This is a genomic window from Staphylococcus sp. GW823-FHT05F06, assembly GCF_058795495.1.
This window is the reverse complement of record NZ_JBXAHW010000008.1, coordinates 1-57,671: the sequence shown is the minus strand read 5'-3', so window position 1 is coordinate 57,671 and position 57,671 is coordinate 1. Positions and strand designations below refer to the sequence as shown.

56 protein-coding genes (1 of these 56 running past the window's edge) are annotated in these 57,671 nt (G+C 31.4%); 42 read left to right on the top strand and 14 right to left on the bottom strand.

Annotated elements, in window-relative coordinates; translation table 11 throughout:
- A protein-coding gene (locus AC1Q7N_RS06825; RefSeq protein WP_002489459.1) for a cysteine hydrolase family protein crosses the window boundary here: on the bottom strand, positions 1 to 59 show its 5' end (the start). The gene continues 496 nt to the left of window position 1, outside the view; 59 of the gene's 555 nt are visible here — the first part of the coding sequence; it begins with the start codon at positions 57 to 59; its stop codon lies off the left edge, out of view.
- 191 nt (positions 60 to 250) lie between these two features.
- Here AC1Q7N_RS06825 and AC1Q7N_RS06820 point away from each other — a divergent pair, with 191 nt between their 5' ends.
- Positions 251 to 1,348, top strand: a complete 1,098-nt coding sequence (locus AC1Q7N_RS06820; RefSeq protein WP_002470308.1) for a glycosyl hydrolase family 28-related protein — start codon at positions 251 to 253, stop codon at positions 1,346 to 1,348.
- 452 nt (positions 1,349 to 1,800) lie between these two features.
- Here the strand turns inward: AC1Q7N_RS06820 and AC1Q7N_RS06815 are convergent, their stop codons facing one another.
- The gene (locus tag AC1Q7N_RS06815; RefSeq protein ID WP_001830419.1) at positions 1,801 to 2,604 is read right to left on the bottom strand and encodes a chorismate mutase; all 804 of its coding nucleotides are present in this window, start codon (positions 2,602 to 2,604) and stop codon (positions 1,801 to 1,803) included.
- A gap of 18 nt (positions 2,605 to 2,622) precedes the next feature.
- Positions 2,623 to 3,690 (bottom strand): nitric oxide synthase oxygenase, encoded by a 1,068-nt coding sequence (locus AC1Q7N_RS06810; protein WP_001830408.1) that lies wholly within the window; start codon positions 3,688 to 3,690, stop codon positions 2,623 to 2,625.
- A 191-nt stretch (positions 3,691 to 3,881) separates the two neighbouring features.
- Here AC1Q7N_RS06810 and AC1Q7N_RS06805 point away from each other — a divergent pair, with 191 nt between their 5' ends.
- The 10 genes from AC1Q7N_RS06805 to AC1Q7N_RS06760 all read left to right on the top strand — a co-directional run bounded on the left by AC1Q7N_RS06805 (position 3,882) and on the right by AC1Q7N_RS06760 (position 15,599).
- Positions 3,882 to 5,351, top strand: a complete 1,470-nt coding sequence (locus AC1Q7N_RS06805; protein ID WP_001830368.1) for a nicotinate phosphoribosyltransferase — start codon at positions 3,882 to 3,884, stop codon at positions 5,349 to 5,351.
- Complete coding sequence (gene nadE / locus AC1Q7N_RS06800; RefSeq protein ID WP_002455874.1) at positions 5,344 to 6,171, top strand: NAD(+) synthase; 828 nt, start codon at positions 5,344 to 5,346, stop codon at positions 6,169 to 6,171. Before AC1Q7N_RS06805 ends, nadE begins: the two co-directional genes overlap by 8 nt.
- 73 nt (positions 6,172 to 6,244) lie before the next feature.
- Positions 6,245 to 6,871 carry a DUF2179 domain-containing protein gene (locus tag AC1Q7N_RS06795; protein WP_001830398.1) on the top strand — a complete coding sequence of 209 codons (627 nt, stop codon included), beginning with the start codon at positions 6,245 to 6,247 and terminating at the stop codon, positions 6,869 to 6,871.
- Positions 6,855 to 7,034 carry an NETI motif-containing protein gene (locus AC1Q7N_RS06790; RefSeq protein ID WP_001830380.1) on the top strand — a complete coding sequence of 60 codons (180 nt, stop codon included), beginning with the start codon at positions 6,855 to 6,857 and terminating at the stop codon, positions 7,032 to 7,034. The genes AC1Q7N_RS06795 and AC1Q7N_RS06790 overlap by 17 nt, the downstream gene beginning before the upstream one ends.
- Positions 7,035 to 7,445: 411 nt before the next feature.
- Positions 7,446 to 8,741 (top strand): adenylosuccinate lyase, encoded by a 1,296-nt coding sequence (gene purB, locus AC1Q7N_RS06785; RefSeq protein WP_002440416.1) that lies wholly within the window; start codon positions 7,446 to 7,448, stop codon positions 8,739 to 8,741.
- A gap of 124 nt (positions 8,742 to 8,865) precedes the next feature.
- The gene (locus tag AC1Q7N_RS06780) at positions 8,866 to 9,168 is read left to right on the top strand and encodes a YerC/YecD family TrpR-related protein (RefSeq protein WP_001830443.1); all 303 of its coding nucleotides are present in this window, start codon (positions 8,866 to 8,868) and stop codon (positions 9,166 to 9,168) included.
- 323 nt (positions 9,169 to 9,491) lie between these two features.
- A complete protein-coding gene (gene pcrB, locus AC1Q7N_RS06775; protein WP_001830396.1) occupies positions 9,492 to 10,184 on the top strand; it encodes a heptaprenylglyceryl phosphate synthase in 693 nt (230 codons plus the stop codon).
- Positions 10,181 to 12,370, top strand: coding sequence for a DNA helicase PcrA (pcrA, locus tag AC1Q7N_RS06770; RefSeq protein WP_001830418.1), 2,190 nt, complete (start codon positions 10,181 to 10,183; stop codon positions 12,368 to 12,370). Before pcrB ends, pcrA begins: the two co-directional genes overlap by 4 nt.
- A 3-nt stretch (positions 12,371 to 12,373) precedes the next feature.
- On the top strand, positions 12,374 to 14,371 hold the full coding sequence (ligA, locus tag AC1Q7N_RS06765) for an NAD-dependent DNA ligase LigA (RefSeq protein WP_001830451.1): 1,998 nt from the start codon (positions 12,374 to 12,376) through the stop codon (positions 14,369 to 14,371).
- A gap of 19 nt (positions 14,372 to 14,390) precedes the next feature.
- Positions 14,391 to 15,599, top strand: coding sequence for a CamS family sex pheromone protein (locus tag AC1Q7N_RS06760; RefSeq protein WP_001830442.1), 1,209 nt, complete (start codon positions 14,391 to 14,393; stop codon positions 15,597 to 15,599).
- Between the two features lie 327 nt (positions 15,600 to 15,926).
- Here the strand turns inward: AC1Q7N_RS06760 and putP are convergent, their stop codons facing one another.
- Positions 15,927 to 17,462: a sodium/proline symporter PutP gene (putP, locus tag AC1Q7N_RS06755; RefSeq protein WP_002489904.1), complete on the bottom strand. Its 1,536-nt coding sequence runs from the start codon at positions 17,460 to 17,462 to the stop codon at positions 15,927 to 15,929.
- Between the two features lie 377 nt (positions 17,463 to 17,839).
- Between putP and gatC the strand changes: the two genes are divergently transcribed.
- The 7 genes from gatC to dinB all read left to right on the top strand — a co-directional run bounded on the left by gatC (position 17,840) and on the right by dinB (position 25,732).
- Complete coding sequence (gene gatC, locus AC1Q7N_RS06750; protein WP_002457086.1) at positions 17,840 to 18,142, top strand: Asp-tRNA(Asn)/Glu-tRNA(Gln) amidotransferase subunit GatC; 303 nt, start codon at positions 17,840 to 17,842, stop codon at positions 18,140 to 18,142.
- 1 nt (position 18,143) lies between these two features.
- Positions 18,144 to 19,601 carry an Asp-tRNA(Asn)/Glu-tRNA(Gln) amidotransferase subunit GatA gene (gatA, locus tag AC1Q7N_RS06745; protein ID WP_145376447.1) on the top strand — a complete coding sequence of 486 codons (1,458 nt, stop codon included), beginning with the start codon at positions 18,144 to 18,146 and terminating at the stop codon, positions 19,599 to 19,601.
- 12 nt (positions 19,602 to 19,613) lie between these two features.
- Complete coding sequence (gene gatB, locus AC1Q7N_RS06740; protein ID WP_002457087.1) at positions 19,614 to 21,041, top strand: Asp-tRNA(Asn)/Glu-tRNA(Gln) amidotransferase subunit GatB; 1,428 nt, start codon at positions 19,614 to 19,616, stop codon at positions 21,039 to 21,041.
- A gap of 224 nt (positions 21,042 to 21,265) precedes the next feature.
- Complete coding sequence (locus AC1Q7N_RS06735; RefSeq protein ID WP_002484891.1) at positions 21,266 to 22,216, top strand: diacylglycerol kinase; 951 nt, start codon at positions 21,266 to 21,268, stop codon at positions 22,214 to 22,216.
- A 79-nt stretch (positions 22,217 to 22,295) separates the two neighbouring features.
- On the top strand, positions 22,296 to 23,666 hold the full coding sequence (gene rlmD, locus AC1Q7N_RS06730) for a 23S rRNA (uracil(1939)-C(5))-methyltransferase RlmD (RefSeq protein ID WP_002484894.1): 1,371 nt from the start codon (positions 22,296 to 22,298) through the stop codon (positions 23,664 to 23,666).
- A gap of 143 nt (positions 23,667 to 23,809) precedes the next feature.
- Positions 23,810 to 24,352, top strand: a complete 543-nt coding sequence (locus AC1Q7N_RS06725) for a DUF3267 domain-containing protein (RefSeq protein WP_001830365.1) — start codon at positions 23,810 to 23,812, stop codon at positions 24,350 to 24,352.
- Between the two features lie 309 nt (positions 24,353 to 24,661).
- On the top strand, positions 24,662 to 25,732 hold the full coding sequence (gene dinB / locus AC1Q7N_RS06720) for a DNA polymerase IV (protein WP_001830390.1): 1,071 nt from the start codon (positions 24,662 to 24,664) through the stop codon (positions 25,730 to 25,732).
- 30 nt (positions 25,733 to 25,762) lie between these two features.
- Here the strand turns inward: dinB and AC1Q7N_RS06715 are convergent, their stop codons facing one another.
- Together AC1Q7N_RS06715 and ftnA are read right to left on the bottom strand one after the other, a co-directional pair.
- Positions 25,763 to 26,317 carry a 3'-5' exonuclease gene (locus AC1Q7N_RS06715; RefSeq protein WP_001830405.1) on the bottom strand — a complete coding sequence of 185 codons (555 nt, stop codon included), beginning with the start codon at positions 26,315 to 26,317 and terminating at the stop codon, positions 25,763 to 25,765.
- A 188-nt stretch (positions 26,318 to 26,505) separates the two neighbouring features.
- Entirely contained in the window at positions 26,506 to 27,006 is a 501-nt protein-coding gene (ftnA, locus tag AC1Q7N_RS06710) for an H-type ferritin FtnA (RefSeq protein ID WP_001830392.1), read from the bottom strand.
- A gap of 221 nt (positions 27,007 to 27,227) precedes the next feature.
- On the opposite strand from ftnA, the gene murT reads away from it, so the two are divergent.
- The 3 genes from murT (at position 27,228) to isaB (ending at position 30,245) form a co-directional block, all read left to right on the top strand.
- Positions 27,228 to 28,541, top strand: coding sequence for a lipid II isoglutaminyl synthase subunit MurT (murT, locus tag AC1Q7N_RS06705; RefSeq protein ID WP_001830445.1), 1,314 nt, complete (start codon positions 27,228 to 27,230; stop codon positions 28,539 to 28,541).
- 1 nt (position 28,542) lies between these two features.
- Positions 28,543 to 29,268, top strand: a complete 726-nt coding sequence (gene gatD, locus AC1Q7N_RS06700) for a lipid II isoglutaminyl synthase subunit GatD (RefSeq protein WP_001832482.1) — start codon at positions 28,543 to 28,545, stop codon at positions 29,266 to 29,268.
- Between the two features lie 440 nt (positions 29,269 to 29,708).
- Complete coding sequence (gene isaB / locus AC1Q7N_RS06695) at positions 29,709 to 30,245, top strand: immunodominant staphylococcal antigen IsaB family protein (RefSeq protein ID WP_001830372.1); 537 nt, start codon at positions 29,709 to 29,711, stop codon at positions 30,243 to 30,245.
- A 150-nt stretch (positions 30,246 to 30,395) separates the two neighbouring features.
- On the opposite strand, the gene AC1Q7N_RS06690 is transcribed toward isaB, so the two are convergent.
- The gene (locus AC1Q7N_RS06690) at positions 30,396 to 31,382 is read right to left on the bottom strand and encodes an FUSC family protein (protein WP_002457091.1); all 987 of its coding nucleotides are present in this window, start codon (positions 31,380 to 31,382) and stop codon (positions 30,396 to 30,398) included.
- 173 nt (positions 31,383 to 31,555) lie between these two features.
- Here AC1Q7N_RS06690 and map point away from each other — a divergent pair, with 173 nt between their 5' ends.
- The 5 genes from map (at position 31,556) to vraR (ending at position 35,233) form a co-directional block, all read left to right on the top strand.
- Positions 31,556 to 32,311: a type I methionyl aminopeptidase gene (map, locus tag AC1Q7N_RS06685; protein WP_001830397.1), complete on the top strand. Its 756-nt coding sequence runs from the start codon at positions 31,556 to 31,558 to the stop codon at positions 32,309 to 32,311.
- A gap of 157 nt (positions 32,312 to 32,468) precedes the next feature.
- Positions 32,469 to 32,855, top strand: a complete 387-nt coding sequence (locus AC1Q7N_RS06680) for a hypothetical protein (RefSeq protein WP_001830382.1) — start codon at positions 32,469 to 32,471, stop codon at positions 32,853 to 32,855.
- 14 nt (positions 32,856 to 32,869) lie between these two features.
- The gene (gene vraT, locus AC1Q7N_RS06675; protein WP_002457093.1) at positions 32,870 to 33,571 is read left to right on the top strand and encodes a cell wall-active antibiotics response protein VraT; all 702 of its coding nucleotides are present in this window, start codon (positions 32,870 to 32,872) and stop codon (positions 33,569 to 33,571) included.
- Complete coding sequence (gene vraS / locus AC1Q7N_RS06670; protein ID WP_001830374.1) at positions 33,568 to 34,614, top strand: sensor histidine kinase VraS; 1,047 nt, start codon at positions 33,568 to 33,570, stop codon at positions 34,612 to 34,614. The genes vraT and vraS overlap by 4 nt, the downstream gene beginning before the upstream one ends.
- Positions 34,604 to 35,233 carry a response regulator transcription factor VraR gene (vraR, locus tag AC1Q7N_RS06665; protein WP_001830439.1) on the top strand — a complete coding sequence of 210 codons (630 nt, stop codon included), beginning with the start codon at positions 34,604 to 34,606 and terminating at the stop codon, positions 35,231 to 35,233. The genes vraS and vraR overlap by 11 nt, the downstream gene beginning before the upstream one ends.
- Before the next feature lie 56 nt (positions 35,234 to 35,289).
- Here the strand turns inward: vraR and AC1Q7N_RS06660 are convergent, their stop codons facing one another.
- From AC1Q7N_RS06660 to AC1Q7N_RS06650, 3 genes are all read right to left on the bottom strand, one after another.
- Entirely contained in the window at positions 35,290 to 36,468 is a 1,179-nt protein-coding gene (locus AC1Q7N_RS06660) for a YihY/virulence factor BrkB family protein (protein WP_001830411.1), read from the bottom strand.
- 406 nt (positions 36,469 to 36,874) lie between these two features.
- A complete protein-coding gene (locus AC1Q7N_RS06655; protein WP_001830401.1) occupies positions 36,875 to 37,159 on the bottom strand; it encodes a YtxH domain-containing protein in 285 nt (94 codons plus the stop codon).
- A 7-nt stretch (positions 37,160 to 37,166) separates the two neighbouring features.
- Positions 37,167 to 37,631: a low molecular weight protein-tyrosine-phosphatase gene (locus AC1Q7N_RS06650; protein ID WP_001830437.1), complete on the bottom strand. Its 465-nt coding sequence runs from the start codon at positions 37,629 to 37,631 to the stop codon at positions 37,167 to 37,169.
- A 140-nt stretch (positions 37,632 to 37,771) separates the two neighbouring features.
- Between AC1Q7N_RS06650 and AC1Q7N_RS06645 the strand changes: the two genes are divergently transcribed.
- The 3 genes from AC1Q7N_RS06645 (at position 37,772) to AC1Q7N_RS06635 (ending at position 39,840) form a co-directional block, all read left to right on the top strand.
- Positions 37,772 to 37,987, top strand: coding sequence for a DUF1128 domain-containing protein (locus AC1Q7N_RS06645; protein WP_001830421.1), 216 nt, complete (start codon positions 37,772 to 37,774; stop codon positions 37,985 to 37,987).
- A gap of 1 nt (position 37,988) precedes the next feature.
- Positions 37,989 to 39,230 (top strand): aminopeptidase, encoded by a 1,242-nt coding sequence (locus tag AC1Q7N_RS06640; protein ID WP_001832467.1) that lies wholly within the window; start codon positions 37,989 to 37,991, stop codon positions 39,228 to 39,230.
- Positions 39,231 to 39,309: 79 nt separating this feature from the next.
- Positions 39,310 to 39,840, top strand: a complete 531-nt coding sequence (locus tag AC1Q7N_RS06635) for an acyl-CoA thioesterase (protein ID WP_001830371.1) — start codon at positions 39,310 to 39,312, stop codon at positions 39,838 to 39,840.
- Between the two features lie 136 nt (positions 39,841 to 39,976).
- Here AC1Q7N_RS06635 and yfkAB read toward each other — a convergent pair whose 3' ends face one another.
- Positions 39,977 to 41,119 carry a radical SAM/CxCxxxxC motif protein YfkAB gene (yfkAB, locus tag AC1Q7N_RS06630; protein WP_001830386.1) on the bottom strand — a complete coding sequence of 381 codons (1,143 nt, stop codon included), beginning with the start codon at positions 41,117 to 41,119 and terminating at the stop codon, positions 39,977 to 39,979.
- 158 nt (positions 41,120 to 41,277) lie between these two features.
- On the opposite strand from yfkAB, the gene AC1Q7N_RS06625 reads away from it, so the two are divergent.
- The 7 genes from AC1Q7N_RS06625 (at position 41,278) to AC1Q7N_RS06595 (ending at position 47,147) form a co-directional block, all read left to right on the top strand.
- Positions 41,278 to 41,439 carry an SE1561 family protein gene (locus AC1Q7N_RS06625; protein WP_001830395.1) on the top strand — a complete coding sequence of 54 codons (162 nt, stop codon included), beginning with the start codon at positions 41,278 to 41,280 and terminating at the stop codon, positions 41,437 to 41,439.
- Between the two features lie 299 nt (positions 41,440 to 41,738).
- Entirely contained in the window at positions 41,739 to 42,257 is a 519-nt protein-coding gene (locus AC1Q7N_RS06620; protein WP_001830414.1) for a type 1 glutamine amidotransferase domain-containing protein, read from the top strand.
- Positions 42,258 to 42,577: 320 nt separating this feature from the next.
- Entirely contained in the window at positions 42,578 to 43,387 is an 810-nt protein-coding gene (gene sgtB, locus AC1Q7N_RS06615; protein ID WP_001830409.1) for a monofunctional peptidoglycan glycosyltransferase SgtB, read from the top strand.
- Positions 43,388 to 43,664: 277 nt separating this feature from the next.
- Positions 43,665 to 44,468 (top strand): recombination regulator RecX, encoded by an 804-nt coding sequence (recX, locus tag AC1Q7N_RS06610; protein WP_001830417.1) that lies wholly within the window; start codon positions 43,665 to 43,667, stop codon positions 44,466 to 44,468.
- Complete coding sequence (locus AC1Q7N_RS06605; RefSeq protein WP_001830430.1) at positions 44,461 to 44,775, top strand: YfhH family protein; 315 nt, start codon at positions 44,461 to 44,463, stop codon at positions 44,773 to 44,775. The genes recX and AC1Q7N_RS06605 overlap by 8 nt, the downstream gene beginning before the upstream one ends.
- Positions 44,776 to 44,790: 15 nt before the next feature.
- A complete protein-coding gene (locus AC1Q7N_RS06600) occupies positions 44,791 to 46,308 on the top strand; it encodes an ATP-binding cassette domain-containing protein (RefSeq protein ID WP_001830434.1) in 1,518 nt (505 codons plus the stop codon).
- Positions 46,309 to 46,316: 8 nt separating this feature from the next.
- The gene (locus tag AC1Q7N_RS06595) at positions 46,317 to 47,147 is read left to right on the top strand and encodes a membrane protein (protein WP_001830426.1); all 831 of its coding nucleotides are present in this window, start codon (positions 46,317 to 46,319) and stop codon (positions 47,145 to 47,147) included.
- A 185-nt stretch (positions 47,148 to 47,332) separates the two neighbouring features.
- Here the strand turns inward: AC1Q7N_RS06595 and AC1Q7N_RS06590 are convergent, their stop codons facing one another.
- Positions 47,333 to 48,307 (bottom strand): metal-dependent hydrolase, encoded by a 975-nt coding sequence (locus tag AC1Q7N_RS06590; protein ID WP_001830424.1) that lies wholly within the window; start codon positions 48,305 to 48,307, stop codon positions 47,333 to 47,335.
- Positions 48,308 to 48,487: 180 nt separating this feature from the next.
- Between AC1Q7N_RS06590 and mutY the strand changes: the two genes are divergently transcribed.
- The 3 genes from mutY (at position 48,488) to AC1Q7N_RS06575 (ending at position 52,158) form a co-directional block, all read left to right on the top strand.
- Positions 48,488 to 49,531: an A/G-specific adenine glycosylase gene (gene mutY, locus AC1Q7N_RS06585; protein ID WP_001830413.1), complete on the top strand. Its 1,044-nt coding sequence runs from the start codon at positions 48,488 to 48,490 to the stop codon at positions 49,529 to 49,531.
- 106 nt (positions 49,532 to 49,637) lie between these two features.
- Positions 49,638 to 50,180 carry a nucleoside tri-diphosphate phosphatase gene (ntdP, locus tag AC1Q7N_RS06580; RefSeq protein WP_001830384.1) on the top strand — a complete coding sequence of 181 codons (543 nt, stop codon included), beginning with the start codon at positions 49,638 to 49,640 and terminating at the stop codon, positions 50,178 to 50,180.
- 241 nt (positions 50,181 to 50,421) lie between these two features.
- On the top strand, positions 50,422 to 52,158 hold the full coding sequence (locus tag AC1Q7N_RS06575; RefSeq protein ID WP_001830383.1) for an ABC transporter ATP-binding protein: 1,737 nt from the start codon (positions 50,422 to 50,424) through the stop codon (positions 52,156 to 52,158).
- Positions 52,159 to 52,317: 159 nt separating this feature from the next.
- Here AC1Q7N_RS06575 and AC1Q7N_RS06570 read toward each other — a convergent pair whose 3' ends face one another.
- Together AC1Q7N_RS06570 and AC1Q7N_RS06565 are read right to left on the bottom strand one after the other, a co-directional pair.
- The gene (locus tag AC1Q7N_RS06570) at positions 52,318 to 53,412 is read right to left on the bottom strand and encodes an FUSC family protein (protein WP_002457098.1); all 1,095 of its coding nucleotides are present in this window, start codon (positions 53,410 to 53,412) and stop codon (positions 52,318 to 52,320) included.
- A 306-nt stretch (positions 53,413 to 53,718) separates the two neighbouring features.
- On the bottom strand, positions 53,719 to 55,008 hold the full coding sequence (locus tag AC1Q7N_RS06565) for a glutamate-1-semialdehyde 2,1-aminomutase (protein WP_001830429.1): 1,290 nt from the start codon (positions 55,006 to 55,008) through the stop codon (positions 53,719 to 53,721).
- 80 nt (positions 55,009 to 55,088) lie between these two features.
- Between AC1Q7N_RS06565 and bcp the strand changes: the two genes are divergently transcribed.
- The 3 genes from bcp (at position 55,089) to perR (ending at position 57,048) form a co-directional block, all read left to right on the top strand.
- A complete protein-coding gene (bcp, locus tag AC1Q7N_RS06560) occupies positions 55,089 to 55,547 on the top strand; it encodes a thioredoxin-dependent thiol peroxidase (protein ID WP_001830449.1) in 459 nt (152 codons plus the stop codon).
- 2 nt (positions 55,548 to 55,549) lie between these two features.
- Entirely contained in the window at positions 55,550 to 56,500 is a 951-nt protein-coding gene (locus AC1Q7N_RS06555; protein ID WP_002457099.1) for a phosphoglycerate dehydrogenase, read from the top strand.
- Between the two features lie 95 nt (positions 56,501 to 56,595).
- Entirely contained in the window at positions 56,596 to 57,048 is a 453-nt protein-coding gene (perR, locus tag AC1Q7N_RS06550) for a peroxide-responsive transcriptional repressor PerR (protein WP_001830391.1), read from the top strand.
- Positions 57,049 to 57,671: the final 623 nt, after the last annotated feature.

The following is a 57,671-nucleotide window of genomic DNA, read 5'->3' as shown; positions in this document are numbered from 1 at the left end:
CCATTATCGTCAATAAAATCAAAAGAGTAATCTACAATGATTAATGCTTTGTTACTCATTAGAACAGCCTCCCAATATGTGTTTAAAAAGCGTTAGATTGGTATATTTATATAAAGCTAAAACTTTTGTAATCGTTTAAATTAAATTGGCAGTAAAAATATACACCATAATTAAAACGAAATGTAATTATAGTATATAGACTTTACTTTAAGCACACAATCATTATTTAAAATATATGAGGAGTTATAACATGTTTATCAATGCAAAAGATTTCGGATTAAAAGGAAAAAGTAAATATAAGGATACAAGAGCGATTCAAAAAGCATTAAATTACGCAAAAAAAGGCAGACACACTGTTTATATACCTAAAGGAACTTATTATATCAGAAAAGCTTTAGTTATTTATGATTCTACAACATTGTTATTGGAAGAAGGTGCAACACTTTTAAGAAAAGGGAAAGATGCATTATTAAAAAATGGTAGACGCTTAAAGCTATATCATGGCTATAATGGAAATAGTCACATTTATATTAAAGGAGGAACTTTTGATATGAATGGAGGCGAATATCCATATAATAATACAGCCATGTGCATGGGACATGCAGAAGACATTCAAATTTTAGGTGTAACATTCAAAAATATTGTTGGAGGGCATGCACTCGACGCATGCGGAATCAATGGTTTACACATATCAGAATGTGAATTTAAAGGATTTCTTGATATTGATGGAGATCGTTCTTTTTCTGAAGCAGTACAATTGGACATACAAGTACCTGGTGCTTTTCCTAAATTTGGAACTACAGATGGAACGATTACGAAAAATGTTGTCATTGAAAAATGTTATTTTGGCTGTTCAGATCATCCTAAAATGAAAGCGTGGAATAGAGCTATTGGCTCTCATGCCAGTAGATATAACTGCTATTATGAAAACATTCATATCAATCAAAACATCTTTGATAATTTAAATGAGTATGCTTTAACTCCTCTAAAGTCAAAAGACACATTTATTACAAAAAATAAATTTATAAATTGTAATGGTGGAATAAGATTTCTTGGAGTGAAGGATGGTAAAAATGCTGCCGATCCTATTACAGGACAAGTGATGGAAACTCAAGCTGGTGAGAATTTCAATGTGATAGGTAATACTTTTATTGGTAAGATGAAAAGAGATGCGATTCATATTAGAAGTTATCATCACGTCCAACATCAAAACGTTTTTATAGCGGCAAATCAATTTGAAGATGCTTCACAATCAATACATTTAGAAAATATTAATGGACTTACTTTAAATCAGGAACAAACAAAAATCAAAATCAAGAGTATTGATGTGAAAAACATCAGTAATTAAAGATTTAGAAATATATTAATCATATAGTAAAAGCATAAGAGTACAATCGTTAATAGGTAAAATGATTACTGAAGTTTCCATTGGTAGAGTAAGTTGAGTCATGTCATAATTTTTATACTTAGGGCACCTTGTTAATTTAGTTTAGTGATGTTTATTAAATTATACGAAAGTGCCTTATTTTTTTAGAGTATTTCAATGTAAAATTACATATAAGAGCAAAGTATTTTGGCGAGACTCATGAGGGAACAGGACAAGCTGAAGACTTATATAGGCTGAAGCTGTCTCATAAGAAAGCGAGCCAACAATACAAAGTATTGTAAATAAAGAAGCCAGTAAATGAATTTATAAAAACTCATTTACTGGCTATTTTCTAGGAATTATGTCCTGGCCTCTTATTTTATGAAATTGTAAAAAATATTGTATTCACAAGAATTTTTACAATTCATGTAAAGTTAGTTTTTCTTATTAAAAGCGCCGATAATTTTAACTTGAAAATCCAAAGTCTCTAAAATTGAAATAATTTTATTCACATCATTATTTATAGCAGTATCGGCTTGAACATAAAAATGATACATACCTAATTGAGTTTTAAGTGGTCTAGATTCAATCCACGATAAATTTATGTTGAATAAAGTAAAAGTATTTAAAACACTAGCTAAAAGTCCTGGCTTATCATACTTAGGCGTGATAAGGAAGATAGTTGTGTTTGGATGTTCAATAAAATGAGTATGATTTTTCACTACTAAAAATCTAGTTACATTATGAGGGTAATCTTGTATATGTTGATCTAAAGTATGGTAGCCATAAGTTTCCCCACTCCCAAGAGGAGCTATTGCTCCAATACCATCTTTTATCATGTTAAGGCTTTGAATAGTGCTATCTACATAATCATAGTCAAACTGTTGACGATGAATGTAGTTTATTGTTTGACTGATTGCTGGAGCAATTGAATATACTTTATGAATATCATCAAGTGAATTTGAATGATGACCGTAAAGTGAAAAATCTATATCTAGTTGAATTTCACCATGTGCGTATACATCATGATGTGCTAATGAATCAGCGACAATGTTAATAGTACCTTCAATAGAGTTTTCAATAGGGACAATTCCGACAGCCTGTTTATCTTTAGATACGGATTGAATGACTTCATGCAAGTTAGATAATGGAATGAAGTCATACTGTTCATGTGATTCAAATTGCTTAGCGGCTAGATATGAAAAAGTTCCTTTAGGTCCTAGATAATATAAATGCATTATGCCACCTCGTTTAAATTAATGGAAAGGGCACTTCATAGGTTCTTCTTTTTTATAGAAGAAATTCGTATGATGCATTGTATTATCATATCCATGATGATAGTTAGAAGTTAAAGTTGGTGAAAGTGGAGGTGCCAGCCAAGACCACTTACCAGTAACATCTCTGTTTTGTTGATGTTCATTTCGTTCAAACATTTCAAATTGCTTCGCTGCAGTTAAGTGATCAACAATAGAAACACCATCAGCTTTAAATGAATGATACACAGCATGATTTAACTCTACGAGTGCTCGATCTTTATTAAATGAATTATTTTTAAGTGTATCAAATTCAAAAGCTTCTGCAACTTTTTCTAAAAGATTATAACGATAGGTGTCTGTGAAATTACGTACAGCAATTTCGGTTACCATATACCATCCATTAAAAGGTGCTGTAGGGTAAGTAATACCACCGATTTTTAAATCCATATTTGAAATAATAGGTACCGCATACCATTTTAAACCTAATTTTGAAAGCTTGGGATAGTGTTCATGATGTATAGAAACTTCTTTTACAATATCACTTGGAAGTTCGTGTATTTTTATAGTGTCGTTAGGCAATTGATAAATCAGAGGTAAAATATCAAAATTTGAACCTTTACCTTTCCAACCTAGATGTTCAGCTAAACGAGTAACCTTTTTTTCAGATGGATCGCCAACATTTTCATAACCAGCATAACGAATCAACTGATTATTATAAATTTTAGGTGTATCTTCAGGACTAAAAATTGTAATATATGGTTTGATTTTTCCACCGTTAGTAGCTTCTTTAATATGTGTATGTATAAATTTTATAAATTCTTTTTCGTCACATACATCTCGGGCATCTTTAACATTTAAAGAACCCCAAAACAGTCTACCAATACAACGATTTGAGTTTCTCCATGCCATTTTTGCACCGTAAGATAATTCTTCATAAGTATGTGTGTAACTACCAGTCAAGTTAATTTCTTGCTCAATCTCTTTCATTCTATTTTCAACTTCATTAGTATTATATTTTAATTCGCTATACATGGTCTGAATAAATGATCTTGCTTTATCTATTAGCATTTAAAACACCTCAATCGTCATTATACGTGAGCATATACTGTTTCTTGAATAATATAGGTAATTGTCATAAATTTGTCGACACTATATTAGAATTTATTAAGAAATAAATGTAAATCAAACATGCAAGTACCTACTATATATGAATTATGATAAAATAATTGTAAATATTTAAGTCGATTGGAGATGTTAAAGTGTACCAATATAACGACGATAGCTTAATGTTACACAATGATTTATATCAAATTAATATGGCTGAAAGCTACTGGAATGATGGTATCCATGAAAGAATAGCAGTGTTTGATTTGTATTTTCGAAAAATGCCATTTAATAGTGGATATGCGGTATTCAACGGATTGAAACGCGTTGTGAATTTCATCGAAAACTTTGGGTTTACAAATGAAGATATCACATATTTAAAATCGATAGGTTACGAAGAAGATTTTCTAAACTACCTAAAAGATTTGAAATTTACAGGGAATATTAAATCTATGCAAGAAGGTGAAATTTGTTTTGGTAATGAGCCATTATTAAGAGTTGAAGCACCTTTAATCCAAGCGCAACTTATTGAAACTATTTTGTTAAATATCATTAATTTCCAAACATTAATTGCAACTAAAGCCAGCCGAATTCGTCAAATAGCAACGCATGACACTTTGATGGAATTTGGTACAAGAAGAGCTCAAGAGATCGATGCTGCACTGTGGGGCGCTAGAGCAGCCTTTATTGGAGGGTTTGATTCTACAAGTAATGTTAGAGCAGGAAAACTTTTTAATATACCTGTATCTGGCACACATGCACACGCACTAGTACAAACATATGGTGATGAGTATATAGCATTCAAAAAGTATGCTGAGCGACATAAAAATTGTGTGTTCTTAGTTGATACTTTCCATACTTTAAAATCAGGAGTACCAACCGCAATTAAGGTTGCAAAAGAGTTAGGAGATACTATTAATTTTATAGGTATCAGATTAGATTCTGGTGATATTGCGTACCTATCTAAAGAAGCTCGTAGAATGTTAGATGAGGCTGGTTTTACAGAAGCTAAAATTATCGCATCAAATGATTTGGATGAGCAGACTATTACAAGTTTAAAAGCACAAGGCGCTAAAGTTGACGGATGGGGAGTAGGTACAAAACTGATTACAGGATATGATCAACCAGCCTTAGGCGCAGTTTATAAATTGGTTTCTATTGAAACAGATGATGGCACAATGAGTGATCGCATTAAATTATCAAATAATGCTGAGAAAGTTACTACACCAGGCAAAAAAAATGTTTATCGTATTATTAATAATAAAACAGGCAAGGCTGAGGGCGACTATATTACGCTAGAAGGTGAAAATCCTAATGACGAATCTCCATTGAAAATGTTCCATCCTGTTCACACTTACAAAATGAAGTTTATTAAATCATTTAAAGCGGTTAATCTACATCAATCTATATTTGAAAATGGCAAACTTGTATACCATCTTCCAGATGAATATGAAGCTCAGGACTATCTTAAAAATAATTTAAGTATTTTATGGGAAGAAAATAAACGATATCTTAACCCGCAAGATTATCCAGTAGATTTAAGCACTAAATGTTGGGAAAATAAGCATAAGCGTATTTTTGAAGTTGCTGAACACGTTAAAGAGATGGAGGATGAAAATGAGTAGATTGCAAGATGTTGTGGTTAATGAAATGAAAGTAAAAAAACAAATTGACAGTGTAGAGGAAATCCAGGAAATTAAGCAATTTATTAAAGCGTATGTAAAATCACATTCATTTATACAAACTCTTGTTCTTGGAATATCAGGTGGTCAAGACTCTACTCTAACAGGTAAGTTAGCACAATTAGCAGTAAATGAATTGAAAGAAGAGGGACGTAACTGTAAATTTATAGCAGTGAAATTACCTTATGGTGTGCAACAAGACGCTCATGAAGTAGAAGATGCACTTGAGTTTATTAATCCTGACACAACATATACAGTTAATATTAAACCAGCAGTTGATCAGAGTGTTCAATCACTTAGTGAAGCAGGCATCAAACTTACTGATTTTCAAAAGGGTAATGAAAAAGCACGTGAACGAATGAAAGTTCAATTTTCAATTGCTTCTAATACTCAAGGTATAGTTTTAGGAACTGATCACTCTGCCGAAAATATTACAGGATTTTACACTAAATATGGAGATGGTGCTGCGGATATTGCGCCTATCTTTGGGTTAAATAAAAGACAAGGTAAACAATTACTAGCTTATCTAGGAGCACCTAAACACCTTTATGAAAAAGTGCCAACAGCTGATTTAGAAGATGATAAACCTCAGTTACCAGACGAGGAAGCACTAGGCGTATCTTATCATGATATTGATGATTATTTAGAAGGTAAAGAAATTCCTGGAACTGCTCGTGAAACAATCGAAAAACATTATGTTAGAAATGCACATAAGCGTGAACTTGCTTATACACGATATTCATGGCCTAAATATAACAAATGAAAATTTATAAGTGACAAAATGATTGGCGACTGATAAAATAATCTGGATTTAAAAGTAAGAAAAGAGGAATAATATGTCAGCAATTGCTCAAAATCCATGGTTAATGGTCTTAGCAATTTTTATAATTAATGTATGTTATGTCACATTTTTAACAATGAGAACGATATTGACTTTGAAAGGTTATCGTTATGTTGCAGCAGTAGTTAGTTTTATGGAAGTCTTAGTTTATGTTGTTGGTTTAGGGTTAGTAATGTCTAGCCTAGACCAAATCCAAAATATTTTTGCTTATGCATTAGGATTCTCAGTCGGTATTATAGTAGGAATGAAAATCGAGGAAAAACTTGCGTTGGGTTATACAGTTGTCAATGTTACTTCATCGGAATATGAGTTAGATTTACCAAATGAATTAAGAAATTTAGGGTATGGTGTAACCCACTACGAAGCATTTGGTAGAGATGGAAGTCGAATGGTAATGCAAATATTAACACCAAGAAAATATGAATTAAAGTTAATGGATACTGTCAAAAACTTAGATCCCAAGGCATTTATTATAGCGTATGAACCAAGAAATATTCACGGAGGATTCTGGGTTAAGGGTGTACGTAAACGTAAACTGAAAGCTTATGAACCAGAACAACTGGAAGTTGTAGTAGATCACGAAGAAATAGTAGGTGGTAGCTCAAATGAGCAAAAAGTTTAGAGTTGAAGATAAAGAAACAATTGCAGATTGTCTCGACAGAATGAAAAAAGAAGGGTTTATGCCAATACGTCGTATTGAGAAACCAGTTTATAAAGAGAACAAAGATGGCAGTATAGAGATTTTAAAACAGGATATTATATTTGTAGGTGCTTTAATCCAATAAATATGATTAACTATAGAATGTTAAAGCCTAGGACACTCACTATTGTCCTAGGTATTTTTATGCATTGATTACTGATAATAATGTTAATGCCGGTCTTATATCAATTGCTTTTAGACACTTGGTAATTCAACTGAAATGAGTTACTCTAGAAATTTTACAGGCGAAACGAATTGGAAATTTTATACTAAAAATTAAATAAAGCATTATCTTACATCTAACTATAGTTTTTACCAGATTGTGTTTCTAGATTGATTCAAATAAAATAGTAATAACTAGATAAACACTTATACATTTTAATCAAGTTCTGTTAAACTATAGATGAAAGCTTAGAAACGAACTTTTCTTATAAAAAATGTGATAATGTACAGTTTTTGTAGGAGCTATAATACATACGATAGGAGTTTACAAAGAATGATAGAACGTTATTCAAGAGATGAAATGTCTAGTATTTGGACGGATCAAAATCGCTATGAAGCATGGTTAGAAGTAGAGATTCTAGCGTGTGAAGCATGGAGTGAGTTAGGTTATATTCCTAAAGAAGATGTAAAAAAAATTCGTGAAAATGCCAAAGTAAATGTTGAACGCGCTAAAGAAATTGAACAAGAAACACGACACGATGTAGTTGCATTTACACGCCAAGTTTCTGAAACTTTAGGTGATGAACGTAAGTGGGTACATTATGGATTAACTTCCACTGATGTAGTTGACACTGCCTTAAGTTATGTAATTAAACAGGCAAACGAAATCCTTGAAAAAGATTTAGAAAGATTTATAGATGTATTAGCTGCCAAAGCTAAAAAATATCAATATACATTGATGATGGGGCGTACACATGGAGTTCATGCTGAGCCTACAACTTTTGGCGTAAAAATGGCTCTTTGGTATACTGAAATGAAACGTAATCTTAAGCGTTTTAAAGAAGTGCGTAAAGAAATAGAAGTAGGGAAAATGAGTGGAGCAGTAGGAACATTTGCCAATATTCCACCCGAAATTGAGGCTTACGTATGTGAACATTTAGGAATAGACACTGCAGCTGTTTCTACTCAAACATTACAAAGAGATCGTCATGCTTATTACATTGCTACATTAGCACTAATTGCTACATCAATGGAAAAATTTGCAGTAGAAATTCGTAATTTACAAAAAACTGAAACTAGAGAAGTCGAAGAGGCATTTGCAAAAGGACAAAAAGGATCATCAGCAATGCCACATAAAAGAAATCCAATCGGTTCTGAAAATATTACAGGTATATCTCGTGTGATTCGAGGATATATTACTACTGCATACGAGAATATACCTTTATGGCATGAAAGAGATATCTCTCATTCTTCTGCAGAACGTATCATGTTACCAGATGTTACAATTGCTCTAGATTATGCACTTAATCGATTTACGAATATTGTTGATCGACTAACAGTTTATGAAGATAATATGAGAAATAATATTGATAAAACGTATGGTTTAATCTTCTCACAACGCGTACTACTAGCATTAATTAATAAAGGCATGGTACGTGAAGAAGCTTATGATAAAGTTCAACCTAAAGCAATGGAATCTTGGGAAACAAAAACACCATTTAGAGAGCTAATTGAACAAGATTCATCTATAACTGACGTTCTATCAAGTGAAGAATTAGATGATTGCTTCGATCCTAAGCATCATCTTAATCAGGTCGACACTATATTCGCGCGTGCTGGTTTATCTTAATTAAATCAAATTTAATACAAGACAAATGATTCTAATTTCCTATACATTTTTCATGAAACTACTACACTTTAACGAATTAGTAAGTTAAAATAATGAGAGAATATTTGTATAGGGGTTGTTCGAGATGCAAATTGAAAAATTAAGAGGTCAGTCATTAGATGAATTATTTGATGCGATCTTAGCACTAGAAAACAGAGAAGAATGTTATCAGTTTTTCGATGATTTATGTACTGTAAATGAAATACAGTCATTATCTCAGAGACTTCAAGTTGCTAAAATGATTAAGCAAGGTTATACTTATGCAACTATTGAAGAAGAGTCTGGTGCATCGACTGCAACGATTTCTAGAGTAAAGCGTTCGTTACAATGGGGTAATGATGCTTATACAATGATTTTGGATAGACTAAATATTGAAACAAAGGCATAAGAATGCATATACTTTCGTATGATTTCAGTGTTTCATTTAATACATTAATAGCTTTGAAAGATTTATTGAAATCTTTCGAAGCTATTTTTTAATGAAGATAAATTTTTAAAGATAATTAATTTAAGCATTCTATCTGATTTATTATAACGAATTTACACAGTATCTAGTTATTGAATTTAGTAGCAGTATAGTCATTTTTGCTTAAAGCATATGTTAAATTACATATGACTTAAAATCATATAGGATTAACTTATTTAGTCTTTAGAACTTAAAACTTAAAAATGCTATAATTTAGGGTATGTTAAATAAAGGAGTTTCATAAAATGTACGACATAACCAAGTGGAAACATATGTTTAAATTAGATCCGGCTAAATCAATTTCGGATGAAAATTTAGAGGCACTGTGTATGTCTAACACTGATGCAATAATTATTGGTGGGACAGATGATGTAACAGAAGATAATGTTATTCATTTAATGAGTAGAGTAAGACGTTATCCGTTACCACTTGTCTTAGAAGTTTCGAATGTAGAAAGTGTGATGCCTGGTTTTGATTTCTATTTTATTCCAACAGTCATGAATAGTAAGGATACAAAATATCATAACGAAATTTTACTAGAAGCCCTTAAAAAATATGGACATGTGATTAATTTTGATGAAGTTTTTTTCGAGGGATATGTCGTTCTAAACGCAAATAGTAAAGTTGCAAAAATTACCAAAGCTTATACTCAATTAGGTATAGAAGATGTCGAAGCATATGCACAAATGGCAGAAGAATTATATCGATTTCCAATCATGTACGTAGAATATAGTGGCACATATGGAGATGTTGATAAGGTTAAAGCGATTGCAAATATGCTTCAACATACTCAATTATTTTATGGCGGTGGTATAACAAACATTGACAAAGCTAACGAAATGTCTAACATTGCGGATACCATTGTTGTCGGCGATATTATATATAACGACATTAAAAAAGCATTAAAAACTGTAAAGATAAAGGAGTCTAATAAATGAATGCGCTAGTAAAAAATATGAATTCAGAGCAAAGTGAAGCGGTTAGAACAACAGAAGGCCCATTGCTTATTATGGCAGGTGCTGGATCAGGAAAGACACGTGTGTTAACACATCGCATTGCGTATTTATTAGATGAAAAAGATGTATCACCTTATAATATTTTAGCTATTACGTTTACAAATAAAGCAGCTAAAGAAATGAAGGCGCGTGTCGAACATCTTGTGGGAGAAGAAGCGCAAGTGATTTGGATGTCCACTTTTCACTCTATGTGTGTAAGAATTCTGAGAAGAGATGCTGATCGTATTGGCATTGAAAGAAATTTCACTATCATTGATCCTACCGATCAAAAATCAGTGATTAAAGATGTATTGAAAAGTGAAAATATAGACAGTAAGCGATTTGAGCCACGTATGTTTATTGGTGCAATTAGCAATTTGAAAAATGAATTAAAAACACCTGAGGATGCTCAAAAAGAGGCGAATGATTTTCACTCTCAAATGGTTGCAACGGTTTACAAAGGTTATCAAAGACAGTTATCACGTAATGAAGCACTCGACTTTGATGATTTAATTATGACAACTATTAATTTATTTGAACGTGTACCCGAAACTCTAGAATACTATCAAAATAAATTTCAATATATACATGTAGATGAGTATCAAGATACCAATAAAGCACAATATACCTTAGTAAAACTATTAGCAAACAAATTTAAAAATTTATGTGTTGTTGGTGATTCTGACCAATCTATTTATGGTTGGAGAGGAGCTGATATACAAAATATTTTATCTTTTGAAGAGGACTATCCTGAGGCAAAGACAATTTTCCTCGAACAGAACTATCGTTCAACTAAGAATATTTTAAATGCTGCAAATGAAGTTATAAAACATAATTCTGAACGTAAACCTAAAGGTCTATGGACTGCAAATTCTGGAGGAGACAAAATTCAGTATTATGAAGCTATGACTGAAAGAGATGAAGCAGAATACGTTGTTAAAGAAATAATGAAGCATCAACGCAGTGGTAAAAAATATAGTGAAATGGCTATATTATATAGAACAAATGCCCAATCACGTGTACTTGAGGAAACATTTATGAAATCAAATATTCCTTATACAATGGTTGGGGGTCAAAAGTTCTATGACCGTAAAGAAATTAAAGATTTACTTAGTTATTTAAGAGTTATTGCTAATAGCAATGATGATATTAGTTTGCAACGTATTATTAACGTGCCTAAACGTGGTATTGGACCTTCATCTGTTGAAAAAATCCAAACCTATGCACTTCAAAATAATATAAGTATGTTTGACGCATTGGCTGAGGTAGATTTTATAGGTCTCTCTAAAAAGGTAACTCAAGAATGTATCAGTTTTTATGAAATGATTCAAAATTTAATCAAAGAACAAGAATTTCTCGAAATTAGTGAAATCGTAGATGAAGTACTACAAAAATCAGGCTATAGAGACATGCTTGATCGAGAACAAAGTATTGAATCACGAAGTCGATTAGAAAACTTAGATGAATTTATGTCTGTACCTAAAGATTATGAGGAAAATACTCCTTTAGAGGAACAATCACTTATTAATTTTCTAACAGATTTATCATTAGTTGCTGATATTGACGAAGCAGATACACAGAATGGTGTAACATTGATGACAATGCATTCAGCAAAAGGTCTTGAATTTCCTATAGTTTTTATTATGGGAATGGAGGAGTCGTTGTTCCCACATATCAGAGCAATAAAAAGTGAAGATGATCATGAAATGGAAGAGGAACGTCGTATTTGTTATGTAGCAATTACACGAGCAGAAGAGTTGCTTTATATCACAAATGCAACGACCAGAATGTTGTTTGGTCGTTCTCAATCCAATATGCCATCTCGATTTTTAAAAGAAATCCCAGAAGACCTACTTGATAGTCATACCGGTCAAAAAAGACAAACTATATATCCCAAATCTCAACCTAAAAGAGGTTTTAGTAAGCGTACTACATCAACTAAAAAACAAGTTTCATCATCTGATTGGAAAGTAGGAGATAAAGTTATGCATAAAGCATGGGGTGAAGGGATGGTTAGTAACGTGAATGAAAAAAATGGATCTGTAGAGTTGGATATTATATTTAAATCAGAAGGTCCAAAACGATTATTAGCTCAGTTCGCACCAATAACAAAGAAGGAGGACTCATAGGGGATGCAAGGTGTTAAAAAGCGTGTGGAAAAATTACATGACTTATTGAATCAATATAGTTATGAATATTATGTACAAGATAATCCCTCAGTGCCTGACAGTGAGTATGATAAGTTATTACATGAGCTGATTGAAATTGAAGAAAAATATCCAGAATTCAAATCGACAGACTCTCCAACAGTGCGTGTGGGTGGCGAAGCTCAGTCTTCTTTTGAAAAAGTAAATCACGACACGCCTATGTTAAGTTTAGGTAATGCTTTTAATGAAGAAGATTTAAGAAAATTTGATCAACGTATTCGTGATAGTATTGGTAAGGTCGAATACATGTGTGAACTTAAAATAGATGGTTTGGCTGTTTCGCTCAAATATGAAAATGGTCGTTTTGTTCAAGGACTTACACGTGGTGATGGTACGACAGGTGAGGATATCACTGAAAATCTAAGAACTATACATGCTATACCACTAAAAATTAAAGAACCTCTCAATTTTGAGGTCCGTGGGGAAGCTTATATGCCACGTCGTTCATTCATTCATTTGAATAATGAAAAAGAACAAAATGGTGAACAACCTTTTGCAAATCCACGAAACGCTGCTGCAGGCTCTTTAAGACAACTTGACTCTAAACTAGCTGCGAAAAGAAAGTTAAGCGTCTTCTTATATAGTGTGAATGACCTAACCGAGTTTAATGCAACAACACAAAGTGAAGCGCTAGAGGAATTGGACCAATTAGGTTTTAAAACTAACCAAGAACGTGAACGAGTATCAGATATTGAGGGCGTACTTAATTATATAGAGAAATGGACAAGCAAAAGAGGATCTTTATCTTACGATATTGATGGTATTGTTATAAAAGTTAACGATTTATCTCAACAAGAGGAAATGGGTTATACGCAAAAATCTCCAAGATGGGCGATTGCTTATAAATTTCCAGCTGAAGAAGTTATTACAAAATTATTGGATATTGAGCTAAGTATTGGGCGTACGGGTGTTGTGACACCAACTGCAATTCTAGAACCTGTAAAAGTAGCTGGTACTACAGTTTCAAGAGCCTCACTTCATAATGAAGATTTAATACATGAAAGAGATATACGTATCGGAGATAGTGTTGTTATTAAAAAAGCCGGGGACATCATCCCTGAAGTTGTAAAAAGTATTTTAGATAGACGACCTAACGAATCGGAAATTTATCATATGCCAACACATTGTCCTAGTTGTGGACATGAATTAGTTCGTATTGAAGGAGAAGTTGCTTTACGTTGTATTAATCCAAAATGTCAGGCACAGCTTATTGAAGGACTTATACATTTCGTTTCAAGACAAGCGATGAATATAGATGGTTTAGGTACTAAAATTATTCATCAGCTATACGAAAATCAGTTAATCAAAGATGTCGCAGATATTTTCTATTTGAAAGAAGAAGATTTATTACCATTAGAGAGAATGGGAAAGAAGAAAGTTGATAATCTTTTATTAGCGATAGAAAAATCTAAAGAACAGTCATTAGAGCATTTATTATTTGGACTGGGTATTAGACATTTAGGTGTAAAAGCTAGTCAAGTACTTGCTGAGCGATATGAAACGATGGATCAACTTTTTAAAGTAACTGAAAGTGAATTAATTGAAATTCAAGATATTGGAGATAAACTTGCACAATCTGTTGTAACATATCTCGAAAATAGTGATATTCGTTCATTAATTGAAAAATTAAGTAATAAAAATGTTAATATGTCTTATAAAGGAATTAAAACAACTGAAATCGAAGGTCATCCTGATTTTAGTGGGAAAACAATTGTATTAACAGGGAAACTCGAGCAAATGACGAGAAATGAAGCATCTGAATGGTTGAAAATGCAAGGTGCTAAAGTTACAAACAGCGTGACTAAAAGTACTGATATTGTCATAGCTGGAGCAGATGCAGGGTCTAAATTAGCCAAAGCTGAGAAGTATGGTACTGAAATTTGGACTGAAGCAGCATTTATTGAAAAACAAAATGGAATCTAATAATTAGAGGAGTACGTGAATGAAGCGAACAATATTTTTACTCATGTCGATACTGTTATTATTAACGGCTTGCGGAGATGGACATAAACAAACTTCATCAGATAAAGAACAAAGTGAACATAAGGATAACCATAATAAAAATCAAGTGAAACAAATAGCGACTGATAAAAAAGTTCAAGGTGATAACTATAGGACTATATTACCCTTCAAAGAAAGCCAGGCTCGTGGATTATTACAAGATAATATGGCAAATGGTTATAATGGAGAAGATTTTGAAAGTGGTTTACTAGAATTAAGTAAAGAAATCTTTCCAACAAATAAGTATTTATATCAAGATGGACAATATTTAGATAAAAAAACGATTAATGCATACTTAGATCCGAAGTATACGAAAAAAGAAATTGACAAGATGAGCGAAAAAGAAAAGAAAAGCAAAAATGCTAATGAGAATCTTGGACTCAATCCATCTCACAATGGTGAAACAGATGAAGAGAAAATAGCTGAAAATTCTCCAGCCTATCTTTCAAATATACTCGAGCAGGATTTTTATGGAAATAGTGATTCTAAAGGTAAAAATATAAAAGGGATGACAATTGGTTTAGCCATGAATAGTGTTTATTATTACAAAAAAGAGAAAGATGGCGAAACATTTAGTAAAGATTTATCTGATAAAGAGATTGAAAAGCAAGGTAAACAGATGGCTAGTGAAATGCTTTCTCGTTTACGTGAGAATAGTGATTTGAAAGATATTCCTATTCATTTTGCTATCTATAAACAATCAAGTCAAGATTCCATTACACCAGGTGAATTTATAGTTGGTACTACGGTTGAAGAGGGTAAAACTAAAATTAACTCTTGGGATAATATTAATGAAAAAGCAGCCTTAATTCCTTCGTCAACTGCAGCTGATTATGATGAAACGCTGAATAATAACTTTAAACAGTTTAATGATAATTTGCAATCGTATTTTTCAAACTTCACACAAGCAGTTGGTAAGGTTAAATTCGTAAATAAAAAAGCTAAACAACTTACAGTTGATTTGCCTATAGATTATTACGGACAGGCAGAAACGATAGGTATTACACAATATGTTACAGAGCAAGCCGAAAAATATTTTGATAAACTAGATGAGTATGAAATTAGAATCAAAGATGGAAATACTCCACGTGCTCTCATTAGTAAAACTAAAGACGATAAAGAACCACAAGTTCATATCTATCATAATTAGTTACTGATGATGTATGACACCCGTTTCATTGTATAGAAAAGAATAGAATAGAATTCGAATTAAGTTTAATGGTCAATCCATTACCAAAGGAATATATTTGCAATTTGATGTTATTGATGATTTTGACTCATTTTTCAAGCCGTCAATAAATTTAAATGAAAAAAATTAGCTATGAAGAAATTTAAATTGATAGATTTCTTCATAGCTATTTTCTTATGTGAATAAAATAAATTGACACTGTATATTAGAGAAATATTTAAATTATACTTGTAATTGTTATTTAATTAATCAATATTATAATTTTGATATAGTCTGATAATTGTACATTTATTCTTTAACGACGTGTTTAACTTTATTAAGATTTTCAATAACATAATCATCAGGTTTTTTTGTTAATTTACTTACGATGTACGTAATCAATACGCTAACTATGAAACCTGGAATGATTTCATACATACCAAAGAATGCATTGATTGTAGCCAAGGGTTTTATCCAAGAAATCCAAACAATAACAACTACAGCACCAGCTACCATTCCGCTAATAGCTCCTGCACGTGTTAAATCTTTCCAATATAAAGAGTAGAGTACTAAAGGACTAAATGCAGCTCCAAAACCAGCCCAAGCATTACCAACTAAATTTAGTATTGTATCGTTTGGATGCCAAGCAATCGTAATAGCAACTATCGCAACAAGTAGAACTGATAAGCGTCCAATCAAAACAAACTCTTTTTGGTGTGATGATGCTTTATCTGAACCTCTGATTAGTTTATAGAAATCTTCAGTTAAAGAACTTGATGTTACTAGTAATTGTGAAGAGATAGTACTCATTATTGCAGCAAGGATGGCTGCTAATAAAAATCCACCTACAAGCGGATGAAATAATATTTGACTCATCACAATAAATAGTGTTTCAGGATCTTCTAATTTAATATGTCTTTCAGATATAAATGAAATTCCTGTTAATCCCACACCAATCGCTCCTAATAGACCGACTGCCATCCAACTTATTCCCAGACGTCTGGCTTTTGGTAGTAATTTATGTGATTTGATAGACATAAATCTTACTATAATATGTGGTTGACCAAAATATCCGAGTCCCCATGAGAATAATGAAACAATGCCTAAAACAGTGGTTCCTCTAAATAAATCTAAGGTTGTAGGTTTCATTTGAGCAATATCATGAAATGTATCCCAACCGTTGAGTTTAAGCAATGCAACGATAGGTACCATTACCATAGCAATAAGCATAATCACACCTTGAAAAAAATCAGTAATTGATACAGCTAAATAGCCACCAAAGAAAGTGTAAAAAATAACTATAATAGCCACTATCAAGAGTCCAGCATGATAATTCAATCCAAATGCACTTTCAAAGAGTTTTCCGCCAGAAACGAAACCTGAATGCGTATATAGAGTGAAAAATACGACAATAATCAATCCTGAAATAATTTTAATAATATTTTTCTTATCATCTAGTCTATTTTTAAAAAAGTCTGGGAGTGTAATAGCATCTCCCGCAATCTCAGTATAAACACGTAGTCTTGGAGCAACAACAAAATAATTAATGTATGCACCTAAGGTTAATCCAATGGTTATCCAAATGGCGGATAAACCTGTACTGTATACTGAACCTGGAAGTCCCATAATCATCCATCCAGACATGTCAGAGGCACCAGCTGATAAAGCTGTGATATATGGTCCGATACTACGTCCTCCCAACATAAATTCACTTAAGTTTCCAGTAGCTTGTCGATAACCATAGAAGCCAATAATTAGAAGGATTATGAAATAGACAATAATCATAACGTAAGTCTGCCAATTTGCATCAATTTGATTACTGAGAGCTGTACCTAATGTAAACATAATTAACACTCCCTTTATTAAATAATGATATAAGATACATGTAACATTATACAATGTAACTAAATGTTCAGAAAAGTAAAAAATTTAATAGTAGTATAAAAAGTCTTTGATAAAAGGTTTTTAACTCTAGATGTGTCTTATAATTAATTAATATCTATTGCATAAATATGTATAAAATTATTGTTAGAATTAAACTTTAATTCATCTATCATTTTAAAACATAGAGATGATAATTAAGGGAATTCTTATGTAAAAGTTCATTAAACACCTTAATATCAAGTGTTTATTTTGAGTAACTTATTCATAAATATTTAGATTTTTGGTTCGAAATTTGATACAATTTGGTGATGAATGAGTATTAAGGAGGCTTTTATTTAATGACTAAAGTAACACGTGAAGAAGTTGAACATATTGCTAATTTAGCTAGACTTCAAATTTCTCCTGAAGAAACAGAAGAAATGGCTAATACTTTAGAAAGTATTTTAGATTTTGCGAAACAAAATGATAGTGCCGATACAGAAGGTATTGAGCCAACTTATCACGTATTAGATTTACAAAACGTATTACGTGACGATAAAGCAATCGAGGGCATTCCTCAAGAATTAGCATTGAAAAATGCGAAAGAAACAGAAGATGGTCAATTTAAAGTGCCATCCATCATGAATGGGGAGGACGCTTAAGATGAGTATTCGTTTTGAATCTATCGAAAAATTAACTGAATTAATCAAAAATAAAGAAATTAAACCTTCTGATGTAGTAAAAGATATATACGCAGCTATTGAAGAAACTGATCCAACAATCAAGTCATTCTTAGCTTTAGATAAAGAAAATGCAATAAAAAAAGCCGAAGAATTAGATGAATTACAAGCTAAAGATCAAATGGATGGTAAACTATTTGGAATTCCTATGGGAATCAAAGATAATATCATCACAAAAGATGTAGAAACTACATGTGCAAGTAAAATGTTAGAGGGATTTGTACCTATTTATGAATCAACTGTAATGAACAAACTACATGATGAAAACGCGGTTTTAATTGGTAAATTAAACATGGATGAGTTTGCAATGGGTGGCTCTACAGAGACTTCATATTTTAAGAAAACATTAAATCCTTTCGATCACACAGCAGTACCAGGAGGATCTTCAGGTGGTTCTGCAGCAGCGGTTGCAGCAGGTTTAGTTCCTTTTAGTTTAGGGTCAGACACTGGTGGTTCTATTAGACAACCTGCATCTTATTGTGGTGTTGTTGGTATGAAACCAACTTATGGCCGTGTATCACGTTTCGGTTTAGTTGCATTTGCTTCTTCTTTAGATCAAATTGGACCAATCACGCGTAATGTTAAAGATAACGCATTAGTACTTGAGGCAATTTCCGGTGTAGATGCGAATGATTCTACAAGCGCACCTGTTGATGATGTAGATTTTACTTCTGATATTGGTGAAGATATTAAAGGTCTTAAAATTGCATTACCTAAAGAATATTTAGGTGAGGGTGTAAGTGAAGAAGTTAAGACTTCTGTAAAAGAAGCGGTTGAAACGTTAAAATCACTTGGTGCTGAAGTTGACGAAGTCTCATTACCAAATACAAAATATGGTATTCCATCATATTATGTTATTGCGTCATCAGAGGCTTCAGCAAATTTAGCGCGATTTGATGGTATTAGATATGGATATCATTCTAAAGAAGCACAATCGTTAGAAGAATTATATAAAATGTCTAGATCGGAAGGCTTTGGTGAAGAAGTCAAAAGACGTATCTTCTTAGGTACTTTTGCTTTAAGCTCAGGTTATTACGATGCATACTATAAAAAATCTCAAAAAGTTAGAACGTTAATTAAAAATGATTTTGACAAAGTATTTGAATCTTATGATGTTGTGATTGGACCGACAGCACCTACAACAGCATTTAATATTGGCGAAGAAATTGATGATCCTTTAACAATGTATGCGAATGACTTATTAACTACACCAGTTAATCTTGCCGGTTTACCTGGTATTTCAGTTCCTTGTGGACAATCAAACGGACGCCCAATTGGTTTACAATTAATTGGTAAACCTTTTGACGAAAAAACGTTATATCGTGTCGCTTATCAATTTGAAACACAATACAACTTACATGACGCATACGAAAATTTATAAGGAGTGGAAATCATGCATTTTGAAACAGTAATCGGACTTGAAGTTCATGTTGAGTTAAAAACGGACTCAAAAATGTTCTCTCCATCACCCGCACATTTTGGAGCTGAACCAAATTCAAATACAAATGTTATCGACTTAGCTTATCCAGGTGTATTACCAGTAGTTAATAGACGTGCAGTAGATTGGGCAATGAGAGCTTCAATGGCATTAAATATGGATATTGCTACAAATTCAAAATTTGATCGTAAAAACTATTTCTATCCAGATAATCCAAAAGCATATCAAATTTCTCAGTTTGATCAACCTATTGGAGAAAATGGCTATATTGATATTGAAGTTGATGGAGAAACAAAACGTATCGGTATTACACGTCTTCATATGGAAGAAGATGCAGGTAAATCAACACATAAAGATGGTTATTCTCTAGTAGACTTAAACCGTCAAGGTACGCCATTAATTGAAATTGTATCTGAACCCGATATTCGTTCACCTAAAGAAGCATATGCTTATCTAGAAAAACTACGTTCAATCATTCAATATACAGGTGTATCTGATTGTAAAATGGAAGAGGGATCCCTACGTTGTGATGCTAATATTTCACTTCGTCCATATGGTCAAAAGGAATTTGGTACAAAAACTGAATTGAAAAACCTTAACTCATTTAACTACGTTAAAAAAGGTTTAGAATATGAAGAGAAACGTCAAGAAGAAGAATTATTAAATGGTGGAGAGATTGGTCAAGAAACACGTCGATTTGATGAATCTACTGGTAAAACAATTTTAATGCGTGTGAAAGAAGGTTCAGATGATTATAGATATTTCCCTGAACCAGATATTGTACCATTATATGTAGATGAAGATTGGAAAGCACGTGTAAGAGAAACAATTCCAGAATTGCCAGATGAACGTAAAGCTAAATACGTAAATGATCTTGGACTACCAGAATATGATGCGCATGTATTAACATTAACTAAAGAAATGTCTGATTTCTTTGAAGGCGCAATTGACCATGGTGCAGATGTTAAACTTACTTCCAACTGGTTAATGGGAGGTGTTAACGAGTATCTTAATAAAAATCAAGTTGAATTAAAAGATACGCAACTAACACCTGAAAATTTAGCTGGTATGATTAAATTAATAGAAGACGGAACAATGAGTAGTAAAATCGCTAAAAAAGTTTTTCCAGAACTAGCAGAAAATGGTGGAGATGCTAAACAAATTATGGAAGATAAAGGTTTAGTACAAATTTCTGATGAAGCAACACTACTTAAATTTGTAACAGATGCATTAGATAATAATCCACAATCAATAGAAGATTATAAAAATGGTAAAGGTAAAGCTATGGGATTCTTAGTGGGCCAAATTATGAAAGCTTCTAAAGGTCAAGCTAACCCACAAAAAGTTAATAGCCTATTAAAACAAGAATTAGATAACCGTTAATTCGAAAATTATAATACTTTAAGCTTCTAACAAAGGATATGAACTTTGTTAGAAGCTTTTATTACTTTTGAAAAGTTTAAGTATTAAGTTTCTTAATGTTTAAAATTACATATATTTTATCTTTGTAGTACCGATTAGTTTAGAGAAATCGGAAATAAATACTTTTAACTGATGTATAAATCATATAATATAAGTAATGAGTATATGAATTTGAGGGATTAACTATGAGAAAACGTGCAAGAATTATATATAATCCAACATCAGGAAAAGAACTTTTTAAACGTGTATTACCAGATGCACTGATTAAACTTGAGAAGGCAGGTTATGAAACGAGTGCATATGCAACTGAAAAAATTGGTGATGCTACTTTTGAAGCTGAAAGAGCACTAGAAAGTGAATATGATTTACTCATTGCAGCTGGAGGTGACGGTACGTTAAATGAGGTGGTCAACGGAATCGCCGAACAACCCAATCGGCCTAAATTAGGTGTAATACCAATGGGCACCGTTAATGACTTTGGAAGAGCACTTCATTTACCAAGCGATATAATGGGGGCGATTGATGTAATCATTGATGGTCACACAACCAAGGTAGATATTGGAAAGATGAATAATCGTTATTTCATTAACCTAGCTGCAGGGGGGAAACTAACACAAGTATCTTATGAAACACCAAGTAAGTTGAAATCAATTGTAGGACCGTTCGCGTATTACATTAAAGGATTCGAAATGTTACCTCAAATGAAAGCAGTAGATGTACGTATCGAATATGATGATAACATCTTCCAAGGAGAAGCTTTACTATTCCTTTTAGGTTTAACGAATTCAATGGCTGGCTTTGAAAAATTAGTTCCAGATGCGAAGCTTGACGACGGTTATTTCACGTTAATTATTGTAGAAAAAGCAAATCTTGCTGAATTGGGTCATATTATGACACTAGCGTCTCGAGGTGAGCATACAAAACATCCTAAAGTCATTTATGCTAAAGCGAAGTCTATTAATATTTCATCATTTACTGATATGCAACTTAATGTTGATGGTGAATACGGTGGGAAATTACCTGCAAATTTCCTTAATTTAGAACAGCACATAGAAATTTTTACACCTAAAGATGTATTTAACGAAGAACTATTAGAAAATGATACGATAACTGATATTACGCCTGATAAGCAATAAAATTATTACGACATCAAATTTAAGGTTAGGAATGCCACACATTATATTCCTAACCTTTTTGTATGTGGGAGGGAAAAAATTGGAAACAATTAAGAAAAACGAAGTTAAAACGGGAAAGGTTATTGATTTAACTCATGAGGGACACGGAGTTGTTAAAGTTGATCGATATCCAATTTTTATTCCTAATGCTTTAATTGATGAAGAAATTAAATTTAAATTAATTAAAGTGAAAAAGAATTTTGCTATAGGAAAATTGATAGAGGTCATAAGTGAAAGTGATGATAGAGTGACACCACCTTGTATTTATTATGCAAAGTGTGGTGGTTGTCAATTACAACATATGACATATAGAGCGCAATTGGATATGAAAAGAGAACAAGTAGTTAATCTTTTTCATAGAAAAGGCCCTTTTGAGAATACGGTTATAAAGGAAACTATTGGCATGGTCAATCCCTGGCGATACCGTAATAAATCTCAAATTCCTGTAGGTCAAAGTAACTCGAATCAAGTTATAATGGGATTCTATAGACAACGTAGCCATGACATTATAGATATGGATAGTTGTCTTATACAAGATAGACAACATCAAGAAGTAATGAATCGAGTGAAGTACTGGCTCAATGAATTAAATATATCTATATATAACGAAAAAACAAAAACAGGTTTAATACGTCATTTAGTAGTAAGGACTGGTTATCATACCGATGAAATGATGGTTATCTTTGTTACAAATGGAGCAACATTTAAACAATCAGAACTATTAGTAAACAAGCTAAAAAAAGAATTTCCAAATATAACAAGTATTAAACAGAATATAAACAATAGCCATTCTAATGTTATAATGGGGCGTCAATCAATGACTTTATATGGTAAAGATAAAATTGAAGACCAATTAAGTGAAGTAACTTATCATATTTCTGATTTATCATTTTACCAAATTAACTCATCACAAACTGAAAAACTTTATCAGCAAGCTCTGAATTATGCTCAATTAACAGGAAAAGAAATAGTATTGGATACGTATTGTGGTATAGGAACGATTGGTCTATATATGGCACCACTAGCAAAACATGTTTATGGTGTAGAAGTTGTTCCGCAAGCCATAAAAGATGCGGAAGACAATGCGACTAAAAACCAACTTAAAAATACGACTTTCGAATGTGGAAAAGCAGAAGATGTTATCTTAACATGGAAATCACAAGGGATTAAACCAGGCGTAGTCATGGTAGATCCACCTAGAAAAGGATGCGATGAAACTTTCTTAACTACTCTTTTAAAATTAAATCCGAAAAGGATTGTTTATATATCATGTAACCCTTCAACGCAACAAAGAGATGCGCAAATATTGGCTGAACAATACGAGTTAGTAGAAATTACACCAGTTGATATGTTCCCACAAACAACTCATATTGAGACTGTAGCATTATTTGTACGTAAAGACGAAGAGTGAATTTAATAGAAGTCAATTCATTGTTATTTTGAAGTGATTGTTAAGATTGTATTACAAGCAACTTACTTTATTGAAAAAGGTCTTTTTTAGCTATAATAAAAATTGTATACTGTTTTTGAAAATAGAGAACTGGAGGGGTGAATGTGCATAAAATAGATTTATCAGGCAACAAATTTCAAATCCAACGATTTGTTCTGTTGCAAATTGTATTGGCGCTATTTACAATACTATTTACTTATAAATGGGCTTATCAAACAACGCATATCATTGAACAAAATCTTGTCATGAATCTTATTTTTGGATTTGTAGGTTTCGCAGTACTAGTTATTTTGCACGAGTTTATTCATCGTATTTTGTTCATTATATTTTCTAAAGGTGAAAAACCATCTTTAAAATATGATAAAAACAAAATTATTGTACAGTTCTCTCAGACTTGTTTTCATCGGTGGCAATTTACAATTATCATGATAGCACCACTTGTTATCATAAGTGCGACCTTACTAGCACTTATTCAAATATATTCCTTTTCATCTTTAATCTTTATGTTTAGTATACATACAAGTTATTGTATGATAGATGTGTTTTTAGTAGCATTGGCATTACAAAGCAAATTCAAATATATACAAACCTATGGAGAAGGTTTGTATCTTTATCATCAAAAGCCTACTCAAACCTATTATGAATAATCACTAATTATAGTGACAAGCGTATATATCAAAGTTGATAATTGATTTAAAAATTTCATTTCTTATTTTTCATCTCGTTTCAATTGTAATAAAAAATCTCATTAAAATATGCAACTACATTCACATAACTACTTATGTAGAAAAGGATAGGACTATGAATTTATTCTAAAAATTGTAGTCCTATTTTTTTTATTACATTAATTAAATAAACAATACAAATATTACCATGTGCACAATACATGTAAACATAGAAAGGATGGCGTATAATAATATAAAGCCATTATTTGGAAGACATAGTGAGGTGAGTCGATGACTGAAAGAAGAATTATTCATATAGATATGGATTATTTTTTTGCTCAAGTTGAAATGAGAGATAATCCTAAACTAAAAGGAAAACCTGTCATCGTTGGCGGTAAAGCGAGTCATCGAGGCGTAGTTTCTACGGCATCATACGAAGCAAGAGCTTATGGTGTTCACTCTGCTATGCCTATGACTCAAGCACATAAGCTATGCCCCAATGGATATTATGTAACAAGCCGTTTTGATACTTATAGAGAGGTATCTGGTCAAATCATGAAAATATTCAGAAGTTATACAGAATTAGTAGAACCCATGTCTTTAGATGAAGCTTATTTAGATATTACACATTTAGTGAGACCGGATTTACCAGCATCAACCATTGCAAATTATATTCGCAGAGATATATACGAAGTAACACGTTTAACTGCGTCAGCTGGCGTGTCTTATAATAAGTTTTTAGCAAAGTTAGCGAGTGGTATGAACAAGCCGAATGGTTTGACAGTAATTGATTACAATAATGTACATGAAATATTAATGCAATTAGATATTGGAGATTTTCCAGGGGTAGGCAAAGCTTCGAAGAAAAAAATGCATCAACATCATATATATACAGGTCAAGATTTATATAATAAAGATGAATTTGAATTAATACGTTTATTCGGTAAAAGAGGACGAGGTTTGTATAATAAAGCTCGAGGTATAGACCATAATGAAGTAAAGGCGAGTAGAGTTCGTAAATCTGTTGGGACTGAAAGGACATTTTCTACAGATGTTAACGATGATGATGTTATTTTAAGAAAAATAAGAGAGCTTTCAGGAAAAACAGCAGAACGTTTAAATAAAATTCAAAAATCAGGTAAAACAGTCACTGTAAAAATAAAGACCTATCAATATGAAACAATCTCAAAGCAAAAAAGTTTGAGAGATCCTATTCGTACTGAAACTGATATCTATAATATTGCCTATACTTTATATAACGACTTAAAAGATCCAGAGATTCCGATTCGATTAATAGGTGTAACGGTCGGGAGTTTAGAGCAATCTGATTTTAAAAATTTAACAATATATGATTTTATTTAAATGGCTGATGAACACAAGTTAAGTGGACAATCAGCCTTTATCTTTGAGATTTTTTCCATATATACTCAACATGCTTTGAAGATCATCATAATGTTTCAATAAGCGGTAGGTAATCATTGCACAAGCTTTAGCATCATTTAACGCATCATGATGACCGTGAAAATCTAAATGGTAATGATTCATTAAATGTTTTAGCCCATATCGATATGCATTAATTGTTCGTTTAGCTAATTGATATGAACAAAAGTATGTCAAAGAAGGTGTATCTATATTATGACTTTTTAAACTTTGATGTAACACATTCATATCAAAAGCAGCATTATGGGCAACAACAGGAAGTTGATCAATAAATTTTAGCATATATGGATAGACATGCTTGAATCCAGGAGCATCTTGCACATCTTCGGGATGGATGCCATGTACAGTAATATTTGTTTCAGTAAAGTAGTCAAAAGGATTCACAAGGGTATGAAATGACTCTGTTATTTGATTATCAATAACTTTAACCATACCTACAGAGCAAATACTTGTTCGTTTACTGTTAGCAGTTTCAAAGTCCAGTGCAACAAATGCATTTTGTACCATTATTTCATTCCTTTCAATTATTTTTCGTTATGTTAGTATTTAATGTCAATATTTTATTACAATAACAATCTTATAGATAGTAAAACGGGTTAGAACAAATGATTTATGCATAAAAAAACCCTTAAATCATTTATCTTTGAGGAGATTTAAGGGAAAATAACACAATATTTAGGAATAAGTTGTTGTATTTATTGTTCGTTGAATGAACGCGCTGCTAATTCTTTTTCATATAGGTAAAGTGTATTACAATCATCGCCAATACGAGTAAGGTAATCTATATGAGTTTCAAATGTAGATTCTTCTTCAACTTGTTCATCTAAGAACCAATTTAAAAATGAAATTGTAGCATAATCTTTATCATTCCGAGCTAATTCTGATAGATTATAGAAACGTTGAGTAACATCACGTTCTTGAGCTAAACTATCTTTAAATGTTTCTAAAATAGAAGAAAATTCTACTTTAGGAGCTTTAATTGTATCAAAGATGGCATGTTCGCCACGATCATTGATATAGTCATAGATTTTTTTACCGTGGAAACGTTCCTCTTTAGCTTGTTCTATATAAAAATTTGCAAATCCGTCATAAGATTCTTTGTCACAGTATGCTGCCATTGCCATATATGCATGCGCTGCAAAATATTCTTGATTCATCTGTTCATTTAAAGCTGCTAATAGTTCTTTACTTAACATCTTCAATCACCCCGTATAAATAAAAATAAGATTCTTTTATATTATAACAAAACTTTTCTCAATAGCAAATAATAATTATTCTAATTTAGATATAGTGATTGTCGTTCTTATTAATAATTATTCTAATTTGATTAATGAATAACATATCTTAGTTGAGAATCTTTTTTGTTATACCATTTACGTGTTATAATTACTCGAGTGCAAATTGGAGGAGGAAACGCATGAGACAATGGACTGCAACCCACATGGCTAAGTTAGCAAGGAAAGCAAGTATAGCTGTAGGTAAAAAGGGTACAGACTTGCCGGGACAGATTGCAAGACGTGTGGATCATAATATTTTAAGAAAATTAGCTAAACAAGTAGATGACATTGTTTTTATAAGTGGGACTAATGGTAAAACGACTACATCTAACTTAATTGGACATACATTAAAGAAAAATCAAATAAACATTATTCACAATAATGAAGGAGCAAATATGGCAGCAGGGATAACTTCTGCTTTTATTATGCAAAGCTCTAAGAATACTAATATTGCGATAATTGAAATAGACGAAGGATCTATTCCACGTGTTTTAAACGAAGTCACACCTTCTATGATGGTGTTTACAAATTTCTTTAGAGATCAAATGGATCGATTTGGTGAAATCGATATTATGGTTGATAATATTGCAAAATCAATAAGTAACAAAGGGATAAAATTATTATTAAATGCAGATGATCCGTTTGTGAGTCGCTTGAAAATTGCAAGTCATTCCATTGTGTATTACGGAATGAAAAAATTTGCGCATGACTTTGAACAAAGTACAATGAATGAAAGTAAATATTGTCCTAATTGTGGACGATTATTGCAATATGACTATATACATTATAATCAAATTGGACATTATCACTGTGAATGTGGATTTAAGCGAGAAGAACCTACATATGAAGTGTCATCATTTGATGCTTCACCATTCTTAAAAATGATAATAAACCAAAGTGAGTTTAATATGAAAATTGCAGGAGATTTTAATTCTTATAATGCAATAGCAGCCTATACCGTATTAAGAGAATTAGGATTAAATGATGATGCAATACGCAAAGGATTTGAAACATATACGTCTGATAATGGTCGCATGCAGTATTTTTCAAAAAATAAGAAGGAAGCTATGATTAATCTAGCAAAAAATCCAGCTGGAATGAATGCAAGTCTATCAGTAGGCGAGCAAATTGATGATAAAAAAATTTATGTTATTAGTCTTAATGACAACGCGGCAGATGGTCGAGATATTTCATGGATATACGATGCAGACTTTGAAAAGCTAGCTACCCAAGATATCGAAGCTATCATTGTAAGTGGTACACGTGCTGAGGAACTACAATTACGTCTCAAACTTGCTGAAGTTGAAGTGCCTATTAAGGTTGAAAAGGATATCTACAAAGCGACTGCATTAACTATGAAATACAGTTCATTTACGGTAGCAATTCCAAACTATACATCATTAACACCAATGCTTGAACAACTTAATCGCTCATTTGAAGGAGGGCAATCGTAAGATGAATGAACTAACGGTTTATCATTTCATGTCAGATAAGCTTAATTTATACAGTGATATTGGTAATATCATGGCATTAAAACAAAGAGCTAAAAAAAGAAATATTAAGATAAATGTTAAAGAAATCAATGAGACTGAGGGAGTCACATTTGATGATTGTGATATTTTCTTCATTGGTGGTGGGAGTGATAGGGAACAAGCGCTTGCCACGAAAGAATTAAGTAAAATTAAAACTTCTTTAAAAAATGCAATTGAAGATGGTATGCCTGGGTTAACTATATGCGGTGGTTATCAATTTTTAGGTCATAAGTATATTACTCCTGATGGTACCGAGTTAGAAGGATTGGGTGTTCTTGACTTCTATACCGAGTCTAAAAAAGAACGCTTAACTGGAGATATCATTATAGAGAGTGATACTTTTGGCACGATTGTTGGATTTGAAAATCATGGTGGTAGAACATATCATCCGTATGGAACATTAGGCCGAGTAACGTATGGTTATGGTAATAATGATAACGATCGAAAAGAAGGTATACACTATAAAAATCTATTAGGTTCTTATCTTCACGGCCCAATTTTACCAAAAAATCATGAAATAACTGATTATCTACTTGAGAAAGCATGTGAAAGAAAAGGGATACTATTTGAGCCTAAGAAGATCGATAACACAGAGGAAGAAGCTGCTAAGCAAGTTCTTATTAAACGTGCAAAAGAAAATAAAAAATAACTCAATATAACTTAATTTTTAATAATTATTGTTAATCATGACGATAATTAGTTATTTGTATAAAGACTTATTATATTAATGCCTCTAGAACATTAATGCATGTTCTAGGGGCATTTTAACGTATTAGCAGTTAATGACTGAATTGTAAATAACTTATGCCGATGGTTAATTAACAAAAGGTCATGAACAAAGTGATGAGCATTTCCTTCTAAAACGCTAAAGAAAATGTGGAAAGTGGGATGTGTTGAGATGAAAAAACAATGTCTTCTATATTTATACGTAGCACCTTTAGATATACATTTAGGAAACGTTAATGTTCATTAATCTTGAAACATAGACACTCAGGTGCTAATTTCTATTACATATGAAAAAAACACTTTGAAACATATACTTATTGTTAAACTGTAATTGAACCATACAATAAATATAGGAGTGAAAATATGAAGATTTTTAAATTGACGTCATTGACACTAGCTGCTTTAACGTTAGCCTTTCCGTTTTCACATGTCGCACAAGCACATACTTACTTAGAAAAGCATCACCAAACAAACGAAACCAAACAATCTCATAGCTTTTCTTTAGAAGGTGAGGCTGGTGAAAATCCAACATTTTTAACTCAACCTCAATTTATTAATTCCCTAGATAATGGTCATTTAAATATTAATGGTTATCAGATTCAGCAAGATGATACTAATGATATTGAATACAAAAAGGTTTATGATCAAGAAATTAGAGCTACAAGCAATCATACAGCGATAAGTGTACGTTTCAGTATTAATAATCAATCACTATCACTTGAAAGTATGAAAGATGCATACCCAAATGAGAGATTGAATCATATTCCACATACAAGCAATGATTCACAATATCCAGAAGACGGTATATATGTCTATCACGGTAAAATGATTAAATTACAATACAAAGTGACACATGGATTTGTTACGAGCGTGACGATAGGTGAAGGTGTAGACGAATAGTTAGCCAAACATTCAAATTCAATGTATTAAAGAGATTTATGCGTCTATTTCTATGTATCAAAAGAGCCGTAGATAAACTTTGTTCTACGGCTTTTTATCATACGAAATAATTTATATATATGTAATAAAGTAATTAGTTTTAACGTCATATTATTTTGCATAACGTGAATCTAAAATTTTGTATATGAGTAGAATTTCATATATGAGTGTACTTTTCATTTGATTTTGGTCAAACTCATCCATCTGTTTAACAGAAGACTTTAGTGTTGCAATAGATTTTTTTTGACGTGCAAAGCTTCCTTTTTGAATGATGCCATTAATACTATTACTAATATTAATCAATGCTATCTTCTCATTAGCATCAAAAGCAATAGACGTATGTTTGGGTAAATAAATAATGTTAGATAAATGTGAAATAAATAAACGGTTGTTATAAGCGCGATTTGTAAGGCGATTTAATAATTTCCAATTATCTTCATTTTTATGATAATGAAGTTCATCCCTTTGATAACTCATTAATGTTTCAACTTTTTGAGCAATAATATTTAATTTTGATAATTCTTTACTAGTCTTTTCCGAGCTGAATTTTCCTAATAATAACTCATTACAGCGTTCATAAAATAAACGATACATTTTTTTCTCACTAAGGGCTAATTGCTCTTCAAGTTGATGATAATACTTAGGTGGTAAGATGATAAAATTGACTAATCCAGCTGTAACAAGTCCTATAAGAGCTGTAAGTAACCGTGAAAAGAAATTGAACACATATGCTTCATGTATACCTGGAATCATTGCAACGGAAGTTAATACTGCGACAGTTGTTCCTACCTGTAAATTAAGTTTAGTGCATATCAGAATGGTAAATGTAGCACTTAAAGCATAACTTAACGGTGATTGATCACCGAAGACATATGTAAAGACAACAGCAAATAACGCACCAATAACTGTTGCTGGCAACCTTTTATACCCCTTTTTTAATGATGCTTTAGCAGTAGGTTCAATTGTAACAATTGCAGTAAGTATGGCAAAAATTGGAGTGAGGTTTAACAACATACAAAATAAAGACGTAAAAAAAGTAGCCAAACCAGTTTTAATAGTTCGCGCTCCAATTATATGTCTATACCATTTATCATTCATATCATACTGACTCCTCTTAAGAAAAGGAAATTCGAAAAGACTTTACTTTAGACAAATTCTCTTTCTTTGAAAATTAATTTAACTATTACGAATCGTTATACATTCATATTTAGTATATCAAAAAATTTTTGCTATAATAAGATGTAATATAATTTATAAAGGAACGGGATAAAATGATTGTTAAAACTGATGAAGAATTACAAGCGTTAAAAGAAATAGGTTACATTTGTGCAAAAGTCAGAGATACTATGAAAGAAGCTACTAAACCTGGAGTGACTACCCGTGAATTAGATCACATTGCCAAAGATTTATTTGAAGAGCATGGGGCGATATCAGCGCCTATTCACGATGAAAACTTCCCAGGTCAAACTTGCATTAGTGTTAACGAAGAGGTCGCGCATGGAATCCCTGGTAAACGAGTAATTCATGAAGGTGACCTAGTTAATATTGATGTATCAGCTTTAAAAAATGGGTACTATGCTGACACTGGAATTTCATTTGTTGTAGGGAAATCAGATCAACCACTTAAACAAAAGGTTTGTGACGTAGCCACAATGGCTTTTGAAAATGCTATGAAAAAGGTGAAACCAGGTACAAAATTGAGTAATATTGGAAAAGCTGTTCATGCAACTGCACGCCAAAATGACTTGACTGTGATTAAAAATTTAACTGGACATGGTGTTGGACAATCACTTCATGAGGCACCTAATCATGTCATGAATTATTTTGATCCTAAAGATAAAACATTATTAAAAGAAGGGCAAGTCATTGCAGTAGAACCATTCATATCAACACATGCTACATTTGTAACTGAAGGTAAAAATGAATGGGCTTTTGAAACTAAAGATAAAAGTTATGTCGCTCAAATTGAACACACGGTTATAGTTACAAAAGATGGTCCGTTACTTACAACTAAGATTGATGATTAATTAAATATTAGTAATTCAAATTAGAAATTAAGATTATGATTTACTTTTTTCATATCTCGTCAGACTAAAGTATGAAGCATATATGGTTCCGAAGCCTATTTCATTAGGTTTCGGAATTGTTTTATAATAAAGCTTAATCAGTGACGAGGTGATATCATTGAATATTTTAGATTTATATTTACAACAATTTATAAAACGAATTACTAAAAAAAGTATCAATGACTATAAAATGTCATTAGATAAGCAAATTAAAAATATTGATACTTATATTAATTATTTAAGAGAAAAAAGATTACAATTAAAGAAGTTAATTGACACCCTCACGCTCTCATTAGAAAATAAATATATAGATTTAGTAAACAATCAAGCAATCTATTGTGCTGAGGAAATACATGATAATGATATTGATATGATTAAATCACAATTAAATGATGCTGAGTCTTATTATGCGAGAATTGAAGCGGATATAAATTTACAATCTAGAATGAAAATAACTACTGAAGAAGCATTCCACTTTATATATCATATGAGTGCTGTAGCATAGAAAGGTGGCGAAATATGACACGCAAATATATATCAACTGAAATGTTGATTATTTTTACTGCTTTAATGATTATTGCTAATTTTTACTATATATTTTTTGAAAAAATTGGCTTTTTACTAGTACTCCTATTAGGATGTGTACTTGTATATGTAGGGTATGTGTATTTTCATAAAGTAAGAGGACTACTATCTTTTTGGATAGGAACCTTATTAATTGCTTTTACACTTTTGTCTAATAAGTACACGATTATTATTCTATTTATATTTTTAATTGTAGTCATCATACGTTATTTGGTTTATAAGTTTAAACCATTAAAAGTGATTGCTACAGATGAAGACATCACATCACCCATTTTTATTAAGCAAAAATGGTTTGGTGAACAACATACACCAGTGTATGTATATAAATGGGAAGACGTACAGATTCAACACGGTATAGGAGACATACACATTGATATGACAAAAGCGGCAAATATTAAGGAAACAAATACCATAGTTGTGCGTCATATTTTAGGTAAAGTACAAGTAGTTGTACCTCTTAATTATAATATAAATTTACATGCGACTCTCTTCTACGGCACTGCTTATGTGAACGATAAATCTTATAAGATTGAGAATAACCATGTTCAAATTGAAGAAAAAACGAAAGATGATAATTATACTGTTAATGTTTACGTTTCATCATTCATTGGAGACGTAGAGGTGATTTACAGATGAATCACTACATAAGAGCTATAGGCTCAATGCTTATATTAGTATATAGTATGCTTATTGCTTTTTTATTTATTGATAAAGTGTTTGTAAATATTATCTTTTTTCAGGGGATGTTTTATACACAAATATTTGGAATACCTGTTTTTCTATTTTTAAATTTATTAATTGTTCTTTTATGTATTATAGTTGGATCTGTTTTAGCTTATAAAATTAATCAACAAAATGATTGGATTATTTCACAAATAGAAAGATCAATAGAAGGACAAACAGTAGGTATCAATGATCAAAATATCGAATTATATACAGAAACGATAGATATTTATCATACACTAGTTCCATTAAATCAAGAATTACATCGACTTAGAATGAAGACTCAAAATTTAACTAATGAAAACTACAATATTAATGATGTAAAAGTCAAAAAGATTATCGAAGATGAGCGACAACGACTTGCCAGGGAATTACATGATTCTGTTAGTCAACAATTATTTGCTGCGAGCATGATGCTATCGGCGATAAAAGAGTCGAAATTAGAACCACCTTTAAATCAACAGATACCAATTCTTGAAAAAATGGTTCAAGACTCACAACTTGAAATGAGAGCTTTGTTATTACATTTAAGACCGATAGGTTTAAAAGATAAGTCTTTAGGTGAAGGAATTAAAGATTTAGTCATCGATTTACAAAAGAAAGTACCAATGAAAGTTGTGCATGAAATTCAAGATTTTGAAGTGCCAAAAGGCATTGAAGATCACTTGTTCAGAATTACACAAGAAGCTATTTCAAATACATTGAGACATTCAAATGGTACAAAAGTAACTGTGGAATTATTTAATCAAGAGGATTATCTTTTACTAAGAATTCAAGATAATGGAAAAGGGTTTAATGTAGATGAAAAATTTGAACAAAGTTATGGTTTGAAAAATATGCGAGAACGAGCGTTAGAAATTGGTGCGACGTTTCATATTGTATCTTTACCTGATTCAGGTACACGAATTGAAGTTAAGGCACCATTGAATAAGGAGGAGAATTCAAGTGGCGATTAAAGTTTTATTTGTTGATGATCATGAAATGGTAAGAATCGGTATTTCAAGCTATCTTTCAACTCAAGAAGATATAGAAGTAGTAGGTGAGGGTGCTTCTGGTAAAGATGCTATCACCAAAGCGCATGAGCTAAAACCAGATTTAATATTAATGGATTTACTTATGGACGATATGGATGGTGTAGAAGCAACTACTGAAATAAAAAAAGATTTACCTCAAATTAAAGTAGTCATGTTAACAAGCTTTATAGAGGATAAAGAAGTTTATCGTGCACTTGATTCTGGAGTAGATAGTTATATTTTAAAGACAACAAGTGCAAGTGATATAGCTGACGCTGTGCGTAAAACGTATGAAGGTGAATCAGTATTTGAACCAGAAGTGTTAGTAAAAATGCGCAATCGTATGAAAAAACGTGCCGAGCTTTATGAAATGTTGACAGAAAGAGAAATGGAGATCCTATTACTTATAGCTAAAGGATACTCTAACCAAGAGATTGCAAGCGCCTCTCATATCACCATCAAAACAGTAAAAACTCATGTAAGTAACATACTAAGTAAATTAGAAGTACAAGATCGAACACAAGCAGTAATATATGCGTTCCAGCATAATTTAATTCAATAAATTATTAAAGGCGAAAGTAAAGATACATCTATCGATACTTTCGCCTTTCAATATTATCAGTCGCTTGTGTGATGTTCTTCTTTAGATTGATGATTGATATTATACGTGTCATCTTCATTAGAGATATCTACATCTTTGCTATCTTCATAGTATTCATAAGTCGTATTTTCGTTATAGTGATTTTCATTGTTATCATCATGTTTAATAGCGGCTTCTTCAGGCGTGTGACCAGCTATGACTTTTCTTTGGTGAATAATTGCATTGATTTCAGCACCGATAATAATAATAAAGCTTGTGATATACAACCATAAGAATAAAATGATAATACCAGCTAAACTTCCGTATGTTTTCGAATAGTTACTAAAGTTTGAAATATAGTAACCGAATGCAAAGGACCCTAGTAACCAAATAATGGAAGTGAAAATAGCGCCAGGAATAACAGAACGTAATTTTGTTTTAACATTAGGTGCAACTGAATAAAGTACAGTAAATATGATGAAAATAATAATCAATGGAATAACAATTCGTACTAAATTAAAAATCCATTCAATTTGATTATCAATACCTAGTGGTCCAAATAAAAATTTATTAATGACTGGACCTAGTGTTATAAGTACTACAGCAACAACAAATACTGCACCTAAAACAAGTGTATATAGAATACTTAATAATTTAACTACTACACCGTTTCGAGAATCCTCAACGTCATAAGCAACATTAAATGAGTTAATAATAGCGGACATTCCATTTGATGCTGACCAAATAGCTAAAATTAACCCAACTGACAAAATACCTCCACTGGCAGTGTCAGAGATATCTTTAACAATTCCACCAACGATGCTAGCTGTTTCTTGATCAGGGACATATTGACTTACTTTTTGATTAATCTGATTAGCATCAATCGTGATAAATTGACCAAGTAGCGTAAGTAAAAAAATTAGCATTGGGAAAAGTGCTAATACAAAATGATATGTCATCTGTGCTGCTAAACCTGCAGCGTCATCTTTACCTATCCTATAAATCAGGTAAGAAAAGAAATTAGAGTTTTCGGTGTATTTTGCTGGTTTATTCAGCCGGGAAACAAAAAATACTTGATTCTTTTTTTTAGGTTTCTTAGATTGGAATTCTTGAGGTTCTATATATGTACGGTCAACTTCTATTTTTTTATTCTTTTTATGCTCTTTATCTTCTATTGAATTAAGATATTTAGAAGTTGTTTTCTCTTTTTTTGACATAACAATCTCCTTTGCTTTTTATGTTTTACTTTTAAAATTGATATTCCCGTATTTGCGGTATAGTAAAACAAATATGGTTTTATTTATATATGATAAATCCAATACCCTTTAAAAAGTAATGTATTTTTAACACTCAATGATTATTTTGGCCTAAATTAAATAGAAAGGCAATAGTTTTTAAATATTGATTTATAGTTTTTAACATGAGTTAAAGTATTAAACAAGTGCGAGTCAAAATTTAACAATTATTGTAAAGTTTATAATCAATAAAGATAAAAAGAGTGGAGCAGAATCCATCTAAAATGAATTCCGTTCCACTTCATAGTTATTAAATATCATAAACTTATATGCGTACATTTTCCAATTGATGTCCTACTTTCTCTGAAAATGCTACGCATTTGAAAGTTTATTTACCTAAGCGTTGATTTTTACGATTTACAAAAGTTTCTTTGGCATCTTTAATAGAACGTTCTAATTCAGGATTATTACGACGTATTTCATCTAATGTATCTTTCCAATACATTACTTCATCTTTGATGCTACTTATTTTTGAAGGTTTACGTGTACGATTTCCTTCTTTGATGTCTTTGAATGATTGTTTTAAAGAATGACGTGTAGATTTATCAGCAAGAGCAGCCGCGCCACCAATTACGGCACCAATTAAAATACCAGGTACTAATTTATTTTCCATAGTTGAATTACCTCTCTTTCAAATTTGCATCTTTTACGATGTAGTCTATTAAATTATCACAAGATGATTGCACCATCTCGAAAACACCTTCAAAATTATTTGTGTAGTATGGATCTGGTACATCACTCTCTTCCATGTTACTAAATTCTAGCAATTTGAACAATTGTCCTTGTAAATTTGGATTGATTTGTTTGATATTGTCTACGTTACTTTGGTCCATAGCAATAATATAGTCAAAATCATCATCAGGTTCGAAAAGTTCACTCACCATACCATCATAAGGAATATGGTACTTCTGTAGAATTTTTTGTGTTCCGTTATGTGGAGGTTCGCCTAAATTCCAACGTCCTGTTCCTCTAGAATGAACTTTTATATCTGAAATACCTCTTTCTTGTAGTCTTTGTCTCATGATAGCCTCAGCCATTGGAGAACGACATATATTACCGAGACATACAAATGCTACATGTATCATTAGTATCACTCCAAACTATGTATTTATATGCCCATTTTATATACTATCTAAACAATAAGAAAGTACTTAACCTCAAATTCTATCAAAGTTTAACAAACTATGATAATTTGATAGAATATTGAACTAAAGAGGTGAATTAAATGTCATTATCTAATGAAGAAATGATTTCTAATATAAGACAAAAATTAAATATTGTAAATCAAGCATTACTTAATCCGGAAAAATTTAAATCAACACCTCATCAAGACATAAGCGAAATATATGAATTCGTAATGTCTAAAGATTCATTCTCGCCTAGTGAGGTTACGGCTATTGCTGACCATTTAGGACAGCTTAGACAAGATATGGAGGATTAATATGACGAATTATCATAATAAGTTAAAACAATATGCAGAATTATTAGTAAGAGTGGGAATGAATGTACAACCACAGCAACCTGTTTTTATACGTTCATCTGTTGAAGCGTTAGAATTAACTCATTTAATCGTCGAGGAAGCATATAAAGCAGGGGCAGAAGATGTTCGAGTGAGCTACACAGACCCGAAATTAAAAAGATTAAAATTTGAAAACGAATCAGTTGAACACTTTGAAAAACAAGAACTCAAACAATATGATATTGAAGAGCGTCTGGATTATGTTAATCGTGGCGCAGCGAACTTGGCGCTCATTGCTGAAGATCCAGAGCTATTAAATGGAATAGATGCGCAAAAGTTAAAAGCGTATCAAACTGTATACTCAAAAGGATTTAAACCATATATGGAAGCAAGTCAAAAAAACCAATTTCCATGGGTAGTGGCTGCGTTCCCTACTAGGGATTGGGCACGTCGTGTCTATCCAGAGTTGGATGTTGAATCAGCATATATTAAATTCATTGATGAAGTATTTGATATTGTTCGTGTAGATGGACAAAATCCAATTGAAAATTGGGAAAAACACATTAAAGATTTAAGTGTTCATGCTAAACGATTACAAGAGAAAAACTATCAAGCTTTACATTACATATCAGAAGGCACGGATTTAATAGTAGGGTTACCTAAAGGACACATATGGGAAGATGCAACAAGTTATGTAAATGGGGACGGTCAACCTTTCATTGCTAATATCCCTACAGAAGAAGTTTTTACAGCTCCAGATAGAAACAATGTTAATGGATATGTAACCAATAAATTACCTTTAAATCTTAATGGTAACATTATAGACGGGTTTACATTGACTTTTAAAGATGGTGTGATAATTGATGTCAAAGCAGAAAAAGGTGAGAAATTACTTAAAGATTTAATTGCAACTGATGAAGGTGCTTGTAGATTAGGTGAAGTAGCACTAGTGCCCGATGATTCACCAATATCAAATCGACGCACAATATTCTATAACACTCTTTTTGATGAAAATGCATCATGCCACCTAGCTATAGGGTCAGCTTATAGTTTTAATATCAAAGGTGGTACTGAAATGACTACAGAAGAAAAAATTGCAAATGGACTCAATGATTCCAATATTCATGAAGATTTCATGATTGGTAGTCCTGATTTAACAATTTATGGGATATTGCAAGATGAAACAAAAGAATTAGTTTTTAAAAATGGAAATTGGGCTAAATAGTATAAGTGAAATAAACAATCAATTATTGAAATGAATTGGGAGTTTGTTTAAATATTATAAATTGGGGAGATTATGATTTATGGCTAACACAAATAGAAAAAGCAAAAAAATGTCAGATGCTAAATGCATCAAAACAAGACAGGTATATCCACAAGATACCAATCATCATCACACAATGTTCGGTGGAACTTTAATGGCAAATATTGATGAAATAGCTGCTATTACTGCTATGAAGCACGCTGGCAACCCAGTTGTTACTGCATCAACAGATTCTGTTGACTTTTTAAGACCTATTACAACTGGAGATATTTTATCATATGAAGCAATGGTTTCTTATGCAGGAACAAGTTCGATGGAGATATGTGTTCAAATTGTTATTGATGATGTTTATAAAAACGAGCGCCACTTGGCCGCTTTAAGTTTTTTAACTTTTGTAGCATTGGATAGTGATGGAAAACCAACATCAGTACCTGATGTTGAACCTGAAACATCTGTAGAAAAATGGTTCCATGAAACTGCGCCACAACGTGTTGCTAGACGTAAAGAACGTCGTAAAGAAAGTATAGATACAATTGAATATTTATCTAGAGTTAGACATATCGAAAAGTAAGAATTTAGTAATTAATGTAAATAATAAGATAATATAATTTTAACAATAAAGTTTTTCTTTTTATTAAAACAGTAACCACCCTATGAATGTTGAAAACAACATAGGGTGGTTACTGTTTGTTTATACTAAAATTTTGTTATGAAAATATTTGATGTTGATGCATGATTTGTTCTTTTTTCTTGAAATCAGTATTTGGGTAATACATATTTTTAACTAAAACATTCGGACCTAGACATTGATATTCTGCACAATGACAATTTAAAGATTGTGCAAGGTCAGTATTTAACCACTGGTTGAATACATCTGTCAATTTATCCTTTTGTATATTAGATATTGTACCATTTTCATCACCAAAATCAGTCACAATAACATCGCCAGTAAATACATTAACATTCAAACGGCTACGACCATCAGGGTCATTTCTCATTGTAACATTCTTCGATTTTCTTAAACGTTGCAATAAATGTTGATCATATTCATCATTTAAACATGGATAGATAGGTAGAGTACCAAACAACATCCATGTGTTTTCATCACGTATATCTAACAAATGATGAATAGCTTCTTTCATTTCTTTAAGAGATAATACATTTAATTGGCTAGCAAAATCAGATGGATACATTGGGTGAATCTCATGACGGCTACATTTCATGTCATTTACCACTTCGTTATGTATTTTACTTAGATAAGGGACTGTGCTTTGATTAAGCATTGTTTCTGCCGATACGAACATGCCTTGGTCTGATAAAGTGCTGGAATTTTCAAGCATTTGCTCATATAATTTCAACTTGGCTTTTAGAGGAGGTTGTTTTCTCATTGCACCAAAGCCAACATCAGTAAACTCTTGAATGGTTCCCCAATTATGTGAAATATGCATAACATCTATGTATTCTGCAATATCTAAATACCGGTCTTGAGGTAAAGTTAAATTTGAATTCATTTGAACATAAATACCACGATGTTTGGCATACTTAAGTAGAGGCTTAACGACGTTTTTGATTGATTTTTTGGAAAACATTGGTTCTCCACCTGTAATAGACAATGTTCTTAAGTTAGGTATCTCGTCCAAACGTCGATAGATGATATCCATCGGAAGAGGATCAGGATCTTTAGTTTGTAAAGTGTAACCAACTGCACAATGACTGCAACGCATATTACATAAATTTGTAGTTGTAAATTCTATATTACTTAATGTTAATTGGTTATGTTCTAAAATATCATTATATGCTTCCCATGGATCATTGTTGATAGAAATAGGGGATTTGTTTGATATTATCATAATTTATTACTCCTAAAATTAAAAAATTTCCATCTACTTTGTTTTGATTATGTGCAAAATGTACAATGAATATTATTATGATTATATCGCTTTTTGTCAAATTCTGTTAGGATAATATTATCGTAGTAAATACAAGTAAAAAGGAGTTCCAATATTTAATGAGTGAACAGCAAACGATTGATCAAATTAAAACACGATTAAACAAATTTATTGAAGACATTGATCATGTAAATCCGGATGAGGTACGTGTAGAAGATATTGATGAGTGGATTGGTTTACTTGATCAGTTGGAAGAAAAAGTGAAACAAGTTTCAAAATAATTATTTAGAAAGTCTAGGACATCAATAACAATCCTAGACTTTCTTAACGTATAGCCACTGAATAATTAATACATAAAAGTTTCCATATATTTTAGTATTGAGGCCCCAACAAAGAGAATTTCAGCGAGAAATTCAACAGACAAAGCAAGTTGGGGTTGGAGAATGACAATGTAAATAATACTAATAAGTTTAGCTCTTTTTTAATTTGAAAAATTTAGCAATAGATGTTTAACTCCCTAATTTTTTGTCTATATTATATCTAGATTCAAAAACAGATGAATGAAAGGTGATGTCACATTATGGCAAAAAAAGTAGCAATTATTCTAGCAGATGAATTTGAAGATATAGAATTAACAAGTCCTAAAGAAGCATTAGAAAATGCTGGATTTGAAACAGAAGTGATTGGTGATACAGCTAACCATGAAGTTGTTGGTAAACACGGTGAGAAAGTCACTGTAGATGTTAGCATTGCTGATGCTAAACCAGAAAATTATGATGCATTATTAATTCCTGGTGGATTTTCACCTGACCACTTACGTGGTGATGAAGAAGGTCGCTATGGTACTTTTGCTAAGTATTTCACTAAAAATGATGTTCCAACATTTGCAATTTGTCACGGACCATTAGTATTAGTTGATACTGACGATTTAAAAGGACGTACAATCACGGGTGTTATTAACGTACGCAAAGATTTATCAAATGCTGGTGCGAATGTTGTAGATGAATCAGTAGTGGTAGACAACAACATTGTAACAAGTCGTGTACCTGATGATTTAGATGACTTCAATAGAGAAATTGTTAAAAAATTAGAAGCATAAATTGTATTTATAATGAGCTAATCTGCACTCATTATTTTGATTTTAAATTATTGATTAAGACTGTTGTTAAAGTTTTTGACTTTTTCAACAGTCTTTTTTATGGCATTAAATAAATGATAAAAAACTGAATTTTGATAGGTAAATGATATCTTGGAAATGACAACTTGAGTTTAAATGAATAATTTGTACTTTTGACTGTACTTAAGTCTTAGAACTATTGCTACACCTTGGGACTGATTTTTTAACTTTACTATAGCTAAACGGTTAAACAATTGGTAAACTCACTTTAAAAGGGTGAGTTTGAGAAAAGGAGAAAACCCATGAAAAGAAGCGATAAATATACGGATGATTATATTGAACAACGTTATGAGTCTCAACGACCTCATTACAATACATATTATCAACCAATAGGGAAACCACCGAAAAAGAAAAAAAGTAAAAGAATTTTCTTAAAAGCAATTATCACTATATTAATTTTATTGATTATATTTTTTGGTGTCATGTACTTTATTTCTTCAAGAGCAAATGTAGATGATTTAAAATCAATTGAAAATAAAAGCGATTTTGTTGCTACCGAAAATATGCCTAACTATGTAAAAGGCGCATTTATTTCAATGGAGGATGAGCGTTTCTATAAACATCATGGCTTTGATATAAAAGGAACGACAAGGGCATTGTTTTCAACTATTAGCGATAGAGATGTGCAAGGTGGAAGTACAATTACGCAACAAGTTGTAAAGAATTATTATTACGATAATGAACGATCCTTTACAAGAAAAATCAAAGAATTGTTTGTAGCGCGTAAAGTTGAAAAGCAATACAGTAAAAATCAGATTTTAAGTTTCTATATGAATAATATTTATTATGGTGATAATCAATATACTGTAGAAGGTGCTGCAAATCATTATTTTGGTGTAACGGTCGATAAAAACAATTCAAATATGAGTCAGATTAGTGTGTTACAAAGTGCTATATTAGCAAGCAAAGTAAATGCACCAAGTGTGTATGATGTAAATGATATGTCGAATAATTACATCAATAGAGTTAAAACCAATTTAGAGAAAATGAAACAACAAAATTTTATTAGTGAATCACAATATCAAGAAGCTATGTCTCAACTTGGAAATTAAACGACTAAACAAATAAAAATGGAATGAATATAATGGGATTAGTTTATAGAAGCAATATTTTATTAACCATTTATGTATGATATTATATCAATCTTTTAAAACATATTGAGTCGATAGCTAAATAAATTTAAAGGAGTAGGACAGGATGAAATCTGTTTTACTCCTTTTTTAGTGCATAAAGTAGGGATATAAAATTCAAAGTCTTTTATGAAACATCTAATGATGTGTCATAATATATGTAAGAAAAACGTTTGAATATAGAAGTAGGGATAGTAAAATGCCAAAGGTAACTAAAATAGAAGTACAAAAAAAGAATAAAGAACGCTTTAATCTCTTTTTAGATGGAGAATTTGAAATGGGGATAGATATTGATACATTAGTTAAATTTAACTTAAAAAAAGATCAAATACTTGAACCGTCAGATATGCAGAATATTCAAGAATATGATCACTACCGTCGAGGTGTTAATCTTGCAATTCAATACTTGTCTTATAAGAAACGTACTGAAAGAGAAGTTATACAGTATTTAGAAAAAAACGATATTCAAAGTAATGCTATTCAAGATGTCATTGACTATTGCTATAAGGAAAAATTTATTGATCATGAAGACTACGCAGAAAGTTTAAAAAACACCATGATACACACTACAGATAAAGGACCAGAAATATATAGACAAAAACTCTATCAATTAGGTATTGAAGTTACGATTATTGAAAAATATGTCGAAGCATATGAACAACAACAACCATTAGATGACGTCATCAAAGTTGCTGAAAAAGTGATGAAGTCTAAAAAGGGTCCTGAAGCAAAGGTAAAGCAAAAAGTAACACAGTCACTTCTCCAAAAAGGATATAAGTTTGAAACAATTCAACTAGTTATGAATGAAATAGATTTTTCTCAAGACGAAGAAACATTAGACCATTTATTGCAACGTGATTTAGAGAAAGTCTATAATAAAAATTGTAGAAAATATGACAGTGATAAAAGTGTTATTAAAACCATAGAGGCACTCATGAGAAAAGGCTATAATTATGATAAAATTAAATCTAAATTAGAAGAAAGCGGTATATCTAATGAATAAAAAGAAAATGAGTGAAATGTCCGAGCAAGAACTAAGACATGAAATACAATTATTTAAAGAAAAAATGCGTAAAGCAGAGATGAATGGCATTATGAATGAATATGATGTTTATCAAAGCAAAGTGATTATAGCAGAAAGCTATCTTGTGGATCGCAATAAAATTGAACCTGGAAAAATCTATAAACTCAATGATGGTAGTAAACAGTACTTTAAAGTAGAACGACTCAAGGGTGTATTTGCATGGGGATTTAGAATAAACAGTAGTGAACCTGAGGAAGGTCTACCATTAGCATTATTAAAATTTTAGAAGGATGTATAATTGATGGGAAGCTCAATAGTTTTAAAATTACTCAAGGTAACACATTACTATAGAAATCATAATTCAAAAAAATGGTATCGACCATTAGGTTATGATGCTGAGGACATCAACCTAAATAATATTTCTTTGCATATATATCAAGGTGAAGCATTAGGTATAATCGGAGAACCTGGATCTTCTAAAACTTTGATTGGTAGAATTTTAAGTGGTTCAGTGAAACCTGATAAAGGTAAGGTCGTCCGAACTAAAAACTTATATTTCGGTGATATTGATGATCGAAAGATTAATAATTTAACTGTGAGCCAATATGTGAGCGAACTCGTACAACTTTTTCCTTATGAAGTAACTGAGCATAAAGTTGAACAAATTATTCAATGGGCACATTTAGGTGATTACATAGAAGAAAAGGTTTCTAATTTAAGCGAAAAATCATACGCACAACTTTTACTTAGTATTGCACGTTCTTCAAAAAACGATATTATCATTTTAAATCATGTTTTATCACATTTAGATGAAACATTTATAGAAAGAGCTACAGTTTTATCAAAAGATTATATTGAGGCTAATAAAACACTAGTCTTAATTGATAATGATGTAGAAAAGATAAGCAAAACAAGTAACTACATAACATGGGTATCACACGGCCAGATACGCAAGGAAGGTTCTCTAAATCAGGTATTACCAACTTTTAGAGAACATGAAAAAGATCGTACTAGTTTAAAATCAGAAATGGAAATTGAGAACTTTGATTATGATTGGAAGCAGAATCGCTCTCGTATTCCTGAAATGACTTATAATTTTAAAAGAATAGAACGTTATAATCATGCTAAGCCACCAAGATTTCTAGTGAGATTTTGGACCTTATTTGTCAGCTTTTTGATTGGGCTTGTTTTAATGAGCGTACTTTTCTTTAACAACTTAGGTATGGTCAAACTAGGGAACATTAATACCCAAGCATCCATACAGAATCAGAATAAAGATACTTACGAAGAAAAACTTGCATATGGATTAGCATTAGATGGATCAGTTACTTTAAACGGGTCTAAAGATTTAAAAGTACCTAAGTATAGTTTAATTACAATTACTGGAGAAAATAACAAAAGATATCGGGTCGAAATGAATCAAAGGAGATATAGTGTTAGTAAAAATCAAGTGTTTTATTTCAATCCAGCTGGGTTATACGAATCTCATACTTTTAAGAAATTGTCACCTTATATAAAATCAAATTATAGTACTTACGTAGAGTACTTTAACAGTCACTTACATCAAAAACATGATAAAGTAACAGAAACGCTTAGACCTGATAAAGATAAAAAGTATGTTGTACCGATCACGCAACAACCTATAAAAATGATATTTGGTGATAATGATAAACTGTCTGGATTTGTTATTCCAATGACAAATAAAACGGAATTGAAAAAAACATTTAATATCACGAAAGATGTATGGATTACAAAAAGTGGAAGCGGTTATTTTATCGCTGATATGAAAGAAGAAAAATGGATTTATATTGAATTGTAGGTGTGAAAATGATAGATAATTTAATTGTATATATTAAAAACTTACCACATCTTTTTAGTTTTTGTACTCAAAGGCTTAAGCAAACATGGAAGTGGTTTGCAATTAGCCTAATTATAGGACTAGTAATTATTCTAGCATTAGAGGGATTTTTTAATTTCAACCATACTACCGATATTGTTCAAGTGCGTTGGTTATTCAGAATTTCATCATTCATCATATTCAGCATTATTATACAATCTATTTATATAGCTTATAAGTACTATATCAGAGATTTCGTTGTCATGAAGTCATTTCATATATCTGCAGTTACACCTACTATAGTTATAGCGATGTTAGGTTTAATAACAATACTTATTCTGGGGATAGTTATTATTATTCTTAAGCCTGTGAATTTTGAAGCATCAATACTTTCATTTTTATATTATTTAGTAATTTTAGCAATTTTTATCAGTGTGACTTCGATAATATTGGGCTTGCTGAGTTATGCAATTAAACATGTAAAACTGATATTTATTATAGTAAGTGCTATCAGCTTCTTTATGGTTCCAATTACATACATCCCTAATACAAATTTAAATGTGGTTAATCATATTATGATGTTAAATCCTCTGTATTATTTCGTAAATGGTAGTTCGCAAGCTATAGTATTTGGTACAATCAGCATGAGCAATTTACCTTATCATTTATATATTATTATTTTAATTGGAATCATCTGTGTGATTAATTATGCGCTTGTGCGTCACATAGCATTTGATAAATATCAAAACCAATCTAACCAAAAGAATTATTCAAAAAAGAATAAAGAAAAGGAATGTTTAAACGTAAAATTAGATAAGTAAATAGTTCAATAAAGTTATTACAATAGTACAATCTTTTATTAAATTAAGAATGCCTCAGACATCAATCAAAGTCTGAGGCATTCTTAATTTATAGGCGGTCGATGGCTAAACTGAAATTCTTTTATATCAAGTTTTCTCCAATGTTAGCATCGTAGTTAATATGAATTTTGTAACAATCAAATATATTATGAAAATAATTTACGTTGTAATTTATCTTCGCTAAATACCCACCCAATATAAGAGTGATCAATTTCATTTTCAAGTGTTAAATGTGCAATAGCTACAAAAGAATAACGACCTTTATTTAAGTATCGTAAATCCATAAGTCGAATTTCTGTTGTGCCATCATCTAATGGTGTAGTTTGCCAACGGTAAATTGAAGAAAAGTTTAAAAATGTATATATATCTTTATTACCTTTAACTTTCCATAATATCGAATCAGGAGTCATAGACTGGCGTTTAACTTTATCAGTGAAATCTACATTTTTCCATTTGGAAACACCAACATAATCATGCTTATCTGTTTGTATTGCGACCCGCCATACATGAAATTTTATTGTTGGAGCTACGAATACTTTTACTGGTGTATGCGATTGCTCAATTTTTTGGAGTGCTTGTTTTCTAATTGCTGCTTGCATCTTAAATCTTACAATATAATAGCCTATGAGAATTAATATAATTGGAAAGAAAACAATATACGGGTGAATACCTAATATCCACAATAAGACACCGGTACTTAAAATAATGAATATTATCGGATCAAAGGTATTAATCACGCTTAATTGAATCCATTTGTTAGTTATGGGACGTAATGCTTGTGTACCATAAGAATTAAAAATATCTACAAAGACATGTAAAAACACTGCTAGTTGTGCCCATAACCATACATGTAAAGGATTCGTTTGGCTAAATATTACAAATATAAAAAATGTAATTAATATAGGCCATAATATTGTAAAAGGTAATGAATGTGTGATTCCTCTGTGATGTGAAATATATGTCGCATTATCCTTTAATTTCAATACAGTATCACCGTCTGGTATTAAAGAACCTGCGATTAAAGTCGTCGCAGTAGCAGCAAATGATTCTGCCATAACTGGATCTTGCGTTGCTAAAGCTGTAAGACCCACACCCATAACGATATGTGTGGCTGTGTCCATAAATGCTCACTCTTTTCATCTTTATTTAATATATATTATAATCTAAAAGTTGAAATAACAAAATTAACTTACTTTAAATAAACATATACAAAGTAATGTATTATAGAGTCATGTTAAAGTTGAACTTAAGAATGCTTTTAACAATACATTCTTATGAAGCTAATAGAGAGGAAAGGTTTTATGTATCTAGAAAATTCTTTTAAAAAAGATATTGAAGATTGGTTTCATAAAAATCAAAGAGATATGCCTTGGAGAGAAACGACTAATCCTTATTATATATGGCTAAGTGAAGTGATGTTACAACAGACGCAAGTAAACACTGTTATCGATTACTACTATAGATTTATACATAGGTTCCCTACAATACAGTCGTTGAGCGAAGCTAATGAAGATGAAGTGCTGAAGTATTGGGAAGGGTTGGGCTATTATAGCAGAGCGCGTAATTTCCATACTGCCGTAAAAGAAGTTAATAATAATTATGATGGTGAGGTACCATACGATCCTGAATCATTTAAAAAGTTAAAAGGTGTGGGTCCATATACTCAGGCGGCGGTCATGAGTATAGCTTTCAATCATCCTTTAGCAACTGTCGATGGTAATGTTTTTAGAGTATGGTCACGATTAAACAATGACTATCGTGATATAAAGTTACAGTCCACTCGAAAAGCATTCGAACAAGAATTACACCCGTATGTGTTGAAGGATGCGGGAACATTTAATCAAGCAATGATGGAGCTAGGGGCGTTAGTATGTACGCCAAAATCACCATTGTGTTTGTTTTGTCCTATTCAAGAACACTGTGAGGCATTTCATATGGGGACTACACAAGAATTACCAGTAAAAACCAAAAGTTTAAATAAGAAAACCATTGAGCAAAAAGTTTTTCTTATTCGTAATGATAATGGTCAATATTTACTTGAAAAGCGTAAAGAAAAACTTCTTAATGGTATGTGGCAATTTCCAATGAGAGAACAAACAAATGCAAACGATGTGATATCTGATGATTTAGGAAAAAGTATCGAAACAATTAACGAACCAGTATTTAAATTAAAGCATCAATTTACCCATCTTACATGGGAAATTAAAGTATACAATGTTACAGCACCTCTTAATATAAAGGAAAATGATTTACCTAAACAAATGACGTGGTTTAATTTAGATGATAGGGAGCAGTATACATTTCCCGTACCAATGGATAAAATATATAAGTTTATTGAAGGTTAATTTATAAACATCAATCTCAAATGCCACTTATAAATGATAGGTTAATCAAGCATATTAAAATATGATATAATCTAAATGGTTAAATACGATAAAGGTGGTGTGGAGTATGGTAAAGGAATCCATACCTAAAGAAGGAGAAAACATTAAGATTCAAAGTTATAAACATGATGGTAATATTCATCGTGTCTGGTCAGAAACCACAATTTTAAAGGGAACGGAACATGTGATTATTGGTGGTAATGATCACACTTTAGTAACTGAAAGTGATGGGCGTACATGGATTACTCGAGAACCAGCAATTGTGTACTTTCATTCTGAATATTGGTTTAATGTTATTTGTATGTTTAGAGAAGATGGTATTTATTATTATTGTAATTTATCTTCGCCTTTTGCATGTGACGAAGAAGCGTTAAAATATATTGATTATGATTTAGATATCAAAGTTTATCCGAACGGAAAATATCATTTACTTGATGAAGATGAGTACGAGCAACATATGAACCAAATGAATTATCCACACGATATCGATATTATTTTAAGAAGAAATGTTGATATTTTACAACAATGGATAGAACAAAAAAAGGGGCCTTTTGCTCCTGACTTTATAAAGGTATGGAAAGAACGTTATAAAAAAATTAGAGATTATTAAGCAAAATAGATGTAAATAAGAATAAAATATTTTATATTGTAAAAGTAATCTATAAAAATTCATAAATGAAGTGTAACAACAACGGTAATTTGTTAGTTCATCTTTCTAACTTAATATCTAATAGAGTGTCTTCGTGTATTAGAGGTTGAGACATTAACATTTGTATCTTTTATTTTTAAAGTGTATACAAATGCAATGTGCCAACCTCTCTTCATTTTCAAATTATTAGGAGGGAAGGCGCATGATAAAACGATATTTAAAGTTTGTAAAACCTTATAGATATCGTATTATTGCAACAATTATAGTAGGGATTATTAAATTCGGTATTCCCATGCTCATACCTTTATTGATTAAATATGCTATAGATGGCGTGATTAATAATCATTCGCTTACAAATCAAGAAAAATTTAGTCACCTTGGTGTAGCAATAGGAATTGCATTATTTATTTTCTTAATTGTTCGCCCGCCGATTGAGTTTATTAGACAATATTTAGCTCAATGGACAAGTAATAAAATACTATATGATATTCGTAAACAATTGTATAATCACTTGCAAGCACTAAGTGTTCGCTTTTATGCAAATAATCAAGTCGGTCAAGTCATTTCAAGAGTGATTAATGATGTCGAACAAACAAAAGACTTTATTCTTACTGGATTGATGAATATCTGGCTTGACTGTATAACGATTATTATCGCACTTTCTATTATGTTCTTCCTTGATGTAAAATTGACGTTTGCTGCAATTTTTATTTTTCCATTTTATATTTTAACTGTTTATTTTTTCTTTGGAAGATTACGAAAACTTACACGTGTGCGCTCACAAGCTCTAGCAGAAGTACAAGGTTTCTTACATGAGCGGGTTCAAGGAATGTCTGTTATTAAAAGTTTTGCTATTGAAGACAATGAAGCTAAAAATTTTGATAACCATAACAAGAATTTTTTACAACGAGCCTTCCAACATACAAGATGGAACGCATATTCTTTTGCTGCTATTAATACTGTTACAGATTTAGGCCCAATAATTGTGATTGGCGTGGGTTCATATTTGGCAATTACAGGATCGATTACTGTCGGAACTCTAGCAGCATTTGTCGGTTATCTAGAACAATTATTTGGACCACTTAGAAGACTAGTATCTTCATTTACTACACTTACACAAAGTTTTGCATCTATGGACAGAGTATTTCAGTTAATGGATGAGGATTACGACATCAAAAATGGCATTGGAGCACAGCCAATTAAAATCAGTAAGGGTCAAATTGATTTAAAACATGTGAGTTTCAAATATAATGAAAATGAAAAAGAAGTATTACACGATATTAATTTAACAATTAACAAAGGCGAAACTGTAGCATTTGTAGGTATGAGTGGTGGTGGAAAATCTACTTTGATTAATCTTATACCAAGATTTTATGATGTTACTCAAGGTGAAATACTTATCGATCATCATAATGTTAAAGATTTCCTAACTGGTAGTTTAAGGAATCAAATAGGCTTAGTACAACAAGATAATATTCTTTTTTCTGATACGGTTAAGGAGAATATTTTGTTGGGTAGGCCTGATGCGACTGATGATGAAGTCGTAGAAGCTGCAAAAATGGCGAATGCCCATGATTTTATTTCAAATTTACCGAATGGATATGATACTGAAGTAGGAGAACGAGGAGTTAAATTATCTGGTGGACAAAAACAAAGGTTGTCAATTGCACGTATCTTTTTAAATAATCCTCCTGTTTTAATATTAGATGAAGCAACAAGTGCATTGGATTTAGAGAGTGAAGCTATTATTCAAGAAGCACTTGATGTTTTAAGTAAGGATAGAACAACATTAATTGTTGCACATCGTCTATCTACCATTACTCATGCAGATAGAATAGTTGTAATGGAAAATGGACGAATTGTTGAGACTGGCACACACCAACAATTAATTAATAAACGCGGTGCTTATGAGCATCTTTATAGTATTCAAAATTTATAAAGCACTTATAACATTGAAAATGCCTGAGACTGTTATTGTCTCAGGCATTTTTGTACTGTTGGCAGTTATTAAAAATAAGAACTATTTTACCTATAATCAAAACTGCTAACTAGGAGAATTTCACTGATTAATCCAATAAAATTCTGATTTACCGTTTTATTATAAGTCAAAGTCCTCATCTGAAATGTCTATATCAGTATCAGAACGGTGATAGGTAAAGAAACTTAAACGGATTCTATCTAAGTGTTCAAGTTGATATCTGTATTCTTCAATTTCAGCAATAATTTGCATCATATTGCTATAAGAATATTGCGTCTGATGTGGGTTTTTAATTAATTCTTGCTGAAAAGCATCCATCAAGTTTTTCTTCTGAGGATTGTCAACTTCATAATCTAATTGAGTGACATCATATCTAGCTTTTTTTGATAGACTCTTAAATATTTGTTCATGTAAAGTAACTAATGAATCAAGTTCTAATTTGATTTGTAAAAGTAATTGATTATTTAGTTGATATAAATCATTTTGATATCGTGACATTCGTTTTAGCACTTCATATGCTTGTCTGGTCGTTCTAACTACTTCTCTAAATAGTATTTTTTTTCTATTCTGTTGATAAATATGTTTTTTTGTTAATGGTCTTTCTTCATTGTAATAGTCGAAAATCTTTTCTAATTTATTGATGCGTGAGTTTAGTTGATCACCATCCTGTTTAATATTATGAAATTCTGATGTGTCATTGAGTACAAGTTTAAACCAAACAAATATATCAGAAGAAATATTCATAGAATTATAATAAATTTTTGTTTCAAACTTAGGAGGTAAAAAAATTAGATTGACAACAGAAGAACTCAATACACCAATCATCACTAGTACAAATCTAAAAAATGCGGCAACATAGAAAGAACCAGTGTGTTGCCCCATAATTATAAGTGCAGTTACGCTTGCAAGTGTTGCTACATGGGCAAGATTAAATTGGAACAAAATTGCAATGAGTAAAATAACGGTAACGCCCATGATAATGAAATTATTACTGAATATCGTTACCATTGTTACTGCAAGTAATGCACCAATCACATTACCAATAGCTTGTTCAGAAACAGTTTTGATTGAGCGATAAACACTCGGTTGCATGGCAACTACTGCACTGACACCTGCTAACGTTTTTAGACCAATATTATCAGGAAGTAAAGAAGCGATAGACATAGCTAAGATAATGGCTATACCAGTTTTGAAAATCCGAGCTCCAAGTCTCAAATTAAATGCTCCTTTTAATTATTTTGAGTAAAAATAATACTCTCATTCATTATTGTTATACACCCCTGAACTTAAATAATCAAGTTTATCTATACGCAATTTGGTTTTTAGATGCAAAATGTTAAGAAATTAAGCAAATAGTTTTATTTTGTACTTTAAAAGCTATTAAATTTTATGAACTATAATAAATTTTGCTTTGGAAAAGTGAAAACGTAAATTTCCATTAAATTTTCAACAGTTAATCCATAATTGAACATAAAAAGAACTTGAACACATAGTTAATGTGTCAAGTTCTCATACTGTAGGTTATTTCATTTTACTAAATGCATAATCAGCTGCTTCTAGTGTACGATCGATATCTTCTTCAGTATGTTCTGTAGTTAAGAACCATGCTTCAAATTTAGAAGGCGCGAGATTAATGCCTTGGTTCAACATTAATTTAAAGAATTGAGCGAAAGCATCTCCATCAGAGTTTTCAACTTGTTCATAATGTGTAACTTTTTCATTTGTGAAATACAATGTCAGTGAGCCATAGATTCGATTTATTGTTGCTGTAATATGATGCTTATCTATTAATTTTTGTAACCCTTCTTCAAGACGACGACCTAATTGATCAAGTTTATCATAAACACCTTCTTGTTCAAGTACCTCTAATAAAGCAATACCTGCTCTCATAGATAACGGGTTACCGGCCATTGTTCCTGCTTGATAAGCTGGACCTAATGGTGCAACGTGCTCCATAATATCTTGTCGACCACCATAGCCTCCAATTGGTAAACCACCGCCAACAATCTTACCAAAAGCAGTGAGGTCTGGTTTAACACCTAATAAATCTTGAGCTGCACCATAATGGAAACGAAAAGCAGTGATAACTTCATCATAGATAACTAATGTTCCATTATCATGAGAAATTTTATTTACTTCTTCTAAGAAACCTGGTTGTGGCATGACCATCCCAAAATTACCCACAATCGGCTCTACTAATACTGCAGCAATGTCGTCTTTCCAATAATCAATAGCTTCTCTATATGATTCTATATCATTAAACGGTACTGTAATAACCTCTTGTGCAACACTTTGGGGGACACCAGCAGAATCTGGAGAACCAAGTTGAGAAGGTCCACTTCCAGCTGCCACTAAAACTAAATCAGAATGACCATGATAAGAGCCTGCAAACTTAATGATTTTGTTTCTTTTAGTATAAGCACGAGCAACTCTAATTGTTGTCATAACTGCTTCAGTACCAGAGTTCACGAAACGAATCTTTTCTAAAGAAGGAACTGCTTCTCTAAGTTTTTTTGAGAAATTTATTTCTAATTCAGTAGGGGTACCATAAAGTACGCCTTTTGCTGCTTGATCTTGGATAGCTTCGGTGATATGTGGGTGTGCATGACCAGTTATTATTGGACCATAAGCTTGTAGATAGTCGATATATTTATTACCATCTACATCATATAAGTAAGCGCCATGACCTTCTTTCATTACTACTGGTGCCCCACCACCTACTGCTTTATACGACCTTGAAGGTGAATTCACACCTCCCAAAATATATTCATTAGAAAGTTGCTGAAGACGTTCGCTTTCAGTAAATTTCATATCTATCAACCTCTTTTTATTTAATATTTTCAATTAATATCGTATCATAAAATCAACACATTTAAGAAATAGGTGAGTATATGATTAGTAAAGGTGAACAATTTCCCTCTTTTTCTTTAGAAAATCAAGATGGCAATTTTATTTCAAATGAAACAATTAAAGGTCGTAAAACGATTCTTTATTTTTATCCAAGAGATAATACACCAACGTGTACTACTGAAGCTTGTGAATTTAGAGATCACATTGAAGATTTTAATCAACTTGATGTAGATATATATGGCATAAGCGCAGATTCTAAAAAGAAACATCAAAATTTTATAAAAAAACACCAATTGAATTTTGACTTACTCGTAGATAAAGATTATCAACTTGCTAATAAAGTTGGGGTTTACCAATTGAAAAAATCATTTGGCAAGGAGAATATGGGGATTGTAAGAACAACATTTATTCTCGATGAAAATGGTAACATTATTGATGTGATTGAAAAGGTAAAGGTAAAAACACAAATTGAAACAATAAAAAATATTCTGGAGGGTTAATTTTGAAAATTGTTAGCTTAAATAGATTAAATGAAATAGAAAATGAATTAAGAAAACAATTTCCAAACGAAGAATTTAAATTTTATGACAAAGCTATAAATATCCCTATTAATGATAGAAAAACTATGGACATTTTAATAGGTTATGATGGCAAAATAGATCGTACCTTTATTGAACATTGTATCAACCTTAAATGGATTGGATGGTTTGCAACAGGTGTAAATAATTTACCGTTAAATTATATTAAAGAGCGAGATATCATTCTAACAAATGGTAAAGGTATACAAGCTAAACAAGTGTCTGAATATATAATGACATTCATTTTGCATGATTATAAAAAGATGAAAACTTCCTATAGAAATCAATTAGAAAAAAATTATGACTCCAGAATTACTGGTAAAAGATTAAACGAAGAGACTTTATTATTCTTGGGAACTGGTGCGATTGCACAAAGGGCTGCTTATTTAGCCAAAGCTTTTGGAATGAAAGTAATAGGGGTTAGTAAGTCAGGAAAAAATGTTGAACAATTTGATGAAGTTTATACAATTGAAGAGTTAGATGATGTTATTGAAAAGGCAAATATTATTGTTAATGCATTACCTGAAACAGAAGAAACAATTTACTTATTAAAAAGAAAAGATTTCATACAAATGGACAATAATGCCTTATTTATAAATGTAGGAAGAGGAACAATTGTTGATGAGGAAGTGCTCATCAATGTACTCAAAGATCGATTAATCAGACATGCTTATTTAGATGTTTTTGAAAAAGAACCACTTAGTAAGGACAATCCTTTATATGATTTAGATAATGTGACCATAACTGCTCATATTACAGGTAATGATTCTAATAATAATAGAGAAGCTACGGACATTTTCAAAAAGAATCTTGAGCATTTTCTCAATAATTATGATGTAATTGAGAATAAAGTAGACTTAGATTATGGTTACTAATTGAAAACAGCAAGTATTTATTGACATTTATTTATAGCAACAGTTATATTAATATTAAGTAATAATAATTATTATTTAGAAAGATGGTGAAATAAGTGAGTGCGGAACTTGAATCTATTGATCATGAACTTGAAGAGTCAATTGCTTCATTAAGAAAAGCGGGCGTTCGCATTACACCCCAAAGACAAGCAATTATGCGTTATCTTATATCTTCACATTCACATCCAACAGCAGATGAAATATATCAAGCACTTTCACCTAAATTTCCTAATATAAGTGTTGCTACTATCTATAATAATCTAAGAGTTTTTAAAGATATTGGTATAGTCAAAGAGTTAACATATGGTGATTCATCTAGTAGGTTTGATTTTAATACACATAATCACTACCATATTATATGTGAAAAATGTGGTAAAATCGTTGACTTCCATTATCCACAATTAGATGAAGTAGAGCAATTAGCTCAACATGTAACAGATTTTGATGTTACTCATCATCGGATGGAAATATATGGAGTATGTAAAGAATGTAAAGAAGAAGGAAATTGAAGAAAGTAAGGTCGTAGAATAGAAGCAAAATAAAAATTTAGTCATTATTGATACTCTTATGAAGTTTTATTGAGATAAAGTAATGATGAAATAGTATGACTGTTTAGCAATTTCATATAAATAATCGTATATAAGTAGTAGGGGCTGTAATAATTTGTACAGCCTCTTTCTTTTTACATATGACTTCGTTTTGCAGATGTACAAAACGAAAGTATTTACACTATATAAATATAATGTACTATATGTAGATATATATTCACTCATTAAGTAAATTTTAACTTAAAAAATCGATAATAAATATTGACGTTACGTTTATATCTTGATACTATATAAAAGTCGTCAAAAGCAGATTAATTAATTGAAAAGAAAAAGTTAAGAACTTTAAAATTTAGTTAATAAAGTGTAATTTTGACTATTGAAATTAAAATCATTACATTATAAAATGTTATTTGTTGAATTAATTAAGAAATGACAAGAAATGAAATACAAATTAATTCTTGACTTAATAAATTCTGTTTGTTACAATAATGTATTGTAAGTGTTAAAGAACATTGAAAACTGAATGACAATATGTCAACGTTAATTCCAATAAACAGTAACGAAACGTTACAAACTATTTAGTA

Coding starts and splice junctions, on each gene's coding strand:
- AC1Q7N_RS06820 (WP_002470308.1), top strand. CDS start 251: ATGTTTATCAATGCAAAAGATTTCGGATTAAAAGGAAAAAGTAAATAT.
- AC1Q7N_RS06815 (WP_001830419.1), bottom strand. CDS start 2,604: ATGCATTTATATTATCTAGGACCTAAAGGAACTTTTTCATATCTAGCC.
- AC1Q7N_RS06810 (WP_001830408.1), bottom strand. CDS start 3,690: ATGCTAATAGATAAAGCAAGATCATTTATTCAGACCATGTATAGCGAA.
- nadE (WP_002455874.1), top strand. CDS start 5,344: ATGAGTAGATTGCAAGATGTTGTGGTTAATGAAATGAAAGTAAAAAAA.
- AC1Q7N_RS06795 (WP_001830398.1), top strand. CDS start 6,245: ATGTCAGCAATTGCTCAAAATCCATGGTTAATGGTCTTAGCAATTTTT.
- AC1Q7N_RS06790 (WP_001830380.1), top strand. CDS start 6,855: ATGAGCAAAAAGTTTAGAGTTGAAGATAAAGAAACAATTGCAGATTGT.
- purB (WP_002440416.1), top strand. CDS start 7,446: ATGATAGAACGTTATTCAAGAGATGAAATGTCTAGTATTTGGACGGAT.
- AC1Q7N_RS06780 (WP_001830443.1), top strand. CDS start 8,866: ATGCAAATTGAAAAATTAAGAGGTCAGTCATTAGATGAATTATTTGAT.
- pcrB (WP_001830396.1), top strand. CDS start 9,492: ATGTACGACATAACCAAGTGGAAACATATGTTTAAATTAGATCCGGCT.
- pcrA (WP_001830418.1), top strand. CDS start 10,181: ATGAATGCGCTAGTAAAAAATATGAATTCAGAGCAAAGTGAAGCGGTT.
- ligA (WP_001830451.1), top strand. CDS start 12,374: ATGCAAGGTGTTAAAAAGCGTGTGGAAAAATTACATGACTTATTGAAT.
- AC1Q7N_RS06760 (WP_001830442.1), top strand. CDS start 14,391: ATGAAGCGAACAATATTTTTACTCATGTCGATACTGTTATTATTAACG.
- putP (WP_002489904.1), bottom strand. CDS start 17,462: ATGTTTACATTAGGTACAGCTCTCAGTAATCAAATTGATGCAAATTGG.
- gatC (WP_002457086.1), top strand. CDS start 17,840: ATGACTAAAGTAACACGTGAAGAAGTTGAACATATTGCTAATTTAGCT.
- gatA (WP_145376447.1), top strand. CDS start 18,144: ATGAGTATTCGTTTTGAATCTATCGAAAAATTAACTGAATTAATCAAA.
- gatB (WP_002457087.1), top strand. CDS start 19,614: ATGCATTTTGAAACAGTAATCGGACTTGAAGTTCATGTTGAGTTAAAA.
- AC1Q7N_RS06735 (WP_002484891.1), top strand. CDS start 21,266: ATGAGAAAACGTGCAAGAATTATATATAATCCAACATCAGGAAAAGAA.
- dinB (WP_001830390.1), top strand. CDS start 24,662: ATGACTGAAAGAAGAATTATTCATATAGATATGGATTATTTTTTTGCT.
- AC1Q7N_RS06715 (WP_001830405.1), bottom strand. CDS start 26,317: ATGGTACAAAATGCATTTGTTGCACTGGACTTTGAAACTGCTAACAGT.
- ftnA (WP_001830392.1), bottom strand. CDS start 27,006: ATGTTAAGTAAAGAACTATTAGCAGCTTTAAATGAACAGATGAATCAA.
- murT (WP_001830445.1), top strand. CDS start 27,228: ATGAGACAATGGACTGCAACCCACATGGCTAAGTTAGCAAGGAAAGCA.
- gatD (WP_001832482.1), top strand. CDS start 28,543: ATGAATGAACTAACGGTTTATCATTTCATGTCAGATAAGCTTAATTTA.
- isaB (WP_001830372.1), top strand. CDS start 29,709: ATGAAGATTTTTAAATTGACGTCATTGACACTAGCTGCTTTAACGTTA.
- AC1Q7N_RS06690 (WP_002457091.1), bottom strand. CDS start 31,382: ATGAATGATAAATGGTATAGACATATAATTGGAGCGCGAACTATTAAA.
- map (WP_001830397.1), top strand. CDS start 31,556: ATGATTGTTAAAACTGATGAAGAATTACAAGCGTTAAAAGAAATAGGT.
- vraT (WP_002457093.1), top strand. CDS start 32,870: ATGACACGCAAATATATATCAACTGAAATGTTGATTATTTTTACTGCT.
- vraS (WP_001830374.1), top strand. CDS start 33,568: ATGAATCACTACATAAGAGCTATAGGCTCAATGCTTATATTAGTATAT.
- AC1Q7N_RS06660 (WP_001830411.1), bottom strand. CDS start 36,468: ATGTCAAAAAAAGAGAAAACAACTTCTAAATATCTTAATTCAATAGAA.
- AC1Q7N_RS06655 (WP_001830401.1), bottom strand. CDS start 37,159: ATGGAAAATAAATTAGTACCTGGTATTTTAATTGGTGCCGTAATTGGT.
- AC1Q7N_RS06650 (WP_001830437.1), bottom strand. CDS start 37,631: ATGATACATGTAGCATTTGTATGTCTCGGTAATATATGTCGTTCTCCA.
- AC1Q7N_RS06645 (WP_001830421.1), top strand. CDS start 37,772: ATGTCATTATCTAATGAAGAAATGATTTCTAATATAAGACAAAAATTA.
- AC1Q7N_RS06640 (WP_001832467.1), top strand. CDS start 37,989: ATGACGAATTATCATAATAAGTTAAAACAATATGCAGAATTATTAGTA.
- AC1Q7N_RS06635 (WP_001830371.1), top strand. CDS start 39,310: ATGGCTAACACAAATAGAAAAAGCAAAAAAATGTCAGATGCTAAATGC.
- yfkAB (WP_001830386.1), bottom strand. CDS start 41,119: ATGATAATATCAAACAAATCCCCTATTTCTATCAACAATGATCCATGG.
- AC1Q7N_RS06625 (WP_001830395.1), top strand. CDS start 41,278: ATGAGTGAACAGCAAACGATTGATCAAATTAAAACACGATTAAACAAA.
- AC1Q7N_RS06620 (WP_001830414.1), top strand. CDS start 41,739: ATGGCAAAAAAAGTAGCAATTATTCTAGCAGATGAATTTGAAGATATA.
- sgtB (WP_001830409.1), top strand. CDS start 42,578: ATGAAAAGAAGCGATAAATATACGGATGATTATATTGAACAACGTTAT.
- recX (WP_001830417.1), top strand. CDS start 43,665: ATGCCAAAGGTAACTAAAATAGAAGTACAAAAAAAGAATAAAGAACGC.
- AC1Q7N_RS06605 (WP_001830430.1), top strand. CDS start 44,461: ATGAATAAAAAGAAAATGAGTGAAATGTCCGAGCAAGAACTAAGACAT.
- AC1Q7N_RS06600 (WP_001830434.1), top strand. CDS start 44,791: ATGGGAAGCTCAATAGTTTTAAAATTACTCAAGGTAACACATTACTAT.
- AC1Q7N_RS06595 (WP_001830426.1), top strand. CDS start 46,317: ATGATAGATAATTTAATTGTATATATTAAAAACTTACCACATCTTTTT.
- AC1Q7N_RS06590 (WP_001830424.1), bottom strand. CDS start 48,307: ATGGACACAGCCACACATATCGTTATGGGTGTGGGTCTTACAGCTTTA.
- mutY (WP_001830413.1), top strand. CDS start 48,488: ATGTATCTAGAAAATTCTTTTAAAAAAGATATTGAAGATTGGTTTCAT.
- ntdP (WP_001830384.1), top strand. CDS start 49,638: ATGGTAAAGGAATCCATACCTAAAGAAGGAGAAAACATTAAGATTCAA.
- AC1Q7N_RS06575 (WP_001830383.1), top strand. CDS start 50,422: ATGATAAAACGATATTTAAAGTTTGTAAAACCTTATAGATATCGTATT.
- AC1Q7N_RS06565 (WP_001830429.1), bottom strand. CDS start 55,008: ATGAAATTTACTGAAAGCGAACGTCTTCAGCAACTTTCTAATGAATAT.
- bcp (WP_001830449.1), top strand. CDS start 55,089: ATGATTAGTAAAGGTGAACAATTTCCCTCTTTTTCTTTAGAAAATCAA.